Origin of the sequence: Saccharopolyspora sp. NFXS83, from assembly GCF_026241095.1 — a bacterium.
Lineage (GTDB): Bacteria > Actinomycetota > Actinomycetes > Mycobacteriales > Pseudonocardiaceae > Saccharopolyspora_C.
Genome location: NZ_JAPFGB010000040.1, coordinates 1 through 45,264, shown reverse-complemented (window position 1 = coordinate 45,264; position 45,264 = coordinate 1). Strand labels below are relative to the sequence as shown.

Annotated in this window: 38 protein-coding genes; 22 read left to right on the top strand and 16 right to left on the bottom strand. The window is 71.4% G+C overall.

The genetic code is table 11. From position 1 onward, the window contains the following. Positions 1-283 precede the first annotated feature (283 nt). From priA to hisI, 3 genes are all read left to right on the top strand, one after another. The gene (priA, locus tag OOZ19_RS28315; RefSeq protein ID WP_266093224.1) at positions 284-1,015 is read left to right on the top strand and encodes a bifunctional 1-(5-phosphoribosyl)-5-((5-phosphoribosylamino)methylideneamino)imidazole-4-carboxamide isomerase/phosphoribosylanthranilate isomerase PriA; all 732 of its coding nucleotides are present in this window, start codon (positions 284-286) and stop codon (positions 1,013-1,015) included. Positions 1,016-1,100: 85 nt separating this feature from the next. Continuing rightward, positions 1,101-1,874: an imidazole glycerol phosphate synthase subunit HisF gene (gene hisF / locus OOZ19_RS28310; protein WP_266093223.1), complete on the top strand. Its 774-nt coding sequence runs from the start codon at positions 1,101-1,103 to the stop codon at positions 1,872-1,874. Further along, positions 1,871-2,209: a phosphoribosyl-AMP cyclohydrolase gene (hisI, locus tag OOZ19_RS28305; protein ID WP_266093222.1), complete on the top strand. Its 339-nt coding sequence runs from the start codon at positions 1,871-1,873 to the stop codon at positions 2,207-2,209. Before hisF ends, hisI begins: the two co-directional genes overlap by 4 nt. Positions 2,210-2,234: 25 nt before the next feature. Here the strand turns inward: hisI and OOZ19_RS28300 are convergent, their stop codons facing one another. Continuing rightward, positions 2,235-2,885 carry a TetR/AcrR family transcriptional regulator gene (locus tag OOZ19_RS28300; protein WP_266093221.1) on the bottom strand — a complete coding sequence of 217 codons (651 nt, stop codon included), beginning with the start codon at positions 2,883-2,885 and terminating at the stop codon, positions 2,235-2,237. 107 nt (positions 2,886-2,992) lie between these two features. Here OOZ19_RS28300 and OOZ19_RS28295 point away from each other — a divergent pair, with 107 nt between their 5' ends. The 6 genes from OOZ19_RS28295 (at position 2,993) to lgt (ending at position 9,925) form a co-directional block, all read left to right on the top strand. After that, complete coding sequence (locus tag OOZ19_RS28295; RefSeq protein ID WP_266093220.1) at positions 2,993-4,570, top strand: anthranilate synthase component I; 1,578 nt, start codon at positions 2,993-2,995, stop codon at positions 4,568-4,570. Further along, complete coding sequence (locus OOZ19_RS28290; protein WP_266093219.1) at positions 4,567-5,169, top strand: Trp biosynthesis-associated membrane protein; 603 nt, start codon at positions 4,567-4,569, stop codon at positions 5,167-5,169. Before OOZ19_RS28295 ends, OOZ19_RS28290 begins: the two co-directional genes overlap by 4 nt. 279 nt (positions 5,170-5,448) lie before the next feature. Continuing rightward, positions 5,449-6,261, top strand: a complete 813-nt coding sequence (gene trpC, locus OOZ19_RS28285) for an indole-3-glycerol phosphate synthase TrpC (RefSeq protein ID WP_184481237.1) — start codon at positions 5,449-5,451, stop codon at positions 6,259-6,261. A gap of 177 nt (positions 6,262-6,438) precedes the next feature. Further along, positions 6,439-7,740, top strand: coding sequence for a tryptophan synthase subunit beta (trpB, locus tag OOZ19_RS28280; protein WP_266093218.1), 1,302 nt, complete (start codon positions 6,439-6,441; stop codon positions 7,738-7,740). Next, on the top strand, positions 7,737-8,531 hold the full coding sequence (gene trpA, locus OOZ19_RS28275) for a tryptophan synthase subunit alpha (protein WP_266093217.1): 795 nt from the start codon (positions 7,737-7,739) through the stop codon (positions 8,529-8,531). The genes trpB and trpA overlap by 4 nt, the downstream gene beginning before the upstream one ends. 263 nt (positions 8,532-8,794) lie before the next feature. Next, a complete protein-coding gene (gene lgt / locus OOZ19_RS28270; protein WP_266093216.1) occupies positions 8,795-9,925 on the top strand; it encodes a prolipoprotein diacylglyceryl transferase in 1,131 nt (376 codons plus the stop codon). A gap of 202 nt (positions 9,926-10,127) precedes the next feature. On the opposite strand, the gene OOZ19_RS28265 is transcribed toward lgt, so the two are convergent. From OOZ19_RS28265 to OOZ19_RS28255, 3 genes are all read right to left on the bottom strand, one after another. Further along, complete coding sequence (locus OOZ19_RS28265; protein ID WP_266093215.1) at positions 10,128-10,916, bottom strand: ABC transporter ATP-binding protein; 789 nt, start codon at positions 10,914-10,916, stop codon at positions 10,128-10,130. Beyond that, entirely contained in the window at positions 10,913-11,932 is a 1,020-nt protein-coding gene (locus OOZ19_RS28260) for a FecCD family ABC transporter permease (protein ID WP_266093214.1), read from the bottom strand. The genes OOZ19_RS28265 and OOZ19_RS28260 overlap by 4 nt, the downstream gene beginning before the upstream one ends. A gap of 325 nt (positions 11,933-12,257) precedes the next feature. Further along, entirely contained in the window at positions 12,258-13,307 is a 1,050-nt protein-coding gene (locus OOZ19_RS28255; RefSeq protein ID WP_323055188.1) for an ABC transporter substrate-binding protein, read from the bottom strand. 460 nt (positions 13,308-13,767) lie between these two features. On the opposite strand from OOZ19_RS28255, the gene gltB reads away from it, so the two are divergent. Together gltB and OOZ19_RS28245 are read left to right on the top strand one after the other, a co-directional pair. Continuing rightward, on the top strand, positions 13,768-18,318 hold the full coding sequence (gene gltB, locus OOZ19_RS28250; protein ID WP_266093213.1) for a glutamate synthase large subunit: 4,551 nt from the start codon (positions 13,768-13,770) through the stop codon (positions 18,316-18,318). After that, positions 18,311-19,816: a glutamate synthase subunit beta gene (locus tag OOZ19_RS28245; protein ID WP_266093212.1), complete on the top strand. Its 1,506-nt coding sequence runs from the start codon at positions 18,311-18,313 to the stop codon at positions 19,814-19,816. Before gltB ends, OOZ19_RS28245 begins: the two co-directional genes overlap by 8 nt. 44 nt (positions 19,817-19,860) lie before the next feature. Here OOZ19_RS28245 and OOZ19_RS28240 read toward each other — a convergent pair whose 3' ends face one another. Beyond that, positions 19,861-20,514, bottom strand: a complete 654-nt coding sequence (locus OOZ19_RS28240) for a YdcF family protein (protein WP_416309519.1) — start codon at positions 20,512-20,514, stop codon at positions 19,861-19,863. 312 nt (positions 20,515-20,826) lie between these two features. Here OOZ19_RS28240 and OOZ19_RS28235 point away from each other — a divergent pair, with 312 nt between their 5' ends. Further along, positions 20,827-21,558: a fumarylacetoacetate hydrolase family protein gene (locus tag OOZ19_RS28235; RefSeq protein WP_266093210.1), complete on the top strand. Its 732-nt coding sequence runs from the start codon at positions 20,827-20,829 to the stop codon at positions 21,556-21,558. A 131-nt stretch (positions 21,559-21,689) separates the two neighbouring features. Here the strand turns inward: OOZ19_RS28235 and OOZ19_RS28230 are convergent, their stop codons facing one another. Next, positions 21,690-23,981, bottom strand: a complete 2,292-nt coding sequence (locus OOZ19_RS28230; RefSeq protein ID WP_266093209.1) for a HelD family protein — start codon at positions 23,979-23,981, stop codon at positions 21,690-21,692. Between the two features lie 233 nt (positions 23,982-24,214). Then, positions 24,215-25,621 carry a GntT/GntP/DsdX family permease gene (locus OOZ19_RS28225; protein ID WP_266093208.1) on the bottom strand — a complete coding sequence of 469 codons (1,407 nt, stop codon included), beginning with the start codon at positions 25,619-25,621 and terminating at the stop codon, positions 24,215-24,217. 239 nt (positions 25,622-25,860) lie between these two features. Here OOZ19_RS28225 and OOZ19_RS28220 point away from each other — a divergent pair, with 239 nt between their 5' ends. Continuing rightward, the gene (locus tag OOZ19_RS28220) at positions 25,861-26,571 is read left to right on the top strand and encodes a FadR/GntR family transcriptional regulator (RefSeq protein ID WP_266093207.1); all 711 of its coding nucleotides are present in this window, start codon (positions 25,861-25,863) and stop codon (positions 26,569-26,571) included. Here OOZ19_RS28220 and OOZ19_RS28215 read toward each other — a convergent pair. The 3 genes from OOZ19_RS28215 to OOZ19_RS28205 form a co-directional block, all read right to left on the bottom strand. Beyond that, the gene (locus OOZ19_RS28215) at positions 26,565-27,275 is read right to left on the bottom strand and encodes a transglycosylase SLT domain-containing protein (protein WP_266093206.1); all 711 of its coding nucleotides are present in this window, start codon (positions 27,273-27,275) and stop codon (positions 26,565-26,567) included. The genes OOZ19_RS28220 and OOZ19_RS28215 overlap by 7 nt on opposite strands. Positions 27,276-27,514: 239 nt before the next feature. Next, the gene (locus OOZ19_RS28210) at positions 27,515-29,848 is read right to left on the bottom strand and encodes an ATP-binding protein (RefSeq protein WP_266093205.1); all 2,334 of its coding nucleotides are present in this window, start codon (positions 29,846-29,848) and stop codon (positions 27,515-27,517) included. A 50-nt stretch (positions 29,849-29,898) separates the two neighbouring features. After that, positions 29,899-30,771 carry a phosphotransferase gene (locus OOZ19_RS28205; RefSeq protein ID WP_266093204.1) on the bottom strand — a complete coding sequence of 291 codons (873 nt, stop codon included), beginning with the start codon at positions 30,769-30,771 and terminating at the stop codon, positions 29,899-29,901. Between the two features lie 250 nt (positions 30,772-31,021). On the opposite strand from OOZ19_RS28205, the gene OOZ19_RS28200 reads away from it, so the two are divergent. The 3 genes from OOZ19_RS28200 (at position 31,022) to OOZ19_RS28190 (ending at position 32,945) form a co-directional block, all read left to right on the top strand. Further along, positions 31,022-31,468 carry a hypothetical protein gene (locus tag OOZ19_RS28200; RefSeq protein ID WP_266093203.1) on the top strand — a complete coding sequence of 149 codons (447 nt, stop codon included), beginning with the start codon at positions 31,022-31,024 and terminating at the stop codon, positions 31,466-31,468. A gap of 69 nt (positions 31,469-31,537) precedes the next feature. Beyond that, the gene (locus OOZ19_RS28195) at positions 31,538-32,122 is read left to right on the top strand and encodes a DinB family protein (RefSeq protein WP_266093202.1); all 585 of its coding nucleotides are present in this window, start codon (positions 31,538-31,540) and stop codon (positions 32,120-32,122) included. 145 nt (positions 32,123-32,267) lie between these two features. Further along, complete coding sequence (locus tag OOZ19_RS28190) at positions 32,268-32,945, top strand: DUF2461 domain-containing protein (RefSeq protein WP_266093201.1); 678 nt, start codon at positions 32,268-32,270, stop codon at positions 32,943-32,945. Here the strand turns inward: OOZ19_RS28190 and OOZ19_RS28185 are convergent. After that, positions 32,896-33,264 carry a VanZ family protein gene (locus tag OOZ19_RS28185; protein ID WP_266093200.1) on the bottom strand — a complete coding sequence of 123 codons (369 nt, stop codon included), beginning with the start codon at positions 33,262-33,264 and terminating at the stop codon, positions 32,896-32,898. The genes OOZ19_RS28190 and OOZ19_RS28185 overlap by 50 nt on opposite strands. A gap of 75 nt (positions 33,265-33,339) precedes the next feature. On the opposite strand from OOZ19_RS28185, the gene pyk reads away from it, so the two are divergent. Together pyk and tesB are read left to right on the top strand one after the other, a co-directional pair. Continuing rightward, the gene (gene pyk / locus OOZ19_RS28180; RefSeq protein ID WP_266093199.1) at positions 33,340-34,761 is read left to right on the top strand and encodes a pyruvate kinase; all 1,422 of its coding nucleotides are present in this window, start codon (positions 33,340-33,342) and stop codon (positions 34,759-34,761) included. A gap of 102 nt (positions 34,762-34,863) precedes the next feature. After that, positions 34,864-35,808: an acyl-CoA thioesterase II gene (gene tesB, locus OOZ19_RS28175; protein WP_416309518.1), complete on the top strand. Its 945-nt coding sequence runs from the start codon at positions 34,864-34,866 to the stop codon at positions 35,806-35,808. A gap of 133 nt (positions 35,809-35,941) precedes the next feature. Here tesB and OOZ19_RS28170 read toward each other — a convergent pair whose 3' ends face one another. Together OOZ19_RS28170 and OOZ19_RS28165 are read right to left on the bottom strand one after the other, a co-directional pair. Next, entirely contained in the window at positions 35,942-36,610 is a 669-nt protein-coding gene (locus tag OOZ19_RS28170; RefSeq protein ID WP_266093198.1) for an SDR family oxidoreductase, read from the bottom strand. Next, positions 36,607-37,887 (bottom strand): FAD-dependent oxidoreductase, encoded by a 1,281-nt coding sequence (locus OOZ19_RS28165; RefSeq protein WP_266093197.1) that lies wholly within the window; start codon positions 37,885-37,887, stop codon positions 36,607-36,609. Before OOZ19_RS28165 ends, OOZ19_RS28170 begins: the two co-directional genes overlap by 4 nt. 174 nt (positions 37,888-38,061) lie before the next feature. Between OOZ19_RS28165 and OOZ19_RS28160 the strand changes: the two genes are divergently transcribed. The 3 genes from OOZ19_RS28160 (at position 38,062) to OOZ19_RS28150 (ending at position 41,124) form a co-directional block, all read left to right on the top strand. Beyond that, complete coding sequence (locus tag OOZ19_RS28160) at positions 38,062-38,568, top strand: MarR family winged helix-turn-helix transcriptional regulator (protein ID WP_266093196.1); 507 nt, start codon at positions 38,062-38,064, stop codon at positions 38,566-38,568. Positions 38,569-38,671: 103 nt separating this feature from the next. Continuing rightward, complete coding sequence (gene dacB / locus OOZ19_RS28155; RefSeq protein ID WP_266093195.1) at positions 38,672-40,237, top strand: D-alanyl-D-alanine carboxypeptidase/D-alanyl-D-alanine endopeptidase; 1,566 nt, start codon at positions 38,672-38,674, stop codon at positions 40,235-40,237. A gap of 209 nt (positions 40,238-40,446) precedes the next feature. Next, entirely contained in the window at positions 40,447-41,124 is a 678-nt protein-coding gene (locus OOZ19_RS28150; protein ID WP_266093194.1) for a DedA family protein, read from the top strand. Positions 41,125-41,133: 9 nt separating this feature from the next. Here the strand turns inward: OOZ19_RS28150 and OOZ19_RS28145 are convergent, their stop codons facing one another. Further along, a complete protein-coding gene (locus OOZ19_RS28145; protein WP_266093193.1) occupies positions 41,134-42,063 on the bottom strand; it encodes an AraC family transcriptional regulator in 930 nt (309 codons plus the stop codon). A 207-nt stretch (positions 42,064-42,270) separates the two neighbouring features. On the opposite strand from OOZ19_RS28145, the gene OOZ19_RS28140 reads away from it, so the two are divergent. Continuing rightward, positions 42,271-42,693, top strand: coding sequence for a nitroreductase family deazaflavin-dependent oxidoreductase (locus OOZ19_RS28140; protein ID WP_266093192.1), 423 nt, complete (start codon positions 42,271-42,273; stop codon positions 42,691-42,693). A gap of 125 nt (positions 42,694-42,818) precedes the next feature. Here the strand turns inward: OOZ19_RS28140 and OOZ19_RS28135 are convergent, their stop codons facing one another. Together OOZ19_RS28135 and OOZ19_RS28130 are read right to left on the bottom strand one after the other, a co-directional pair. Next, on the bottom strand, positions 42,819-43,352 hold the full coding sequence (locus OOZ19_RS28135; RefSeq protein WP_266093191.1) for a hypothetical protein: 534 nt from the start codon (positions 43,350-43,352) through the stop codon (positions 42,819-42,821). Between the two features lie 141 nt (positions 43,353-43,493). Then, positions 43,494-44,876, bottom strand: a complete 1,383-nt coding sequence (locus OOZ19_RS28130) for an amino acid permease (protein WP_266093190.1) — start codon at positions 44,874-44,876, stop codon at positions 43,494-43,496. Positions 44,877-45,264: the final 388 nt, after the last annotated feature.

Here is a 45,264-nt window from a genome sequence, read left to right as displayed (position 1 = left end):
GCGAGGACGGCTTTTTCCCTCGTGGCGGAGCCACTCGGGAAAAAGATCCCGCAGCGAGAGACCGGCTGAGGTTCCGCTACCCGGACACCCCAGCAACACGAGCCCTGGAAGCAGTCAGTAGAGAAGACCTTCCACCGCACCACAGCAACCACACACCCAAACCGGGAAGGCCCTAAAAACCACCCCCAGACCCAAGCCGAGCGAGACCCCAAAACCAAACCCACACGCCAAGCCGGGGAGACTCCAAACCTCCCACCCGACTAGGCCCGATAGACTAAGCGCCGTGACTTTCACGCTTCTTCCTGCAGTTGACGTGGCCGATGGTCAGGCTGTCCGCCTGGTCCAGGGTGCGGCCGGTACCGAGACTTCTTACGGGGATCCGTTGGAGGCCGCGTTGGCCTGGCAGCGCGCGGGCGCGGAGTGGATCCACCTGGTGGATCTCGACGCCGCGTTCGGCCGCGGTTCGAACCGGGAGCTGCTCGCGGACGTGGTGCGGCGGCTGGACGTGCGGGTGGAGCTTTCGGGCGGCATCCGCGACGACGAGTCGTTGAAGGCGGCGCTGGGCACGGGATGCGACCGGGTGAACTTGGGCACGGCGGCTTTGGAGGATCCGGAGTGGGCGGATCAGGTCGTCGCCGAGCACGGGGATCAGGTCGCGGTGGGCTTGGACGTGCGGATCACGGAGCAGGGCCACCGGCTGGCCGCGCGCGGCTGGACTCGTGATGGTGGTGATCTGTGGGAGGTGCTGGCCCGGTTGGACGCCGCGGGGTGCCGTCGTTACGTCGTCACCGACGTGAGCAAGGACGGCACGTTGCAGGGGCCGAACGCGGATCTGCTGCGCGAGGTGTGCGCCCGCACCGACGCCCCCGTCGTCGCCTCCGGCGGAGTGTCCAGTGTGGATGATCTGCGGGCGTTGGCGGAACTGGCGCCGCTGGGCGTGGAGGGCTCCATCGTCGGCAAGGCCTTGTACGCGGGGAACTTCACGTTGGAAGAGGCCCTCGCGGCCGTGTCCTGATCGGACCGGCGTCCGGCGGTGGTCGACTCCGCCGCCGGACGCACCGGGTGCATCTCGTTCCGCGCGGGCGGCCTACCCTGGTGGCATGGGCGTCGCGGTGCGAGTGATCCCCTGCCTGGACGTGGATGCCGGGCGGGTCGTCAAGGGTGTCAACTTCACGAACTTGGTCGACGCGGGCGATCCCGTCGAGCTGGCGAAGACCTACGACGCGGAGAGCGCCGACGAGCTCACCTTCTTGGACGTGACGGCGTCGTCCTCGGACCGGGAGACGACTTTCGACGTGGTGCGCCGGACCGCGGAGCAGGTGTTCATCCCGCTGACCGTCGGTGGCGGCGTGCGCAGCCCCGATGACATCAACCGCTTGCTGCGCGCGGGTGCGGACAAGGTCAGCTTGAACACCGCCGCCATCGCCCGCCCGGAGCTGCTGCGGGAGTCCTCCCACCGGTTCGGCGCGCAGTGCGTGGTGCTGTCCGCCGACGCCCGCCGGGTGCCGGAGGGGGAGCGGCCCACGGCGTCGGGTTTCGAGGTCACCACGCACGGCGGCAGGCGCGGCACGGGCATCTGCGCGGTGGAGTGGGCGGAGCGGGCGCAGGAGCTGGGCGTGGGCGAGATCCTGCTCAACTCGATGGACGCCGACGGCACCAAGGCCGGGTTCGACTTGGAGCTGATCCGCGCGGTGCGCGCCCGCGTCGACGTGCCGCTGATCGCCAGCGGTGGCGCGGGGGCGGTGGAGCACTTCGCGCCCGCGGTGCACGCCGGTGCGGACGCGGTGCTGGCGGCCAGCGTGTTCCACTTCGGGCAGCTGCGGATCAGCGAGGTCAAGGCGGCGATGCGCGCGGAAGGGATCACCGTCCGATGAGCGAACTCGACCCGACGATCGCGGGCAGGCTCAAGCGCAACGCGGACGGGCTGGTCGCGGCCATCGCGCAGCAGCGCGGCACCGGTGAGGTGCTGATGATGGCGTGGATGGACGACGAGGCGCTGCACCGCACCCTCACGACGCGCCGCGGTACTTATTTCTCCCGCAGCAGGAACGCGTACTGGGTGAAGGGCGAGACGTCGGGGCACGTGCAGCACGTGCACGAGGTGCGGTTGGACTGCGATGGCGACACCGTGCTGCTGGTGGTGGACCAGGAGGGCGCCGCCTGCCACACCGGCGACCGCACCTGCTTCGACGCCGACGTCCTGCTGTGAGCCCGTTCCCAGGCCGCTCTGCCCGCTAACCGGGTAGCTTCGCCGCCGGGTCCAGTTCGCCGGTGAGGTAGTGCTGCAGGTTGGGGGCGATGGCGGCGACGAGCGCGTCGTGGTCGGCGGAGGCCAGCGGTTCCAGCTGCACGACGTAGCGCATCATGCCCAGCCCGACGATTTGGCTGGCGCTCAAGGCCGCGCGCAGGTCGGGGCGGTCCATGTCCAGTTCGCGGATGAGCCTGTTGATGACGACGGTCGCCACGAACTCGCGCAGCAGCCGCACCGCCGAACCGTGGGAGGCGACGCTGCGGACCAGCGCGGCGAACGAGCCCCCGCCGACGTCGTCCCACACCGCCAGGAACCGGCGCAGGATGCGTTCGGCGAGCTGTTCCTTGTCCCCGGCGAGCAGTTCCGGGATGAGCGTCGTCGGATCCACCGGGATCTGCACGGCCACGGTGAACAGGGATTCCTTGCCGCCGAACCAGTGGTTGACCATCGCCGGGTCCACTCCGGCGCGGGTGGCGATGGTGCGCACCGTGGCGTCGTTGTAGCCGACTTCGGCGAACACCTCGCGGGCCGCCTCGACGAGGGCCGCGCGGGTGTCCTGCCCGCCCGGCCTGCGCCCGCGCCGCTTCGGGGCCGCGTCGTCGGTGTCGTCCTGCCGGGGGGTGCCGCTGCTCACCCCGCCATCCTTGCCGCTGTCCGGTGCCCGTCGCAAAAAGGACCGTCGGGGGCCGGGCGGCTTGACCGCTGCGACGACGCGGGTGCGGTGTCGGCACAATGATGGGCATGGTTGGCGACGGCGACATCGGCTGCATCACCCCGGACCGCACGGAGTTCCGCGAGCTCGCCGCCGGGCGGCGGGTCATTCCCGTGGTGCGGCGGCTGCTGGCCGACGACGAGACCCCGCTGGGGGTGTACCGGAAACTCGCGGGTGATCGCACGGGCACGTTCCTGTTCGAGTCCGCGGAGAACGGGCGTTCCTGGTCGCGCTGGTCCTTCGTCGGGGTGCGCAGTGCGGCGGCGTTGACGGTGCGTGACGGCGAGGCCTGCTGGACGGGCACGCCGCCGGTGGGGCTGCCGGAGGGCGGGGACCCGCTGGAGGCGCTGCGCGAGACGGTGCGGTTGCTGCGCACCGATCCGCTTCCGGGGTTGCCGCCGTTGACCGGCGGCATGGTCGGCTACCTCGGCTACGACGCGGTGCGCCGCCTGGAGCGGCTGCCGGAGCTCACCGAGGACGACCTGGAGATCCCCGAGCTGGTGATGCTGCTGGCCACCGACTTGGCCGCGCTGGACCACCACGAGGGCACCATCACGCTCATCGCGAACGCGGTGAACTGGGACGACAGCCCGGAGCGGGTGGACGCCGCCTACGACGACGCGGTGCGCAGGCTCGACGAGATGACCGAGCGGCTGTGCACGCCGTCGGAGCCGACGGTCGCCGCGTTCTCCCGGCCGGCGCCGGACTTCACGCGCCGCCGCACCCCGCAGGAGCACTACGCGGCGGTGGAGTCGGCGAAGGAGAGCATCCGCTCCGGCGAGGCGTTCCAGGTGGTCGTCTCGCAGCGCTTCGAGATGGAGACCAGCGCTGACGCGCTGGACGTCTACCGCGTGCTGCGCACCACGAACCCCAGCCCGTACATGTACCTGCTGCGGATGGCCGACCCGGAGGGCGGCCCGCCGTTCGACATCGTCGGTTCCAGCCCGGAGTCGCTGGTGACGGTCCGCGATGGGCAGGCGACGACGCACCCCATCGCGGGCACCCGCTGGCGCGGTGCGGACGAGGACGAGGACGCGCGGCTGGAGAAGGAGCTCAGCAACGACGAGAAGGAGCGGGCCGAGCACTTGATGCTCGTCGACTTGGGCCGCAACGACCTGGGCCGGGTGTGCCGCCCCGGTTCGGTGCACGTGGTGGAGTTCTTCCGCATCGAGCGCTACAGCCACGTGATGCACTTGGTCTCCACGGTCACCGGCACCCTCGGGGAGGACCGCAGCGCGTTCGACGCGGTCACGGCGTGCTTCCCGGCGGGCACTTTGTCCGGCGCGCCGAAGCCGCGGGCGCTGGAGCTGATCGAGGAGCTGGAGCCGACGCGGCGGGCGCAGTACGGCGGTGTGGTGGGCTACTTGGACTTCGCCGGGGACGCCGACACGGCCATCGCGATCCGCACCGCGCTGGTGCGCGACGGGGTGGCTTACGTGCAGGCGGGCGGCGGCATCGTCGCCGACTCGGATCCGGTGGCGGAGGACCAGGAGACGCTGAACAAGGCGAAGGCCGTGCTCAGCGCGATCGCCACGGCGCAGACGTTGCGCCCGCCGGCGGCGACGGAGGCGTCGGTGGCGCAGCCGGGCGTGGAGGAGCGGGTTTGACGGCCCGGGAGGCGGCCGAGCCGCGCGCGACGTCGCCGAGGTTGTTGTGGTCGGTGGTCCTGCTGCTGGTGGCGGGCGCGGGACTGCTGTGGTGGGCGAGCGCGCTGAACTGGGTGTCCCGGCCGTACCGCACTCCGTTCTCCGGGGACGTCGAGTCCGCGGCGACGGGGGCGGCGGTGCGCCCGGAGCTGGTGCCGCTGGCGTTGGCGGCGCTGACGGCGGTGGCGGCGGTGCTCGCGACCGGTGGCTGGCTGCGCCGGATCATCGGCGCGCTGACCTTGCTGGGCGGGGTGCTGCTGGTGTGGCGGGCGGTGACTTGGCAGTTCGGTGCCTCGTCGGAGTACGTCCCGACGGACGTGCCCGGTGGGAGCGAGCCGATCGGGGAATTGTCGCGCGCGCCGTTCGGGCCGCTGCTGATGCTGCTGGCGGCGCTGGCGCTGTTCGGCGCCGGGCTGCTGGTGGCGTGGCGGGCGGGCCGGTTGCCCGCGATGGGCGCGAAGTACTCCGCTCCGGGCGCGGAGCGGCCGAAGTCCGCGGATCCGGACAAAAGGCTCTGGGATGCCCTGGACGAGGGAGCTGACCCGACGGACGAGCGATAGCGCCGTACCCACCGTGGTCCCGGCACCAGGCCGGGTACATCCGGGTGGTGGCGGCGGGTACCGCGATCGGATCCGGCAAGGGACGAAGGTCCTTGCTGTGCAGGGACGTTGTACCGACCCCTTGGCGAGAGGCCGCACCGCACGGGGTTAGCATCGGCCATGCGAACGGCACGGCGGGAAGGGGAGTGTCGTGATCGAGCGCTTTGAGTTGGTCTGCGCGGAAGACGATTTTCGAGACCTGCGGGCGAGTGTTCGGGGCACGCGTGACGAGGTGTTCGAGTGAGCGTTCTGGAATCCATCATCGAGGGCGTTCGCGAGGACATGGCTGTCCGCGAGTCCGCCGTCCCGTTCGACGAGATCAAGCAGCGATCGGCGGCGGCACCACCGCCGCACGATGCGCTGGCGGCGCTGCGCGCGCCCGGCGTCGGCGTCATCGCCGAGGTCAAGCGGCGCAGCCCGTCCAAGGGCGAGCTCGCTGAGATCGGTGAGCCCGCCGACCTGGCCGCGGATTACGCGGCGGCGGGCGCGCGGGTGATCAGCGTGTTGACCGAGCAGCGCCGCTTCGGCGGTTCGCTGGCGGACTTCGACGACGTGCGCGCCAAGGTCGGGGGCACGCCGTTGCTGCGCAAGGACTTCATCGTCAGCCCGTACCAGGTGCACGAGGCTCGCGCGCACGGCGCGGACATGGTGCTGCTGATCGTGGCCGCGCTGGAGCAGAACGCGCTGGAGGCCCTGCTGGACCGGGTCGAGTCGCTGGGCATGACGGCCCTCATCGAGGTGCACACCGCCGAGGAGGCGGACCGTGCGCTGGAGGCGGGGGCGAAGGTCATCGGGATCAACGCGCGCAACCTGCACACCTTGGACGTGGACCGGGAGGTGTTCGGGCGGATCGCGCCGGGACTGCCGCCGGACGTGCTCAAGGTGGCCGAGTCGGGTGTGCGCGGCCCGAGTGACCTGATGGCGTACGCGGGTTCCGGCGCGGACGCCGTGCTCGTCGGTGAGGGCCTGGTGACCAGTGAGAACCCGCGGGTCGCGGTGACCCAGCTGGTGACCGCCGGGTCGCATCCGGCGTGCCCGCGCCCCAGTCGCTGAGTCCCGTGCCCGCGCGCCCCGATCCCGGTTCCGCCGGTGTCGGGGCGCCGGTTTCGGGAACCCGAGGTGCGGAGTGGTGTACGTGCCCGCCCGGCGTTCCGGGAGGTGCGGTATCGCCTGGTACCGGCGATTCGGCCGGTGTTCCGGGTTCTGAGGACGAGTGGAGAGGTGACCCTGATGGCGACGGTGCACGACGCGCAGCACGACCGCGCGCATCGGCCGGGCCGTCCGGTGCCCGAGGGGCATGATCCGGATGGGCGGGGCCATTTCGGTCCTTACGGTGGCCGGTTCATGCCGGAGGCGTTGATCGCCGCGCAGGACGAGTTGACCGCGGAGTACGAGAAGGCGCAGCTCGACCCGGAGTTCGTCGAGGAGCTGGCGCGGCTGCTGCGGGACTACGCGGGACGCCCGTCGCTGCTCACGGAGGCGAAGCGGTTCGGCGAGCACGCGGGCGGGGCGCGGATCCTGCTCAAGCGCGAGGATTTGAACCACACCGGCTCGCACAAGATCAACAACGTGCTGGGGCAGGCGCTGCTGGTCAAGCGGATGGGCAAGAAGCGCGTCATCGCCGAGACCGGTGCCGGTCAGCACGGCGTGGCGACCGCGACGGCCTGCGCGCTGCTCGACCTCGACTGCGTGATCTACATGGGCAAGGTCGACACCGAGCGCCAGGCGCTGAACGTGGCGCGGATGCGGTTGCTCGGCGCGGAGGTCCGACCGGTCGCGAACGGTTCGGCGACGCTCAAGGACGCGATCAACGAGGCGCTGCGGGACTGGGTCGCCAGCGTCGACGACACCCACTACCTGCTGGGCACGGCCGCCGGGGCGCACCCGTTCCCGGTGATGGTGCGCAACTTCCACAAGATCATCGGCGAGGAGGCGCGCGAGCAGTCCCTCGAGAAGTTCGGCGGCCTGCCGGACGCGGTGGTCGCCTGCGTCGGCGGCGGCTCCAACGCCATCGGCATCTTCCACGGCTTCATCGACGACCCCGGCGTGCGCCTGGTCGGTTACGAACCCGCGGGCCACGGCCTCGACAGCGGTGAGCACGGCGCGACCTTGAGCAAGGGCACGCCCGGCACGCTGCACGGCGCCCGCTCGTACCTGCTGCAGGACGACGACGGGCAGATCACCGAGGCCTACTCGATCTCGGCGGGCTTGGACTACCCCGGCGTCGGGCCGGAGCACTCGTACCTCAAGGACGCCGGCCGCGCCGAGTACCGCGCCGTCACCGACGACGAGGCGATGCAGGCGTTCAAGTTGCTCTCCCGCACCGAGGGCATCATCCCGGCCATCGAGTCCGCGCACGCCCTCGCGGGCGCGCTGGAGCTCGGCAAGGAACTCGGCCCGGACGCCACCTTGCTGGTGAGCTTGTCGGGCCGGGGCGACAAGGACATGGACACGGCCGCGAAGTACTTCGGCCTCGTCGACGACTCCGGCGAGACCGTCGCGGACGACGCAGTGGGGGAGGCGGCCCGGTGAGCCTGCACGAGGTGTTCGCGGCCTGCCGCGACGAGGATCGCGCCGCGCTGGTCGGCTACCTTCCCGCCGGGTATCCCACGGTGGCGGGTTCGAAGGAGCTGCTGGCGGGGATGCTCGGCGGCACGGACGACGCGCCGGGCTGCGACATCGTCGAGGTCGGCGTCCCGTACTCCGACCCGGTGATCGACGGCCCGACCATCCAGGCCGCGGGGGACGTGGCGCTGCGCGCCGGGTTCCGCGTCCGGGACCTGTTCGACGTGGTGTCCTCGGTCGCCGAGGCGGGCAAGCACGCCGTCGTGATGACCTACTGGAACCCGGTGCACCAGTACGGCCCGGACGCGTTCGCCCGCGACCTGAAGGCGGCGGGCGGCCTCGGGGTGATCACCCCGGACCTCGTTCCGGACGAGGCCGATGACTGGATGGCCGCCTCCGACGCGCACGGCGTGGACCGGATCTTCCTGGTCGCCCCGTCGTCCACGGAGCAGCGGCTGGCGATGACGGCGAAGGCCAGTTCCGGTTTCGTCTACGCCACCTCGGTGATGGGCGTGACGGGTGCTCGCGCCACCGTCGGGGACAAGGCGGAGAGCCTGGTCCGGCGCACGCGCGCGCACACGGACCTGCCGATCGGTGTGGGCCTCGGGGTCCGTTCCGGCGAGCAGGCCGCGGAGGTCGCGAAGTTCGCCGACGGCGTCATCGTCGGCTCGGCGTTCATCGACCGCGCGGAACGCGAGGGCGTCGACGGCGTCCGCGAGCTCGCCGCCGAGCTGGGCCGAGGCGTCCGCTCCCGCTGACGAGACCGACCAGCACGGTCTTGTGGTCGTGTCTTGTCAGCGGCGAAGCCGCTGAGCAGCGACCACGCACGCAGAGCGACCACCCGCGGGTTCTCAGCTGTCTTCTCGCGAGGACGGCTTTTTCCCTCGTGGCGGAGCCACTCGGGAAAAAGATCCCGCAGCGAGAAGAACGCTGAGGTTCCGCCACCCGACCACCTACGCAGATCTCGCCTAAAAAGCCCCAGACCTCGGAACGTTCGATGGGGACCGATACGGTGGGGCGCGTGAGCGCGCACAACCTCGCTGCCTCGGCGACCTCGTTCCTGGCGAACATTCCCAGCCCTCCGCAGGGGGTCTGGCAGATCGGCCCGGTGCCGTTGCGCGCGTACGCGCTGTGCATCATCGCCGGGATCATCGTGGCGATCCTGTGGGGTGACCGGCGCTGGCAGGCGCGGGGTGGCCGCAAGGGCGTGGTCACCGACATCGCGGTGTTCGCCGTTCCGTTCGGGCTGGTCGGCGGGCGGCTCTACCACGTCGCGACGGACTGGTACAAGTACTTCGGTCCGGGGCGCAACCCGCTGGACGCGTTGAAGGTCTGGGAGGGCGGCCTCGGCATCTGGGGCGCGGTCGCGCTGGGCGCGGTCGGTGCCTGGATCGGTTGCCGCAGGCGCGGGGTGTCGCTGGCGGCGTTCGCCGACGCGATCGCTCCGGCGCTGGTCACCGCGCAGGCCATCGGCCGGTTGGGGAACTGGTTCAACCAGGAGCTCTACGGCAGCCCGACGACGGTGCCGTGGGGGCTGGAGATCTACCGGCGCATCGACCCGGAGACGGGCATGGCGGACCAGATCTACGGGCACGCCATCGACCAGGCCGCGCCGCTCGCGGTGGTGCATCCGACGTTCCTGTACGAGCTGCTGTGGAACCTGCTGGTCGCCGTGCTGATCGTGTGGGCGGACCGGAAGTTCCGGATGGGCCGCGGCCGGGTGTTCGCGCTCTACGTCGCGGGCTACACGGCGGGCCGGGTGTGGATCGAGATGATGCGCACCGACGAGGCCACGCACCTGCTGGGCATCCGCATCAACGTGTTCACCTCGCTGATCGTGTTCGCGCTGGCCGTGATCTACCTGCTGGTGGTGCGCGGCAAGCGGGAGGACCCGGCGTCGCTGCGCGGGAAGCCGCTGCCCGGCGACGACGATTACGGCGTGGAACCGGCCGCCGACGGCAAGTCCGGCGAGACGTCTTCCACCGACGTGGACGAGCGCCCGTCGGGATCAGGCGCGTCGAAGGCAGAAGCCGGCGCGGACCCACCGGAACCGGAGGATTCCGCCTCGGACAAGCGCCCGAAGGAGGCGTCGGCCACGGCCGTCACCGGCGACAAGAAGCCGGACCAGCCGGACGAGACCGAGGAGAAGTAGCTTCCACCGAGCCGCACGACGGCCGTGTCACCGGACCACCCGGAGGCACGGCCGTTTTTCGCGATCCGCCTAGTCGGCGGCGGAGCCTGTCTAGCGGCCGAGCCGTGCCTCGGGCGGCGAAGCCACGCCTGCCGTGCGGCCGGAGGCCGTGCTCGTATGCGCGAAGCGCATAGCCCACGTCGAGAAGCCGCTACCCGACCACCTATGCAGAACGACCGGAACCCCGAACCGGAGCGATAACCGGGCAACCGTCGGGACCGGTGAGCACGGCGACTCGGGCGTCGTAGTGCACGGTGAGCACGTCAGGGGTGAGCACGTCGGCGGGCGTGCCGTGCGCGGCGACGCGGCCGTCGGCGAGCAGCAGCAGGTCCTCGGCGTACTGCGCGGAGATCGTCAGGTCGTGCAGGGTCGTGACGACGGTGGTTCCGAGTTCGCGGCGCAGCTCGTCGACGAGGTCCAGCAGCGCTTGCGCGTGCCCGATGTCGAGGCCGGTGGTGGGTTCGTCGAGCAGCAGCACTCCGGCGCGCTGCGCCAGCGCCCGCCCGAGCGCGGCCCGTTGCCGCTCCCCGCCGGAGAGCTCGGTCAGCGGGCGCGCGGCGAGCCGGGTCAGGTCGAGGCGTTCCACGATCCGCTCGACCACTTCCCGGTCGGCTTGTCCTTCCCGGCCGAGCGGCCCGAGGTGCGGGGTGCGGCCCAGCAGCACGTAGTCGGTGACGGTGAGCCCCGGCGGCAGCTGCGGGATCTGCGGCGCGTACCCGAGCAGCCGGGCCCGTTCCCGGCGTCCGGCGTCGTGCAGCGGGCGCCCGCCGATGAGCACGGTGCCTTCGTGGCGCAGCAGGCCCGCGACGGCTTTGAGCAGGGTGGACTTGCCGGAGCCGTTGGGGCCGATGATGCCGAGCCAGCCGCCGCCGGGGACGTGCGCGGAGATCTCGGACAGCACGGTGCGCCGCCGGTACCCGGCGGTGAGGTCGCGGATCCGCAGGTCGTTCACGCGCGCCTGCTCCGGTGCAGCAGCACCGCGAAGAACGGTGCTCCGGTGAACGCGGTGATCACGCCGATGGGCAGTTCGGCGGGGGCGAGCGCGGTCCGCGCGAGCATGTCGGCCAGCACGAGGAAGGCGCCGCCGAACAGCAGCGACAGCGGCACGACGATCCGGTAGGTCCCGCCGCAGGCCAGCCGCACCAGGTGCGGCACGACGAGCCCGACGAACCCGATCAGCCCGGCCACCGACACAGCCGCGGCGGTGGCCAGCGACGCGGCCACCAGCACCACGGCGCGGGCCCGGCCGGGGTGCACGCCGAGCGAGGCGGCCTCCTCGTCGCCGGTGCCGAGCAGGTCCAGCAGCCGGGAGCAGGCGCACAGCACCGCACCCGAGATCACCAGCAGCGGCAGCACCAGCAGCACGTCCGTCCAGCCCGCGGTGCTCAACCGGCCCAGGATCCACAGGTAGACCTGCTGCAGGCTCTCCAGCCGCAGCTGCTGCAGGAACGTCTGCCCGGCGGCGAGGAAGGCGCCGACGGCGACCCCCGCCAGCACCAGTGTCGCCGCGTCGTTGCCCGCGGAACGCCCCAGCAGCCAGGTCAGGGCCACCCCGCCGAGCGCTCCGGCGAACGCGGCGGCCTGCGCCGCGCCGGGCGCCGATCCGGCCTGCGGCAGCATGGTGATCACGAGCGTCACGCCGAGCCCGGCGCCGCCTGCCGCGCCCAGCAGGTACGGGTCGGCCAGCGGATTGCGGAACACCCCTTGGAAGGCGGCACCGGACACCCCGAGCGCGGCCCCGACCAGCGCCCCGAGCACGGCGCGCGGCACCCGCAGCCGCCACAGGATCGCCGCTTCGCGCTCGGACAGCGGTGAGTGCCCACCGGTGAGCTGCGCCCAGATCTCCGCGAGCACCCGCGTCCACCCGAGCTCAGCGGCCCCCAGCAGCACCGAGCCGAGCAGCGCCAGCAGCAACGCCGCCACCCCCGCCATCAGCGCCCCCGGCCGCAGCCGGGAGGTGCGCGGCATCCGTCTCACGAGTCCTCGCAGAAAACGCTCAGCTCTGTCATGTCAGCGTCGAAGCCGCGCAGTGGGCGGCGAAGCCTGCCTGCCTTGAGGTCGAAGGCCGTGCAGTGGGCGGCGAAGCCCGCTTGCCTTGCGGCCGAAGGCCGTGCCTGGATGCGCGAAGCGCATAGCCCACGTCGAGAAGCCGCTCACCGGCGGGTTCTCAGCGGCTTCCTCGCGAGGACGGCTTTTTCCCTCGTGGCGGAGCCACTCGGGAAAAAGATCCCGCAGCGAGGAAGCCGCTGAGGTTCCGTTACCCGACCACCAGAACAAGACGACCGGAAGCCCCTCAAGGCCGCTGGGTGCGGGAGACGGTGTCGCTCACTGCCCGTACCAAGTCGACCACGCGCGGCCCCCAGCGGCCGGCGACGTCGTCGTCGAGGGCGATGACCCGGTTCTCCCGCACGGCGGTGAGCGTGTCCCAGCCGGGGCGGGTGGCGGTGGACTGCGGGGTGGCGCCGCAGCACTTCGCGTCCGCCAGGAAGATCAGGTCGGGGTCGGCCTGCACGATGCGTTCTTGGGCCAGCTGCGGGAAGTCGTTGCCCGCGCCGCCCGCTTCGTCGGCGATGTTGGTGAGGCCGAACAGCCCGTACACGCCGCCGATGAAGCTGTTCGAGGTGGTGGTGTAGAAGTCCGGGCTGACTTCGTGGAAGTAGCTCAGCGGCTCCGGCGGCTTCGGGGTGTCGGCGACGATCTTGGCGATGTCGTCGCGCATCCGCCGCGTCACGTCGTGGGCCTGCCTGCTGTGCCCGGTGGCCTGGCCGAGGGTCTCGATCTGCGCGTACGCCTCGTCCAGGGACGCCGCCGACGGCGTGACCAGCACCGGGATCTCCAGCTCGTGCAGTCCGTCGACGAGCTTGCCGGCACCTTCGGGTGCGATGACCAGGTCCGGGTCGTGGCCGGCGACGGCCGCGGCGTCGCTGGTGAGGCCGCTGAGGTCGGTGCGCGGTGCGTGCGGGGGGAAGGTGGAGAACTGGTCGGTGGCCTTGACCTGCTCGCCCGCGCCGATGGCGTACAGCGATTCGGTGGCGGTGGGGCTCAGCGACACGATGCTCTTGGGCTGCTGGGGCAGCGTCACCGGCTCTTGGCCTTCGATGGTGATCTGCGCGGGGAACGCGGCGGCCGGGTCCTCGACCGGGGCTTCCGGTGCGGGGGACGGTGTGCGCGTGGCGCACGAGGTGCCGGCGAACAGCAGGGCCAGCACGGCCAGCAGCAGGGCGGGAATGCGGCGGAACCCGAGCATGACGTCCTCGTGGTCGGGCCGGTGCGCCACGTGTGCGCGCCGGGTGCGGTGGCTGGCGGCGACGCCGCGCGCGAACGCACCGGAATTCGCTGCCACGAGCGCCCCGAGCTGGAAAGATACCAGGAACTGATCGTCACTCGCGGAGACCGGGTGCGGATCCCCGCCGTCCACCTGCGGCGGGTGGCGCGGTTCGCTGGGAAGTCGGAATATTCACGCCGGCCGAGAGCTGACTTGCGGTGCTGCTTCCGGGTATCGTGCTTGTTAAGGTTCGGCGAACTCGGGTCGTGGCAAGGGTGCCCGTCGTGGCCTGGTGCTTGAAGAATCCGACCGCTCCGCTCGCCGGAACGGCGGTCTCTGCGGCTCGCACTCCACTGCCGCTTTCCGGCTCGCCGACCGGAGCTGCTTTCGCCGAGCGCGGTGCCCTTGCCCGGCTCGGCCGATCATCCGTCCAGCGCCGGACGCCCACGCGGGCCAGCGTCGTCCCGTGCCCGGAAGAGATCACCGCGCACGTCGCGGTGTTCTCCCAGCACGAGAACCGACGAGGGAGGTTTGCGCAGTGGTCTTCTCTGCCTTTCCCGCCGCGCAGGGTCTGTACGACCCCGCCGCCGAGCACGATTCCTGCGGTGTCGCCATGGTGGCCGACGTCCAGGGCCGTCGTTCGCACGGCATCGTGGCCGACGCGCTGACCGCACTGGCGAATCTCGATCACCGCGGGGCCGCTGGGGCGGAACCGACCAGCGGTGACGGTGCGGGACTGCTGGTGCAGCTGCCGGATGAGCTGCTGCGCTCATGTCCGGGTTTCGACCTGCCGGAGCCGGACGAGGCCGGCCGGGCGCGCTACGCGGCGGGCATCGGGTTCCTGCCGGTGGATCCGGAGCGCCGCGCGGAGGCGGTGTCCCTCGTGGAGCGCCTCGCCGCCGAGGAGGGCTTGCGCGTGCTGGGCTGGCGGGACGTGCCGATCGCGCCGGAGCGGGCGGGTGTCGGCACGGCCGCGCTGGAGTGCATGCCGCACTTCTCGATGCTGCTGGTCGAGGGCCTCGCGGCCGAGGCCGGGCTGGAGCTTGAGCGGTTGGCGTTCTGCCTGCGCAAGCGCGCCGAGCGGGAGTCGGTCCGCGCGGGTGCCGAGCTGTACTTCGCGTCGCTGTCGGCGCGCACGTTGGTCTACAAGGGAATGTTGACCACCGAGCAGCTGCCGCTGTTCTTCCCGGACCTCACCGATGAGCGGCTGGCCTCGGCGATCGCGGTGGTGCACAGCCGGTTCTCCACGAACACCTTCCCGTCGTGGCCGCTGGCGCACCCGTTCCGCTACATGGCGCACAACGGCGAGATCAACACGATCCGCGGGAACCGGAACCGGATGCGTTCGCGGGAGGCGCTGCTGGCTTCCGACGTGATCCCCGGCGACCTGTCCCGGCTGTACCCGATCTGCGCCGACGACGGCTCGGACTCGGCCTCGTTCGACGAGGTGCTGGAGCTGCTGCACCTGGGCGGGCGGAGCCTGCCGCACGCGGTGCTGATGATGATCCCGGAGGCGTGGGAGAACCACGCCGAGATGGATCCGAAGCGCAAGTCGTTCTACCGGTTCCACGCGGGCCTGATGGAGCCGTGGGACGGCCCTGCCTGCGTCACGTTCACCGATGGGTCGCTGGTAGGCGCGGTGCTGGACCGCAACGGGCTGCGCCCGGCGCGGTGGTGGCGCACCGCCGACGACCGCGTGGTGCTGGCCAGCGAGTCCGGGGTGCTGAACCTGAAGCCGGAGGAGATCGTCGCGAAGGGCCGGTTGCAGCCGGGCCGGATGTTCCTGATCGACACCGAGCAGGGCCGCGTCGTCGACGACGACGAGGTCAAGGCGGCGCTGGCCGAGCAGCACGCCTACGAGGAGTGGCTGCACGCGGGCCAGTTGAACCTGGGGCAGCTCGCCGACCGCGAGCACGTGGTGCAGAGCCACGAGTCGGTGGTGCGCAGGCAGCTGACCTTCGGCTACACCGAGGAGGAGCTGGCGCTGCTGCTGGCGCCGATGGCCTCCGGCGGCGCGGAGCCGCTGGGGTCGATGGGCTCGGACACGCCGCAGGCCGCGCTCTCGCAGCGCTCCCGGCTGCTCTACGACTACTTCGTGCAGCACTTCGCGCAGGTCACGAACCCGCCGCTGGACGCGATCCGGGAGGAGATCGTCACGTCGGTGGCGCGCGTGATGGGGCCGGAGCAGAACCTGCTGGAGCCCGTCGCGGCGTCCTGCCGGCACGTCGTGCTGCCCACCCCGGTGATCGACAACGACGAGCTGGCGAAGCTCATCCACATCAACTCCGACGGCGACCTGCCCGGTTTCGCCTGCACCGTGCTCTCCGGCCTGTACGAGGCCGACGGTGGCGGTGAGGCGCTGGCCGAGGCCGTCGAACGGGTGCGCCAGGAGGCTTCCGAGGCGATCAGCGCGGGCGCACGGGTACTAGTGCTCTCCGATCGGGATTCCGATCACCGGATGGCGCCGATCCCGTCGTTGCTGCTGGTCTCCGCCGTGCACCACCACTTGGTGCGCACCAAGGAGCGGCTGAAGGTCGCGCTGGTGGTGGAGAGCGGCGACGCCCGCGAGGTGCACCACATCGCCGCGCTGCTCGGTTTCGGCGCCGCCGCGGTCAACCCGTACCTGGCCTTCGAGACGATCGAGGACATGATCGCCACCGGCCAGATCACCGGGATCCGGCCGCGGGTGGCGATCCGCAACTACGTGCAGGCGCTGGTCAAGGGCGTGCTGAAGGTGATGTCGAAGATGGGCATCTCCACCGTCGGCGCTTACACGGCCGCGCAGATCTTCGAGTCCGTGGGCCTGTCGAAGGAGCTCGTCGAGGAGTACTTCACCGGCACCGGCACCCAGCTCGGCGGGGTCGAGCTGGCGGTGCTGGCCGAGGAGGTCGCGCAGCGGCACCGCCGCGCCTACCCGGACAACCCGACCGACCGGGCGCACCGCAGGCTGGAGGTCGGCGGCGAGTACTCCTACCGCCGCGAGGGCGAGCTGCACCTGTTCTCGCCGGACATGGTGTTCCTGCTGCAGCACGCCACGAAGACCCGCAAGGTCGAGGCCTACCGCAAGTACACCGAGGAGTGCGACCGGCTGGCTCGCCAAGGCGGCACGTTGCGCGGCATGTTCGAGCTCAGCAGCGGCCGGGACCCGATCTCCCTCGACGAGGTCGAACCGATCTCGGAGATCATGAAGCGGTTCGCCACCGGCGGCATGAGCTACGGCGCGATCTCCGCGGAGGCGCACGAGACGCTGGCCATCGCGATGAACCGCATCGGCGGCCGTTCCAACTCCGGTGAGGGCGGGGAAGACGCCGACCGGCTCTACGACGAGGAGCGCCGCTCCGGCATCAAGCAGGTCGCCTCCGGCCGGTTCGGCGTGACCAGCGAGTACCTGGTCAACGCGACCGACGTGCAGATCAAGATGGCGCAGGGTGCGAAGCCCGGCGAGGGCGGTCAGCTGCCCGCGCACAAGGTGTACCCGTGGATCGCGAAGACGCGGCACTCCACGCCGGGCGTCGGGTTGATCTCGCCGCCGCCGCACCACGACATCTACTCGATCGAGGATCTCGCGCAGCTCATCCACGACCTGAAGAACGCCAACGATCAGGCGCGGGTGCACGTGAAGCTGGTCAGTTCGGTCGGCGTGGGCACGGTCGCGGCGGGGGTCAGCAAGGCGCACGCCGACGTGGTGCTCATCTCGGGCCACGACGGCGGTACCGGCGCGGCGGCGCTGACCTCGCTCAAGCACGCGGGCACGCCGTGGGAGGTCGGGCTGGCCGAGACGCAGCAGACGCTGCTGCTCAACGGCCTGCGGGACCGGATCACGGTGCAGGTCGACGGCGGCATGAAGACCGGCCGCGACGTGGTGATCGCGGCGCTGCTGGGCGCCGAGGAGTACGGCTTCGCGACCGCCCCGCTGGTCGTCGAGGGCTGCGTGATGATGCGCGTCTGCCACCTCGACACCTGCCCGGTGGGCGTGGCCACCCAGAACCCGGAGCTGCGCCAGCGCTACACGGGCCAGGTCGAGCACGTGGTGAACTTCTTCGAGTTCGTCGCCGAGGAGGTCCGCGAGCACTTGGCGCGGCTCGGCTTCCGCACCTTGGACGAGGCGATCGGCCAGGTGAGCGCGCTGCGCACCGATGAGGCCGTGGAGCACTGGAAGACGACGGGCCTGGACCTGACACCGGTGTTCGCCGAGCCGGAGACGCCGTACTCGCCGGTGCGCCGCCGGGTGCGCGAGCAGGACCACGGGCTGGAGCACGCCTTGGACCGCACGGTGATCCAGCTGGCGGAGGCGGCGCTGGAGGACGCGCATCCGGTGCGGCTGCGGCTGCCGGTGCGCAACGTGAACCGGACCGTGGGCACCTTGCTGGGCGCGGAGGTCACCCGCCGCTTCGGCGGCGACGGCCTGCCCGACGACACGATCCACGTGGAGCTGGAGGGCTCGGCGGGGCAGTCGCTGGGCGCGTTCCTGCCGCCGGGCGTGACGCTGGAGATGATCGGCGACGCCAACGACTACGTCGGCAAGGGCCTCTCCGGTGGGCGTGTGATGGTGCGCCCCGATCCGGCTTCGGCGTTCGCCGCGGAGGACCAGGTGATCGCGGGCAACGTGATCGGCTACGGCGCCACCGCGGGCGAGCTCTTCCTGCGCGGGCAGGTCGGCGAGCGGTTCTGCGTGCGGAACTCGGGTGCCACGGCCGTCGCCGAGGGGGCCGGGGACCACGCCTTCGAGTACATGACGGGTGGTCGCGCCGTGGTGCTCGGCGGTACCGGGCGCAACGTCGCGGCGGGCATGTCCGGCGGCATCGCCTACGTGCTGGACCTGGATCCGGTGCGGGTGAACACGGCGATGGTGGACGTGCAGCAGCCGACGGCGAAGGACCTGCGGTGGTTGCAGGACATCGTGCGTCGCCACCACGACTTCACCGGTTCCACGGTGGCGGCGTCGCTGCTGGGCGACTGGACGCGGCGGTCCGCCGCGTTCGCGAAGATCATGCCGCGCGACTACGCGCGGGTGCTGGAGGCGATGCGGCTGGCCCGCTCCGAGGGCCGCGACGTCGAAGAGGCGATCATGGAGGCGTCCCGTGGCTGACCCGAAGGGTTTCCTGAAGTTCTCCCGGGCCGAGGCCCCGAAGCGCTCCTACGACGAGCGGCTCGGCGACTGGCGCGAGGTCTACGCGGCACTGTCCACATCGGACCGCAAGGCGGAGGTGTCCACGCAGGCCGCGCGCTGCATGGACTGCGGCATCCCGTTCTGCCACTCCGGTTCGGCGGGGTGCCCGCTGGGCAACCTCATCCCGGAGTGGAACGACCAGGTCCGCCGCGGCCACTGGGACCAGGCGAGCGAGCGGCTGCACGCGACGAACAACTTCCCCGAGTTCACCGGCAAGCTCTGCCCGGCCCCCTGCGAGGCGGCGTGCGTGCTGGCGATCTCCCCGGACGCCGGGGGAGCGGTGACGATCAAGCGGGTCGAGGAGACCATCGCGGAGGTCGCCTGGGAGCACGACCAGGTGCAACCGCGGCCCGCCGAGGTCGGCACCGGCCACCGGGTCGCCGTCGTCGGCTCCGGGCCTGCCGGGCTCGCCGCGGCCCAGCAGCTCACCCGCGCCGGGCACGAGGTGACCGTCTACGAGCGCGACGACCGCCTCGGCGGCCTGCTCCGCTACGGGATCCCCGAGTTCAAGATGGAGAAGTCCGTCCTGGACCGCCGGTTGGGGCAGATGCGCGCCGAGGGCACCAAGTTCGTGACCGGCTGCGAGGTCGGCGCCGACGTGACGGTGGAGCAGCTGCGGGCGGGCCACGACGCGGTGGTCCTCGCGGTGGGCGCGCTGCGCGGCCGGGACGACCGCGTGGTGCCCGGCCGGGACCTCGACGGCGTGCACCTGGCGATGGAGCACTTGGTGCCCGCGAACAAGGAGGTCGAGGGCGACGGGCCGACGCCGATCTCCGCGCGCGGCAAGCACGTCGTCATCATCGGCGGCGGCGACACCGGCGCCGACTGCTACGGCACCGCCACCCGCCAGGGCGCGCTGAGCGTGACGCAGCTCGACCAGTACCCGCAGCCGCCGACGCGGCGCGACGACGACCTGTCGCCGTGGCCGACGTGGCCGTACATCTTGCGCACCTACCCGGCGCACGAGGAGGCCGGGGAGCGGAAGTTCGCCGTAGCCGTGGAGGAGTTCGTCGGCGACGACGACGGTCGCGTGCGCGCGGTGCGGCTGCGGGAGGTGCGCGTGGAGCGCGACGCCGACGGCAAGCGGCAGGTCGTGCCGGTCTCCGACGCCCCGGAGGAGGTGCCGTGCGACCTGGCGCTGTTCGCGATCGGCTTCGAGGGCGTGGAGCACATGCCGCTGCTCGACGGCCTCGGCATCGAGCTGTCCGGCCGCGGCACCATCGGCTGCGGCTCCGACTGGGAGACGTCCGCGCCGGGCGTGTTCGTCTGCGGTGACGCGCACCGCGGCGCGTCGCTGGTGGTGTGGGCGATCGCGGAGGGCCGTTCGGTGGCGAACGCGGTGGACGCGCACCTCACCGGTGCCTCCGACCTGCCGTCGCCGGTGCACCCGACGGCGCTGCCGCTGGCGGTGGTGTAGCCGGTCCCGCTGGACCGCCTCGCCCGGCGGGGCGGTCCAGCGGATCAGTCCCGGACCAGGCGCGCCGTGTAACCGGCGTCGACGAGCCGCAGGTAGGCGGCGTGCACCTCCGCGGGCACGTCTTGCGGCGCGGCGAAGCCGAGTTCGGCGTAGCGGGTGATCCGCTGCGTGTCGCCCACCAGCATGGTGATCACCCGGTGCGGGTCGCCGATGCTCTCGACGTGCTCCTCCAGCGACTGCGCGGTCGCGGCGCAGCGGAATTCGGCCTCGGGCCAGCGCTTCCGGGCCGTCGCGAGGGCGCGGCGCTGCTGGTAGGGGCGGGAGATCAACGTGACCTGGGCGTGCAGCAGGCCTTGTTCGGCCAGCAGCGCGCGGGTGAACTCGATGTTCTCCCCGGTGTTCGTGGCCGCCGTCTCGACCGCGATGGCCGACTCGGGGACGCCGAGCTCCAGCGCGTGCTCCCGGAAGTGCACCGCCTCACCGCGCGGGAACCGCTCGACGGTGGTGGGCGCGTTGGCGCCGGTGAACACGATCCGCGGAAACCAGCCTTGGTGGTACAGCTCGGCGGTGCGCGTCGCGACTCCGAGGTCGTGGCTGCCGAGGCCCACGCCCACGTCGCAGCGGCGCGGCTCGTGCCGGAGGTCGTGGTAGTCCCACAACGTCCGCACGTCCGCCGCCGACTCCGCCGGTACCGCCACGGCGCTCACCCCTCTCGTCGCCCGTCCCCGCGGCCACCCCGCCGGATCACCGGCGGGGGCCCGAAGAATCTCACAAGATCGTGCGGCCAGGCCCGGCGAACTCGCGGCGTGCGACCGTTCCCGGCCGCGAGAACCGGCCGCGATCTCCGCCACCGCCGGGGGCGTGAGCGACTTCACGGGTTGCGCCGGTTCCCACGTGGACTGTTGGTTGCGGCGACACCTACCTGATGGGATGGCCCCACGGCGCCGCACGGGCTTCCGCGCCGCGTTCCGGACCGAACGGAATCCCTACTACTTCGTGGAGTGCGTCGCATGAGACTGGTGCGTTACCAAGCGGCGTCCGGCCCCCAGTCCGGGGCGCTGGTGGGCGGGGTGCTGCACCCTCTTCCGGAGCCCACCGCGGAGGTGCCGATCGGCGACCCGTTCGGCAGCCCCGAGTCGTTGCTGGTGCCGGTGCTGCCGAGCACGGTGTTCGGCGTGGCGAGCAGGGTCGATGCCGAAGGCGAGGTGCTGCCACCGGCGACGTTCCTGAAAGCGGTGGGCAGCGTGGCGGGACCGGGCGATGCGATCCCGCTGCCGGCCGGGATCGGGCTGGTGGAGGCGGCGGCCGAGCTGGCGGTGGTCGTGGGCGCTCCGATGTGGCAGGCGGATCCGGAGCTGGTGCTCACCCGCGTGCTCGGCTACACGATCGCGCTCGACGTCACGGCCCGCGACGAGCAGCGCCGCGATCCGCTGTGCACGGCGGCGAAGAGCAGGCGCGGCTTCACGCCGCTGGGCCCGTGGATCGAGACGAGGTTCGACGCCACCGACGCGGCGATCACGTTGCGCCGCAACGGCGACCGGGTCGCGACGGGATCCACCGCGGACCTGGTCCGCAGCATCCCGGAAACCCTGTCCCACCTGTCCACGCTGGTCGAGCTGGCCAAGGGCGACGTGGTCCTCACCGGCGCCCCCGGCACGATCAGCCCGATCGAACCGGGCGACTCGCTCGTGGCCGAGATCGACGGAATCGGCGCGCTCACCAGCCGAGTGGTCAGGACCTGAACCCCGAGCGAGCGGCACCGCAGCGGGCTCTCGGCGTTCTCCTCGCGAGGACGGCGACTTCCAGCGTGGCGGTGCCGCTCGTGGCAGTGCTCCTGCGGCGAGAAGAACGCCGAAGTTCCGCTCCGCGACCCCTACGCGAGCCCCCCGAGCACCGACGGCACCCCTGATGAGGTGTGCACGACCCCGAGGCGTTGGGTGGCTCGGGTGAGCGCTACGTACAGGTCGTTGAGCCCGCGCGCGGACTCGCCCAGGATCCGGTCCGGGTCGGCGACCAGCACCGAGTCGAACTCCAAGCCCTTGACCTGGTCCACGGTGAGCACCACGACCCGCGCCTCCAGCTCGTCCTGCTGGGCGCCGACCTCGGCTTCCGGCACCTTCTCGGCGATCCGCCCGCCGACCTCGGCGAGGTGTTCCGGCGGCAGCAGCACGGCGAGCGTGCCGTCGACGGCGTCGAGTTCGGCGCGCACCAGTTCCGGCAGCACCTCCGGCAGGTCCGCCTCCGGCACCTGCCGGGTCCACGGCGCGTGCCCGCTGGTGCGCACCGACGCCGGCGGTTCCAGGTCGGTGTCCATCGCCGCGAGCACGTCGGCGGCCACTGACATGATCTCCGCGGGCGTCCGGTAGTTCACCGTCAGCTCGGCGAGCTGCCACCGGTCCATCACGTACGGCGAGAGCACCTCGTGCCAGGAGGCCGCGCCGCCGAGCGCGCCGGTCTGCGCGATGTCGCCGACCAGCGTCATCGACCGGCTCGGGCACCGGCGCATCAGCACCCGCCACGCCATCGCCGACAGTTCCTGCGCCTCGTCGACGATGACGTGCCCGAACGTCCAGGTGCGGTCCTCGGCGGCGCGTTCGGCGGCGGTGAGGTCGCTGCGGGTGCGGTGGCGCTGCGCGAGCAGTTCGGCGTCGAGCACGTCGGAGACCCGCAGCCGCTCCTCGTCGGCGATCTCCTCGTCCTGCTCCATCAGGTGCAGCACGCCCTGGGCGTAGGCGAGCTCTTCGCGTTCCTGGCGGGCCTGCTCCTCGCGCGCCTTGGTGTCGTCCTCGCCGAGCAGTTCGGCCAGCTCGTCGAGCAGCGACGCGTCGGCGGGCGTCCACGCCGAGCCGGGTGCGCGCAGCAGGGCTTGGCGCTCCCGGTCGGTGAGGTGCTTGCGGGCGGCGGTGGTGAGCCGCTTCGGCACGCTCAGCAGGTCGTCGAGCACCCGCTGCGGCGTCAGCTGCGGCCACAGCGAGTCGAGGACCTCGGTGACGGCGTCGTCGGCGCGCAGTTCGGCGCCGATGTCGTCCAAGTCGCGCCGGTCCAGCAGGTCCCGGCCGAGCCGGTCGGCGACCTGGTTGGTCAGGCCCGAGATCATCTCCTTGCGGAAGATCTTGCGCGCGTGGTTGTGCGGTTTCCGGGACCTGCGGGCGCGGCTGCGGGCGTTCGAAACGAGGTTCTTGCCCACCGACAGCGGCTCCCGGTCGAACAGGACCTCGATGGGTTCCTTCGGGACCTGCTGGCGGTCGCGCACGGCCGAGTTGAGCACGTTCACCATCACGCCGCGCCCCTTGATCTCCGCCGCCTCGGCGGATTCGGGGGCGGTGGCCGAGACACCGGGGAACAGCTCCCCGGCCGTGGACAGCAGCACACCCGTCTCGCCGAGCGAGGGCAGCACCTGGCCGATGTAGCGCAGGAACGTCGAGTTCGGCCCGACCACGAGCACGCCGCGCTTGGTGAGCTGTTCGCGGTAGGTGTAGAGCAGGTACGCCGCGCGGTGCAGCGCCACCGCCGTCTTGCCGGTGCCCGGACCACCTTGCACGACCAGCACCCCGTTCATGGGGGCGCGGATGATGCGGTCCTGCTCGGCCTGGATGGTGGCGACGATGTCGCCCATCTGCCCGGTTCGCCGCGCGTCCAGCGCCGCCAGCAGCGTCGCCTCCCCGGCCAGGCCGAGGTCGCTGCCCTGCTCACCGGCGTCGAGGTCGAGGATCTCGTCCTCCAGGTCGACCACGGTGCGCCACTTGCTGCGCAGGTGGCGGCGCCGCCACACGCCGTCGCGGGCGGCGGCGGTGGCCAGGTAGAACGGCCGGGCCGCCGGAGCGCGCCAGTCGATCAGCAGCGGCTCGTACTCGCGTTCCTCGTCGAACAGGCCGATGCGTCCGATGTGGAACACCTCGTCGCTGTCCAGGTCGAGCCGTCCGAAGCACAACCCGTGCTCCACCGCGCTGAGCTGGGTCAGCTTGTCGGTGTACATGGTGGTGGAGATGTCGCGTTCGGTGCGCGCCTGCGGCGTGCCGCCGGTCTGGCGCAGCGTGTCGGTGAGCCGTTTCGTGGCGTCCCGGCGGAGTTCGTCGAGTTTGTCGTAGAGCGTCGAGACGTACTGCTGCTCGGCGGTCAGGTCGTCGGTGCGGTCGGGTCCCCGATCTGCTCGGGCGTTGGACAACTTGGCTCCACCTTGTGCTCAACATGATGTGTCGGACCGGAGGTGCCGACGGGCCGTGAATGCGTCCCCGGCGAGAGTCCGACCAACCATCATACCGGCAGTCGATGACCGCCCCGTGCCGCTAGCGGCACCTCCGACGGGCCCCGTGCCGCTGCTACGGCAGCCCGGCAGGCGCTGTGCCGCTGCAGCAGCACCCGATGGGAGCCGTGCCGCTGCAGCGGCAACTCCGAAAGCTAGAGCAGCATCTCCAGCAGGCAGATGACGACGAACGACACGACCGACAGGATCGTCTCCATCGCCGACCACGTCTTGAGCGTCTGCCCGACGGTCATCCCGAAGTATTCCTTGACCAGCCAGAACCCGGCGTCGTTGACGTGCGACAGGAACAGCGAACCGGAGCCGATGGCCAGCGCCACTAGCGCCCCGTGCACCGGGTCCAGCCCCGCGACCAGCGGCGCCACCATCCCGGCGGCGGAGATGGTCGCCACCGTCGCCGAGCCCGTCGCGACCCGGATGCCGACCGCGATCAGCCAGGCCAGCAGCAGCGGTGACAGGTGCGCGCCCGCCGCCACGTCGGTGATCATGGTGTTGACCCCGGAGTTGACCAGGGTCTCCTTGAACCCGCCGCCCGCGCCGACGATGAGGATGATGCCCGCGACCGGCGGCAGCGAACCGCCGATGATGCCGGACAGCGCGGTGCGTCCCAGCCCGGAACGCGGCCCGAGCGTGGCCATCGCGATCAGCACGGTCAGCGTCAGCGCGACCACGGGGGTGCCCAGCGTGTCCAGCGCGACGTAACCGGCGCTGCCTTCGGTCAGCGCGAGGTCGGCGACGGACTTGCCGAGCATCAGCACGACCGGCAGCAGCAGCATCACCACCGACAGCGCGAAACCGGGCCGCCTGCCCTCGTCGTCCGGGCCGGGCGTCTTGCCCAGCAGCGTCGAGGCCGGGGGCAGTTCCACGCGCTTGGCGATGAACGAGCCGAACAGGGGTCCGGCCACCACGGCGGTCGGGATGGCCACGACGATGCCCAGCGCCAGGGTGGTGCCGAGGTCGACGCCGAGCGCGTCCACCGCGGCCAGCGGGCCGGGGTGCGGCGGCACCAGGCCGTGCAGGATGGACAGCCCCGCCAGCGCGGGAATCCCGATCCGCAGCATCGGCTGCTCGGAGCGGGCGGCGACCATCACCACGATCGGCACCAGCAGCACCACGCCGACCTCGAAGAACATCGGCAGCCCGAGCAGCGCGGCGATGAACACCATCGCCCACGGCAAGGTGCGCCGGGTGGTGCGTTCCAGGACCGTCTCCACGATCTGCTGGGCGCCGCCGGTGTCGGTGAGCAGCCTGCCCAGCATCGCGCCCAGCGCGACCAGCAGTCCCACGTCGCCGACGGTCTTGCCGAGTCCCTCGGTGAAGGTGTCGACGAGGTCTTCGAACGGCATCCCGGCGACCACGCCGAGCGTGGTGGCGCCCAGCGCCAGCGCCAGGAACGGGTGCATCTTCACCCAGCTGATCAGCACGACGATCACGGCGATGCCGCTGACCGCGGCGGCCAGCAACCGGGTGTCGTGGCTGCTCCACGCGCCGGGTGGCGCCTGCGCGAGCAGGGTGCCCGCGACGGGCAGGGACATCAAAGGCATGAGGGGCTCCTCGCTGAGCTCGGTGCGCGGCCCACCTTAAGAGCAGATCGCCGAAAAGTATGACTTTTTCGGCTCATGAACCGATTAAGTCTGCTCTGTTAACCGAGTCACGAGGCATAGTGCGGGCGACGGCCGGCTCCGAACGGCTCGCGTCCTGCCGCCACTCGGCCGCACGCCCCTGCGGGGCGAGCGGTCGGGCACCGGTGCCTAAATTGGAGCGAACGGATGAGGGGAGCCTGGTGAGCGGCGGACTGCACGGGCAGGTGGTCGACGTGCTCGGCCACGAGATCAGCGCGGGCGAGCACCCGCCCGGCACCGTGCTGCGCATCGACGGGCTGGAGCAGCGGTTCGGCATCTCCCGCAGCGTCGCCCGCGAGGTGGTGCGCACGCTCGCGTCGATCAGGCTGGTGGTCAGCCGCAAGCGCGTCGGAGTCGTGGTGCGTCCTCGCGCCGAGTGGAACACCTTCGACCCGGCGCTGATCCGCTGGCTGCTCGCGGTGGACCGGTCGGCGCAGGTCCGGACCTTGGTCGAGCTGCGCACCGCCGTCGAACCCGTCGCCGCCGCGGCGGCGGCCAGGCACGCCGGCCACGAGCAGGCCGCCCGCCTCGTCGGCCTGGCGGAGCGGATGGTCGCCACCGCCCGCTCCGGCGACCTGGAGACCTTCCTGGAAGCCGACGTCGACTTCCACGGCCTGGTGCTGGCCGCGTCCGGCAACGAGATGTTCGCGCAGCTGCGCGACGTGTTCGGCGAGGTGCTGCGCTGGCGCACCGGGCACGGCCTGATGCCGGAGCACCCGAAGCCGATCGCGGTCCGCCTGCACTGCGAGATCGCCGAATGCATCCGGGGCGGCGATCACGAGCGCGCCGAGTCGGCGATGCGGGAGCTGGTGCAGGAGGCGTTCGAGGGAACCCTCGAACGCCTCACCACCGAGCAGCAGGGCGATCAGTAGCCCTCGTAGCCACCGCCGGAGCCGACACCGACGACGCCGGGCACGTTCGACACCGAGCCGTAGCGATCGATGGAGTACCGGGTCGCGGCCACGATGTTGTCCACCGGGTTCCAGATGTCCTGGTGCCCGGGAACCGCGAACGAGTGGAACGTCGGGTCGATCGTCTGCATCAAGCCCTTCGACGGGGTGCCCGCCGAAGCGTTCGAGTCCCAGTCGTTCGCGGCCATCGGGTCGCCGCCGGACTCGTGCTCGATGATCGTGCGCAACGCCGCCGGATCGATCTGGTCGCGCGGCACGCCGTGGGCTTCCAGCACCGCGGTGGCCTGGCTGATCCAGCCGTCCACGGGGTCGGCGGGTGCACCGCCCAGTCCCGGACCGGCGTTCGGGGGACTCACCGGTCCGGGCTGGACGTGCCCGGCCGCCGGGGCGGCGGCGCGGAACTCGGGGGCTTGTTCCGCCGCGGGGGCTCCGCCGAGCACGGCGCTGAGCACGCCGGTGGCGACGACGGAGGCGGCGATCTGGACGGTCCGCATCTTCGGGGTGAGGCGGTGCGGACCGATGGCCTCGCTGGTGCTCCACAGCTCCCGCAGCGCGGGGACCGCTTTGTCGTGGAGCCGGTGCAGCAGCGCGGTCGGGGACTTGGGGCTGGTGGCGCTGTCGTGGGTGGTCAGGGCCTCGGGGAAGGTGTGGTCGGGGGAACTCACGAGGACCAACAGTCCCTCACCGCCCGTGTGCCTACATCGCGGTTTCCACGTGTGCAGGTACCTACTTTCGTAGATCCGCGTGCTGGGAAACCCGTTTCCCGTCACGGAGGGTGCAACGGCGAGCGGGTGTCGGAGTCGGCCGCGCTGGGCGATCTCCGAGCCGGCCGGCACGGGAGGACGACCGGTGCGGCGAGGGCCCGGCGTCGGCGGCCGAGCCTTCCCGCCGCCGGGTGCTCACGTCAAGACGAACGCCGACCCGCCAGCCATCCGGCGATCTGGGCGCGGGAGGAGAAGTCGAGCTTGGTCAGGATGTGCTGCACGTGGCCTTCCACGGTGCGCTGCGCGATGACCAGCGTCTCCGCGATCTCCTTGTTCGTCCTGCCCTGCGCGACGAGTTCGGCGATCTCCCTCTCCCGCTTGGTCAGCGTCGTCGCGGTCAGCTCGTCCGGGGCGACGCTGCGCGTCGTCCGCTTGAGTTCCAGCGCGTAGTCCACCGCCGATTCCGGCGACATCTCGTAGCCGCGGTCGAAGGCCTCCCGGTAGGCGCGGTCGCCCAACGCGCGGCGCGCGCCCTGCTCGTTCTCGTCGTGCGAGGCATGGAACCGCCCGTAGTACTCAGGTGCGGCGCGCACCGCGTCCCACACCGCCGAAGCCGCGCCGAACAGGCGTGCCGCCCGCTCGTCGCGGCCCAGCCCGTGCGCGATCCACGCCAGGATGTCGATGGTGAACGCGCTGGAGAGCCGGTTGTCCAGCGTGCGCTGCAACCGCAGCGCCTCCTTCGCCGCCGTCTCCGCCCGCGCCGAGGCCCCGCGCAGGATCTCGATGTGCGCGCTCGCCCACAGCGCTGCCGAGCGCCACAGCAGTTCGCCGCGCCCGGTCGCCGCCTCGATGCATTCCCGCAGCAGCCCGATCCCGCTGTCCCGATCGCCGCGGAGCCCTTTGACCAGGCCCAGCGCGAACAAACCGAACCATTCCCCGTAGAGCGCCTCCAGGTCCCGGAACCGGCCGAGCGCGTCCGCGAGCAGTTCCTCCGCCTCGGCGAGGTCGTCGCGGAAGAACGCCGCCATGCCCCGGATCTGCGTCACGTACGCGAGTTCGTACTCGTCGTCGTGCTCGGCGGCCAGCGCCGCCGCCTCGTCCAGCAGCGGCAGCGCGGTGGCGGTGTCGCCTTGCATCAGCGCGAACCACGCGTTCGCCCGCAGGCCCGCGGGCCGCTCCGGGGTGTCCGGCGGGACGTGTTCCAGCGCGGTTTCCAGCCAGTGCCGCGCTTCCCCGTTGAGCCCCCGGATGCTCCAGAACGGCGTGAGCCGCGACGCCAGCCGCAACGCGCCCGGCGCGGTGCGCCGCTCGTGCGCCGCGGTGTCCAGCGCGAGCCGCAGGTTGTCCAGGTCCAGCCGCAGTTCCCGCACCCACGCCGCCTGGTGCGGGCCGAGCCAGTCCGCCGCGAACCGGTCGGCGAGCTCCGCGTACCAGTCGTGGTGGCGGGCCAGCACCCGCTGCCGCTCCCCGGAGGCGTCGAGGCGCTCCTGTCCGTAGTCGCGCAGCGCGTGCAGCAACCGGAACCGCACTTCACCGGCTTCTTCCTCGCGCACCAGGATCGACTGGTCGACCAGCGAGTGCATCGCGCCCAGCACGTCGACCCGGCTGAGCCCGTTGCTGGCCACGTGTTCGGCGGCGGCCAGCCCGAAGCTCCCGGCGAACACCGACACCCGCGCCCACGAGATCCGGTCCTGCTCGGAGCACAGCTCGTAGCTCCAGTCGATCAGCGCCCGCAGGCTCTGCTGGCGCGGCGGCGCGCCGCGACGCCCCTCGCTGAGCAGGTTGTAGCGCTCGACGAGCCGCTCCTCCAGCTGGTGCAGCGACAGCGACCGCAGCCGCACCGCGGCGAGCTCGATCGCCAGCGGGTTGCCGTCGAGCCGCGCGCACAGCCGCATCAGCACCGCGCCGTCCTCGGCGGTGACCTCGAACTCCGGCACGGTCGAGCGCGCCCGGTCCAGGAACAGCCGCACCGAGGAGAACTGCTCGTAGGACTCCGGTGGCGGCGGGGCGTCGAGGTCGGGGATCTGCATCGGCGGCACCACCAGCGTCGCTTCCCCGGCCACGCCCAGCGACTGCCTGCTGGTGGCGAGGACCCGCACGCCGGGGCACCAGCGCAGCACCGAGTCCACGAACAGCGCGGCGTCCTCGATGACGTGTTCGCAGTTGTCCAGCACCAGCAGCATCTCCCGGTGCCGCAGGTGTTCGACGACGGCGTCCACGTCGGTGCCCGAGGAGGGCCCGCCGAGGCTGAGCTGTTCGACGGCGGCGTCGGCGAGCAGGGCGCCGTCGCGGAGCTCCTCCAGGTTCACGCACCACGCCTTGTCCCGGAAGATCCGCCGCATGCTGGAGGCCACCCGCAACGCCAGCCGGGTCTTGCCGACACCGCCCTGGCCGGTGAGGGTGACCAGCCGGGATTCGGCGAGCAGGCGTTTGGTCCGGGTGATCTCGTGTCGCCGGCCGACGAAGCTGGTGACGTCGACCGGTAGGTTGCCCGCCGGCTCGCGGACGCGGGCCGACCGCGCGCTGGAGACCACGCCCCGAGCCTAACCCGGCTTCACCCTGTCGGTCCGGGCGATCTTGCAGGTCAGCGGCTTGCCAAGGTCAACCGGGAGCGCGCGAGATCGACGTAGTGCGCCTGTCCGGCGCGCAGTCCGTGCAGTCCGAGCGAGACGGTGCGCCGGAACTCGGCGAGTTCCACGACGTGGTCGTGCAGCGACTCCCGCGCGCGCCCACCGGCGGCGGCGTAGGCGGCCAGCAGGCGTCGCAGCCCGTCCGGCCCGAACGCGGCGCAGGGGGCGGCGAAGTCCTGCGCCGCGTCATCGATCGCGGCGTCCGCCCAGTCCAGCAGGCCGACGAACCTCCCCACCTGGTCGACCAGCGTGTGGTTCGGGCTCAGGTCCCGGTGCACCGGCACGCCCGCGCCGAGCCAGTACCGGTCGTCGGCGAGCCAGCGCCGCCACCGCTGCGCCCGGTGCTCGGGTACCGCCAGCCTGGCTACCCCTTCGGTGAGCTCGGCGTCGATCTCCGCTCGCAGCGCCTGCGGCCCGCTGACCTCGACGCCGGTGGTGGCCAGCAGCGGCGGTGGGGTGCGGTGCAGCGCCGCGATGACCTCGCCGAGCCGGGCCAGGTAGTCCTCGTCGGCCGTCGCGAAGGGCACGTCGAGGGTGAGCGGGTCCTCCGCCGCCAGCGGCTCGCCGCTCAACCGCCGGTAGGCGACCAGGTCAGGACCGTGGATCTCCCAGTTCGGCAGTTCCACCGGCAGGCGTGGCCGCAGCACCTCCAGCAGCCGGGCTTCGGCGGGGATGCGCGCCGCGACGTCCGCCCGGCGCGGTTCCCGCAGGACCCACCGCGTCCCGTCGCGCGCGGTCGCGAGGTGCACGCGGAAGTCCCAGCCGGTCTCGTTCACCTCGTCGATGCGCACGTCCAGCCCGTGCGCGCGGGCCACGTCGATGATCATGTCGGCACGTTAACGGGCGACGGCGATCGGTGTCCTCGGAAGCAGCGGGACTTTCGGACCGTTTCCGAGTGCGGAGGCGCCACATGTTCCCCTGCGGTTTTCCGAAGTCACAGCGGCATTCGGCCGGACACGACCGGAAGTGCCCGCGGAATTACGCTGGAACGGTCGTCGAACGGAGCCGATGACCGGGCGGAGAAGTTCCGCCGCGCGCATCGGATCCCCATTTCGCCGTATTCCGGGGGTGTACGCGATGCCATTCCACTTGCGCGAGGACGAGTTCTCCGATCACCCGGCCCGACGTGGGTCGCGCACGCTGATCGTGCTGCTCAGCGCGCTCACGATGACCCTGGCTCTGTGCGGTGGCGCGGTCGCCGCCGGTGCGGCCGGGAGCTCCGCGGAACCGGTCGCGGGCGAAGGCGCGCCGCGGAAGGTGACGGTCACGATGGTCGACTACCGATTGCTGATGCCGTCGCACCTCCCACCCGGCCGCTACACGTTCCGGGCGGTGAACCGGGGAATCGCACCGCACGCCTTGGAGATCAAAGGACCCGGCGTGGTGAACAAGCGCACCATCACGGTGAAGACGGGGCAGTCCGCGGATCTCACCGTCACCTTGACCCGCGGCACCTACGATTTCTGGTGCCCGGTCGGAAACCACCGGCACGTCGGAATGCAGCTTTACGTGCACGTCGGCTGAGCGGCCCGCCGGGGTGCGAGCCGGAAAAATCGAGAGCGCGACGTCGGTGCTCGGTGCCAGGCTGCGCGGATGACCGGAACCGATGCGAAGGACGACCTCCACCAGTACTTGCGCGAGGCGCGCGAAGCCCTGCTGTGGAAGCTCGACGGGCTCTCCGAGCACGACGTCCGGCGCCCGTTGACGCCGACCGGCACCAACCTGCTGGGCCTGGTCAAGCACGTCGCGACCGTGGCGGTCGGCTACTTCGGCATCGTCTTCGACCGCCCGTTCCCGGAGCCGATGCCGTGGATCGACAACGGCCGGGACGACAACGACGACATGTGGGCGACCGCGGAGGAATCGCGGGAGCAGATCGTCGGGCTCTACCACCGGGCTTGGGCGCACGCGGACGCGACGATCGAGGCGTTCCCGCTGGACGCGCCGGGCCGGGTGCCGTGGTGGCCCGCCGAGCGCGGTGACATGACCCTGCACCGGATCCTGTGCCACGTGCTCTGCGAGCTGGCCCGGCACGCGGGGCACGCCGACATCGTCCGCGAACTCGTCGACGGTTCCGCGGGCAGGCGACCCGGCCACAGCAACCTGCCGCCGCAGGACGAGCAGTGGTGGCGCGACTACCGCGACCGCCTCGACCAGGTCGCACGGCACTTCGGCTGAGGGTGCCGAGGGGAGGGCGCCTCCGGCGGCGAGCGGGTTCGGGGAGAACGATCGCCGGTCGTCTTGTCAGCGGCGGAGCCCGCTGAGGTTCCGCCGCTCGACCCGCTGGGCAGATCGTGCTGGAAGCGCCCACTAGGCTGATCCGGTGCGTTTCGAAGGGTTCGGGGACGGAGCCGTCGAGTTCTACGAGGGGCTCGAAGCCGACAACTCCAAGGCTTACTGGAGCGACCAGCTCGCGGTGTACCGCGAGCAGGTGCGGGCTCCGATGGAGGCGTTGCTCGCCGAGTTGGAGCCGGAGTTCGCCGCCGGGGTCGGCTCCGGCGGCGCGAGCGGCAAGGGGAAGGTGTTCCGGCCGCACCGGGATGTGCGGTTCAGCCCCGACAAGGCGCCGTACAAGACCCACTGCGGTGCCGTGATCGAAGCCGGGCGCGGCGGCGGGGCCTACTACGCCGAGGTCAGCGCGGCGGGAATGCTGATCGCGGGAGGCTGCTTCCACACCGAATCCGACCAGCTGGCGCGCTACCGGACGGCGGTGGACGAGCCGGTGCACGGGGAACGGCTGCGCGAGGTCCTAGCCGCGTTGGGGCCGCGCTGGGAGATCACCGGCGACACCCTCGCCACCCGTCCGCGCGGAGTGCCCGCCGACCATCCGCGGCTGGAGCTGCTGCGGCATCGCACGCTCTACGCGGCGCGCCGCTGGGAACCGGACGACCTGCTGCACGAGCGGGGCTGCGCGAGCCGCGTCCGCAAGGGATGGCGGGAGCTGCGCGAGCTCAACCAGTGGTGCGCCGACCACGTCGGACCCTCCGACCGGCGGCGGTGAGCAGCAGGGCCACCAGCGCGCCGAGCACGTCGACCAGCGCGTCCCGCACGTCACCGCTGCGCCCCAGCGGCAGCACCGCCTGCAGCACCTCGGACAGCGCCGCGTACCCGACGAGGCCCGCCGCCAGCGGGACGAGCGGGACGCGGGCGGCGGTCCCGCTCGTGGCCAAGGCGGCGAACAGCACGAAGTGCACGACCTTGTCGGTGCCCGGCGGAGCCGACGGGACCCCCGAGGCCGGGGTGAACAAGATGATCAGGCTGATCGCGAAGAGCACACCGAAGAGCAGCTGACCGGGCCGTGGCCTGTAATGATTCAGCACCGCAAGATCCCGATCGGCTCGTTTCCAGGTGGCTGCGTATTCGACGCGAGTCGAGGGAGACTAGGCTGACACAACGTGAGTCGACGAGCCAAGATCGTTTGTACCATGGGCCCCGCCACCGCCTCACCGGAGAAGGTGGCCGAGCTCGTCAGCAGCGGAATGGACGTCGCCCGGTTGAACTTCAGCCACGGCAGCCATGGCGACCACCAGCAGGTCTACGACCTGGTGCGGACGGCCGCGAAGGAAAGTGGCCGTGCCGTGGGCATCCTCGGCGACCTGCAGGGACCGAAGATCCGCCTCGGCAAGTTCGCGGACGGTCCGGTCGAGTGGAACACCGGCGACGTCGTGCGAATCACGATCGACGACGTGCAAGGCACTCATGATCGCGTTTCCACCACTTACAAGGGCCTGGCCGCCGACGCCAAGGTCGGCGACCGGGTGCTGGTCGACGACGGCAAGGTCGGCCTGACCGTCTCCGCCATCGAAGGCAACGACGTCGTCCTCGACGTCGTCGAAGGCGGACCCGTTTCCGACAACAAGGGCCTGTCCATGCCCGGCATGGACGTCTCGGTGCCCGCGCTGTCCGAGAAGGACATCGCGGACCTCGAGTTCGCCCTGCAACTCGGCGTGGATTTCATCGCGCTGTCGTTCGTGCGAAGCCCCGCCGACATCGACCTGGTCCACCAGGTGATGGACCGCGTCGGGCGCCGGCTTCCGGTGATCGCGAAGCTGGAGAAGCCGGAGGCCGTGGACAACCTGGAGGCCATCGTGCTGGCCTTCGACGGCGTCATGGTCGCCCGTGGTGACCTCGGCGTGGAACTCCCGCTCGAGCACGTCCCGTTGGTGCAGAAGAAGGCGATCCGGATCGCGCGGGAGAACGCGAAGCCGGTCATCGTCGCCACCCAGATGCTCGACTCGATGATCCACAACTCGCGGCCGACCCGCGCCGAGACCTCGGACGTGGCCAACGCCGTGCTCGACGGCACCGACGCGGTGATGCTCTCCGGCGAGACGAGCGTCGGGGACTACCCGATCGAGACCGTGCAGACGATGGCCCGCATCGTCGAGGCCGTCGAGGACGGATCGCCGACGCCGCCGTCGCTGAGCCACGTGCCGCGCACCAAGCGGGGCGTCATCTCCTACGCGGCGCGCGACATCGGGGAGCGGCTCAGCGCGAAGGCGCTGGTCGCGTTCAGCCAGTCCGGCGACACCGTGCGGCGGCTCGCTCGCCTGCACACCCGGCTGCCGCTGCTCGCGTTCACGCCGGAGGAATCGGTCCGCAGTCAGCTCGCTCTCACTTGGGGGACGGAGACGTTCCTCGTGCCTAAAGTGGACACGACCGACCAGATGGTCCGTCAGGTGGATCAGGCGATGCTCTCGCTCGGACGTTCGCAGCGCGGCGACATGGTGGTCGTGGTCGCGGGTTCCCCGCCTGGCACCGTGGGTTCGACGAACCTGATCCGGGTGCACCGGCTCGGCGAGGAAGACCACGTCTGATCCGTGCTCGCGCGCGGAGTGGGTCGGTCGCAGTGACCGGCAAGGGCGGGAACACCGTCGTTCCCGCCCGGTGATCCACCCCGATTCGCCCGAGGAGCAGAAGTGACCGAAGCGGCACGAGCGGCTGCCGCCGACCCGGCAGGCCTGCACATCGACAGCTCGGTCCCGTTGGACGTCAACGGTGTGCCGCACGGCCAGCCCGTGCTGGACCGGCTGATCGCCCTGCTCGATCTGGAACGGATCGAGGAGAACATCTTCCGCGGGGTCAGCCCCGCCGAGTCACCGGTGCGAGTCTTCGGCGGCCAGGTCGCCGGGCAGGCGCTCGTCGCCGCCGGGCGCACCGTGCCGGAGGACCGGCCGGTGCACTCGCTGCACGCCTACTTCATCCGGCCCGGGGACCCGAGCGTCCCGATCGTCTACGAGGTGGACCGCACCCGCGATGGCCGGTCGTTCACCACCCGCCGGGTGGTGGCGGTGCAGCACGGCAAGCCGATCTTCTCGCTGTCGGCGTCGTTCCAGCTGGTCGAGGACGGCATCGACCACGCCGAGTCCATGCCGGACGTGCCCGCCCCGGAGTCGCTGCCGAGCTACGGCGAACAGGTCGGCAGCCTGCTGGGGGAGCTGGGCGGTACGCCGTACCAGCCGCGCCCGATCGACGTCCGCTACGTCACCGACCCGCCGTGGGTGCGCAAGGACGACGGCGAACGCGAAGCGCGCAGCCAGGTCTGGATGCGGGCCGACGGCGCGCTGCCGGACGACAAGCTGCTGCACGTGTGCATGGCGGCGTTCGCCTCCGACCTGACGCTGCTGGATTCGGTGCTGGTGCGCCACGGCGTGTACTGGATGCTGGACAAGGTCTCCGGCGCGAGCCTGGACCACGCCATGTGGTTCCACCGCCCCTTCCGCGCCGACGAGTGGCTGCTCTACGACTGCGCCTCGCCGAGCGCGTCCGGCGCTCGTGGGCTGGCGACGGGGCGGTTCTTCTCGCAGGACGGGCAGCTGGTGGCGACCGTCGTGCAGGAAGGCCTGCTGCGCGTCCTGGACTGATCACGACGAAGAACGGGGCTCTCCGGCATCTGCTGGGGAGCCCCGTTCGCGTGTGCGGCGGGGTTCCATCCCGTCGCGGCGGTGGCCGGTGGCCACCTCCGGGTTGTGCTGATCGTTCAGCGGCGGGCGGTGGTCATTCGTCGCTCGCCGCGCTCAGCGCCGTGGCGATCGGGGTGTTCCCACTGGTCAGGTCGAAGGCGCGGCACCGGCTGGACGGCTCGTCGATCGCGGCGACGGTGACCGCCGCGACGTCCGCGCGGGGGATGGTGCGCGGGATGCCCGGAGTGATGTCGATCCGGTCGGCGATCCGGACCAGGCCGGCGCCGGGATCGTCGGTGAGGCCGCCGGGGCGCACGATCGTCCACGAGAGGTCGGAGTCGGCCAGGGCCCGGTCCGAGATCTCCTTGGCCCGCAGCACCCGGTGCAGGAATTCCGGCCCCTGGTCCGGGCGGTCCGCGAACAGCGAGGACACCTGGAGGAACCGGGGCACGTCCGCCTGCCGCGCGGCGGTGACGGCGTTGATCGCGCCGTCGCGGTCCACCGCCTCGGCGAGGCCGGGTTGCGGGTCGCTCGCGGCGGCTGCGTTGATCACGACGTCCGAGCCGGCCAGCGCGTTGGCCAGCAGTTCGGTCGCCGACCGCAGATCGGCCAGCACCGGCTCGGCGCCCTGCGACCGGACCGCGTCCGCGGCCTCCGGTCGGCGCACCACCCCGCGAACCGGCAGCCCGCGAGCGAGCAGTTGCGCCACGATCAGCGCGCCGGTCTTCCCGGTGGCTCCCAGCACGGTCACCAGCATGGTCATCGGCTCCTTCGCGTCGGCCCACGGGCCGGGTCGGGGTTCGGGTGCAGCAAGGTCATGTCGAGCGCGGGCGGCGACGGGCCGTAGGCGTTGGCGCGGGCCGCTCTGCGCCGCACCGACCGCAGCCGCAGCACCGCGCGCAGCAGCGGGTTCGGCCGGAAGTCGCCGTCGCCGGAGAGGACGGCGGCGACCCGGTGCTCGGTCCGGACCTGCTGCCGCTGCACCTGTTCGACGGCGGGTTCGCGGAGCCGCCGCACCTCGGCGAGCACGTCCTCGCCGGGGGTACCGCCCCGCCGGAGCGCGGGGATCAGAACGTTGGCGGCGGTGACGGCGTCCTGGATCGCCATCAGGATCCCGTTGCCGCCCACCGGTGAGATCACGTGCGCGGCATCGCCGATGAGCAGCGCGCCGGGGCGGTGCCACCGCTCGACGCGGGCGATCTCGACGGACAGCAGGGTGATCTGGTCGAAGCCGGTCAACTCGTCGACCCGGTCGGCCAGCCAGGGGACCCGTTCGGTGAGGAAGTCGCGGATCGGCCCGACCCCGGCGTGTTTCGCGGCCGGGTAGCCGCCCTTCGGCACGGTGTAGCCGACCTGCCAGCCGTCCTCCTGCCCGAGGGTGGAGACGTAGTGACCCGGCCCGAAGTAGAGGTCGGCGTCGGCCGTCGGTGGATCGTGGTGCCGCCGGGGGAGGCGGAACCACAGGATGTCCGAGCTCGCCCCCAACGACCGGGCGGGGAGGTCGAGCAGGCGCCGCATCCGGGAGAACCGCCCGTCGGCGCCCACGACGAGGTCGGCGTCCAGCCGGTGCTCCCCGTGGTCGTCCCGGTAGCGCACGCCGGTGATCCGGTCGCCCTCGTCGACCACTCCGGTCACCTTCGCCCCGAGCATCAACCGGAATCCGGGCAGCGTCGCGGCCTCGGCCGCCAGGAAGTCCAGGAACCGGGCCTGCGGCATCAGCGCGACGTACGGGAACGGGCCGCGCAGTCCGCCGTACTCGGCGGTCGTGACGGTCCCGGAGGTGGTGTGGAAGCGGAAGGTGGTGGCCCGCGCGTGCTCGATCCGCAGCAGCCGTTCGGCCAGCCCGAGCCGCTGCATCAGTTCCAGCGTGTAGGGGTGCAGCGAGTCGCCGCGGAAGTCCCGCCGGAAGTCCGGCCGCGATTCCAGCAGCGTCACCCGCGTGCCGGCGCGGGCGAGCAGGTACGCGAGCACCACGCCGCCCGGCCCGCCGCCGACGATCGCGCAGTGCGGCTCGTGGTGCTGTCGGGTCTCGTCCAGCACGGGTGTCACCTCGTTCGGTGGTCGCGGGTGTGCGGTGATCGGAGCGGGCGCGGCGTCGACCGGCTGGGCGCGATGCCTCTACGGCCAAGGTAATGACGGTTGCCAAGTATGTCAATCATTGAGATAGTCGTCGTTGTTATGATCCCGGTTTCGCGAAGCCAGGGGAGGCGGCCGGTGGAGGCACCGATCGAGCAGCAGGTGTTGGAGCTCTTGCACGAGCAGGGTGTCGAGGGCGAGCGGATCTCGCAGGCCTTCGCGTCCCGGCACGGCATGCACCCGACGGACATGCGCGCCCTGATCCTGATCATGGACGCGGACCGGCGTGGCGCACCCGCGACGCCGCGCGCGCTGCGCCAGGACCTGGTGCTCACCTCGGGCGCGATCACGGCGATCATCGACCGGCTCGAAGCCAAGCGGCACGTGCAGCGCAGCCGGGAGAGCGCCGACCGCCGCCAGGTCCAGCTGCGGCCGACGGACTCGGCGCGCTCGGTGGCGGCGGAGTACTTCGGCGCGTTGGCCGACCGCGGCAGGGAGGTGCTGGCGGAGTTCGACCCTGCCGAGATCGTCGTGATCCACAGCTTCCTGCACCGGATGCACCTGGCGATGCGGGGCTTCGACGCCGAGGGCGGGGGTGCGGACGCCGTGCTCGCGGACCGCGGCGCCGAGAGCGCGGGGCGCTGACCGTTCGATCGTTGACCGGGCACGGGCGGTTGTCTAGGTTTCGCCTGATACGGGCGACGCACCAACCCGCCCGGACGATTCCTTCCCGCCACGAGGGGGCGCGATGCGTCGCTGGGTACCGGTATTCGCCCTGATCCTGCTCGGCGTCGTCGCGGGGCCGGTGGCGTCCGCGCCGGTCGTGGCGGCACCGGCCGGCTCCGGTGCGCTGCGGGTCGACCTGGACGAGATCCTCGCCGACCCCCGGCTGGCCGGTTCGCACGCGGGGGTCGTGGTCCGGGACCCGGAGACCGACGAGGTGCTCTACAGCAGGCAGCCGGAGGCGCGGGCGACCCCGGCCTCGACGGCGAAGCTGTTCACCGCCGCGGCGGCCCTGGAGGAGCTCGGTCCGGACCACCGGTTCCGGACGGAGGTGCGCGCCGCGGCGCCCTCGGCCGGGCCGCTGCTGCTCGGCGACCTGTACCTGCGCGGCACCGGTGACCCGACCATGCTCGCCGCCGACTACGACCGGCTGGCGGAGCAGGTCGCGGCCTCCGGGGTGCGCGTGGTGCAGGGCAGGTTGCTGACCGACGACACCTGGTTCGACGACGTGCCGCTGGGCACCGGCTGGGCCTGGGACGACGAGCCGTACTACTACGCGGCCCCGGTCTCGGCGCTGACGGTCGCGCCGAACGAGGACTTCGACGCGGGCAACGTCCTGCTGCGTGTCTCGCCCACCACGGCGGGCTCACCGGTGCGGGTCGACCCGGAGCCCGCGACGGACGCGGTGCGGCTCGACGTGCGGGCCACCACGGGCGAGCCGGGTTCGGAGTCCACGTTGTCGGTCGCGCGGGAGCACGGCGGTGACCGGGTGGTCGTGTCCGGTTCGGTGCCCGCCGACGCCGAACCGGCGGAGGAGTTCACCTCCGTGCGCGATCCCAGCGCCTACGCGGCGGACGTGTTCGCCCGCGCGTTGCGCGCCCACGGCGTCCACGTCGCGGGCACCGGCGAAGGGGTGGTGCCCGCGGGTGCGCGCGCGGTCGCGGAGCACGAGTCGATGCCGCTGCGCGAGCTGCTGGTGCCGTTCCTGAAGCTGAGCAACAACGGCCACGCCGAGGTCCTGACGAAGGCGATGGGCAGGCAGGCCCGCGACGAGGGTTCCTGGCCCGCGGGCATCGAGGTGCTGACCGAGCGGCTCGCGGGCCTCGGCGTGGATCCTGCGGCGCTGCGGCTCGTCGACGGCTCCGGGTTGTCGTCGATGGACGCCGTGTCACCGGGCAGGCTGGCGTCGTTGCTGGACGTCGTGCGGCAGCGGCCGTGGTTCGCCGACTTCCACGCGGCGTTGCCGGTGGCGGCGGAGCCGGGCCGCTTCGTCGGCGGAACGCTGCGCAACCGGATGGCGGGGACGGCCGCGGCGGGCAACGTGCACGCCAAGACGGGGTCGATCAGCGGGGTGACCACTCTGTCCGGGTACGTCACGGCCGCGAACGGGCGTCCGCTGGTGTTCGCGGTGATGTTCAACGATTTCTTGGGCGATTCGCCGAACGATCTGGAGGACGCGATCGCGGTGCGGTTGGCGGAGTACTCGGGCCCGGGCGAACGGCCGCGCGGCATTCCGGCCGTGCCCAGGCAGAACACCGCGGAAGTCGGCGAGGAATCGGATCTGGAGTGTTCTTGGACGAAGTCGTGCTGACCCTGATCGCATTGCCGGATATGCGCGGATAACCGTGGAAAGCGGCGCTGTGCGGCAAAGATCGTGAAATGGGGGATTTCCCGATTCGGTGCCGGGGCGGGCTCAGGGGGTGGCCGGGGTCATGCCGGGGTTGCCGTAGGGTCGTGGCAGCTAACGTGGCATCCGTTGGTCGACCATCCCGTACACACAGGTGAACTGGGGAGTTCCACGTGTCCTTCGTCAGCGATTTCCTGGCCATGGTCGGCGGGCTCCCGCATCCGCTGCTGATCCTGGTCACCGGTGCTCTTGTGCTCGGCGAGTGCACGATCGGCCTGGGTTTCCTGGTGCCGGGCGAGAGCGGTCTGCTCGTCGCCTCGGCGGCGGTGACCGATATCGGCTTTTTCTTTGGATTGTCACTGACCGTGGCCTTGTGCGCGGTCATCGGTGACAACATCGGTTTTTTCCTGGGACGACGTTATGGCGCGCGGGTCCGGGAAACACGAATGGTGGCGAAGCTCGGCGTCCGGCATTGGGATCGGGCGTGCCGGATGTTGCGCAAGTACGGCATCGGGGCGGTCTTCGTCGCTCGTTTCCTGCCGGTGGTGCGCACGTTGGTGCCGGTCTCGGCGGGCACCAGCGGGCTCGGTTACTGGCGTTTCCTGGTGACGTCGATCGTTGGCGCGACGACCTGGTCGATGCTGCACGTCGGCATCGGCTGGGCCGCGGGCACGTCCGCGAAGTACATCGAGCACGTGCTCGGCCGCGCTGGCGGCATCGTGCTGGGCGCGTTGGCCCTCATCGGCGTCGGCGTGTGGTTGTGGCGGCGTTCCCGCAAGACGGTCCAGGAGCAGGACGAGGTCGAGCCTGCTGAGGAGCCGGAGTCCGTGGAGACCGAGCGGGCGGCCTGAACCACCTGTTCAGCGAGCTGGAGCGGCACGGCTGTCGAGCCGGTACCGGCCTGGAGCGCGACCGCGGGTGCGGCTGAAGGCGCGGCTGAACGCGTGCACCGAGGTGTAGCCGACGGAGCGCGCGATCGTGTCGAGGGTGTCGTCGGTGTCCCGCAGCCGGGTCGCGGCCAGGTCCATCCGCCACCGCGTGAGGTAGCCGCCCGGCGCTTCCCCGGCGGTCAGCAGGAACCTCCGGGTGAGCGTGGCGCGGGAGACCGCGACCTGGGAGGCGAGGCCTTCGGTCGTCCAGGGGTGGGCCGGGTCCTGGTGCAGGGCGGTCATCGCCTCCCGCACGACCGGGTCGCGGAGCACGCCGAGCCAGGTGCCCGCGACCTGCGCCGGGTTCTCGTCGAGCCAGCTCCGCAGCAGCTGGATGAGCAGGATGTCGACGAGGCGGTCGAGCACGACGGCCGTGGCGATCCGGGGCCGAGCCAGTTCGCGCGAGAGCAGCCGGATCGTGTCCTCCAGTTCGCTGCCGTGCTCGGCGTGCACGTGGATGATCTCCGGCAGCACGGCGAGGATCTGGGTGGAGGCGGCGGCGTCGGAGGAGAATGAGGCGCCGAGGATGTGCGTCCGTGCTGCGCCGCTGCCGATGCGCAGCACGTCGCCGGCGGCTTGGGCCCGTTCGGCGTCGGCGCAGTCGCGGCGGTCGATCGCGGCTCCGGGCGAGCTGCCGAGGGTGTGCTCGGTTCCGGTGGGCAGCAGCACGACGTCGCCGGGGGCCAGTTGCTGCGGGGCGTGGCCGGGGAGGCCGAGCCACGCGCCGCCCGCCGTGATCGCGTAGAAGCCGGCGCCGGCGCCGCCGCTCCACGTCAGGCCCCAGTCCTGCCCGGCGGCGATCCGCGCTCCCAGGCTGCCGCGGACCCCGGTCCGGGAGAGCACGTCGGCGAGCAGATCCATGTCGGCAACGATATCCACCGCGCGGATGCGGTCTTCCGGTGCGGAGACCGTCCGGTGCACCGGGTGATCTCCGGTGCGACAGATGGACATCCAGGTGCGCTCGCCGGGCATCGTCGAGTTCGCCGCTCGCGGCATACGCTGCGTTCAGCGACATGTCGGGCGGGTGGCGCCGGAACCGGTGCTCCCCTGCGGGGAGAGGAAAGACCAGTGACCGAATCGATCGACTTCGACGAGATGAACCGGAAGGTCATCGCCGAGTTCCGCGAGCGGGGCGGCCGGGTCGGCGGCGTGTTCGACGGCTTCCCGCTGGTGCTGGTGCACCACGTGGGCGCCAAGTCGGGCACCGAGCGGATCTCGCCGCTGGTGCCGCTGCTGGAGGGGGATCGGATCTTCATCTTCGCCAGCAAGGGCGGTTCCGCCGAGAACCCCGCCTGGTACCACAACCTGGTGGCGCACCCGCGGACTCGGGTGGAGACCGGAACCGAGACCGTCGACGTCGTGGCGCGGGTGCTCACCGGCGAGGAGCGCGATGAGGTCTACGCCAGGCAGGTCGCCGTTGCTTCTCAGTTCGGCGAGTACCAGCGCAACACCGAGCGGACCATCCCGGTCGTCGAGCTCGAACGCGTCTGACCGCCCGCCTTCGTGAACTCGTCGTTCTGCGCAGCGTTCTCGGTCCGCGTCTTGTCAGCGGCGGAGCCTCTGAGGTTCCGCCACCGACCCGCTGCGCAAGGTTCCCAGCAGGCCCTGCTCTGAAGTCAGTTGCGGGTGGTGACCTGGCCGCTGCTGAGCTGGTGCACCGCCCGGCTCACCTCGCGGGGCTGGAGGCCGGTGCCGTTGAGGGTGAGCGCGAGCCGGTCGGCGCCGGAGCACTCGCCGAGCGGCCCGCCCCAGCCCTCGACGTCGATCACCAGGTACGGCGAACCGGCCCGGTGGCTGCGCAACCGCACTTGCCGCACCGCCGACCACGGCGCCGAGTAGGTGCCCGCCGCGGAGGCGTAGGTGACGCCGAGGTCGGTCAACGCCAGTTGCAGGTTCAGCATGTCCCGGTTGATGCGCCGCCAGCGCAGCTGCGCGCGGGCGACGTAGCAGCTGTAGGCGGTTGCGGTCACGGGGATCAGCACGAGCCAGCGGGACGACCCGTCCGTCCACGACCACCAGAGCACCGCCGCCGCGGCGCAGGCCACCGCGTTGGCGATCTGGGTGAGCACGACGAGCAGGCCGTCCCGCTGGATGCTGCGTTCTTGCTGCGTGCTCCGGCTGATCACCAGCACGCGGGAGGCCGGGTGCATGCCGACGATCTTGCCCCGGTCGGCGGGCGGACAGAACCCGGCACTCGGCGCAACCGGGCTCGGGCGTTCGTCTGAGATCCCCGCACGTCTCCCGGACCAGGTCCGCCCGCGCTGCGGGAAATTCACGGTTTCCCGCAGCGATCAGGTGCGCGCGGTCTCCCGTTCGGCCGAACGCCGCTGGGAGACGACGTAGCCGACGCCGAGCGCGATCACGAGCACCGGGGTGATGTAGAGCGCGATGATCGTGTCGGAGTCGAAGGCCAGCAGCACCACGACCATCGCCAGGAACGCGAGCACCACGTAGTTCGAGTACGGCGCCCACGGCATCCGGAACGCGGTCGCCTGGATCTCGCCGCGCGCGACCTTGCGGCGGAACCCGAGGTGCGCGATCACGATCATGCCCCAGGTGAACAGGGCGCCGACGGTGCTGGCGCTGGTGATGTAGGTGAACGCTTCTTCCGGCGCCACGTAGTTGAGCAGCACGCCGAGCAGCATCGCGCCGAAGGTGACGGCGATGGCGCGCGAGGGCACCGCTCGGGAGGAGAGCTTGCCGACGGCGTTCGGCGCGTGCCCGTCCTCGGACAGGGTGCGCAGCATGCGGCCGGTGGAGAAGATGCCGCTGTTGCACGACGACAGCGCGGCGGTGATCACCACGAAGTTGATGATCCCGGCGGCTGCGGGGATGCCGATCAGGGCGAAGGCCTGCACGAACGGGCTGCCGTCGGCGTTGAAGCTGGTCCACGGCACCAGCGCGGTCAGGGCGGCCAGGGCACCGACGTAGAAGATCAGGATTCGCCACATGACGGCGTTGATGGCCTTCGGCAGCACCTGCTTCGGGTTCTTGCTCTCGCTCGCGGTCTGCCCGACCATCTCCACGCCGATGAACGCGAACATGACGATCTGGAACGCCAGCAGCGCCGAGGTGGGGCCGTTGGGGAAGAACCCGCCGTGCGACCAGATGTTGCTCACCGCGGCGGTGTCACCGGCGTCGCTGAACCCGAAGATCAGGATGAGCGCCACGATGGCGATCATCGAGACGATGGCGACGACCTTGATCAGCGCGAACCAGAACTCGAACTCGCCGAACAGCTTCACCGCGATCAGGTTGACGCAGCTGAGCACGATCAGGGCGCCGAGCGCCGGGATCCACTGCGGCAGTTCGGGGAACCAGAACTGGAAGTACTCGCCGACGGCGGTGATCTCGGCCATGCCGGTCACGATCCACACCAGCCAGTAGCCCCAGCCGGTGGCGAACTTGGCCCAGGGTCCGATGAATTCGCCCGCGTACTCCGCGAAGGAGCCGCTGACGGGGCGGTACATCAGCAGTTCGCCGAGGGCGCGCATGACGAAGAAGATCATCAGGCCGGCGATGGCGTAGATCAGCATCAGGCCGGGACCGACCTGGTTCAAGGCCTTGCCGGAGCCGAGGAACAGGCCCACACCGATCGCCCCGCCGATGGCGATCATGTTGATGTGCCGGTTGCTCAGTTCTTTGCGGTATTCCTCGGGGACGGGTTCGCTCATCGCCGTGCTCCTGCGGAGGGAAGAAGGACTCGTTGTGGACCGGTACTGTGCCACGCCTGAGTGAGACCGTCTCGGCAGGGTGGACGTGGCTCAACGTCGATTCTTGGGTGAAATGTCGCCAATGTGCCGTTGCGTCATGCTCATGATCCGCTGACCTGCTGAGACGGCCCGAGGAATTGTTGCACGGGGTAAAGTTGCCCGCTGTGGCGAAAACACGGACGCCGCATTCCCGCGTGAATCGAGGGGAATGCGGCGTCCGGTGCAATTGTGGATCTGGTCAGGGGGTTTCCCTCACCGGATCATCACAGGTTCGGGTAGAGGGGGTGTTTTTTCGCGAGTGTTTCGACGCGGTTGCGGAGTTGGGTGGTGGTGTCGGGGGTGAGGGTGG

What these genes read in the sequence shown, in the direction of transcription:
- OOZ19_RS28170 (WP_266093198.1), bottom strand. Translation starts at nt 36,610, where the DNA reads ATGACCATGCTGGTGACCGTGCTGGGAGCCACCGGGAAGACCGGCGCG.
- OOZ19_RS28295 (WP_266093220.1), top strand. Translation starts at nt 2,993, where the DNA reads ATGGTTGGCGACGGCGACATCGGCTGCATCACCCCGGACCGCACGGAG.
- OOZ19_RS28145 (WP_266093193.1), bottom strand. Translation starts at nt 42,063, where the DNA reads ATGGATCTGCTCGCCGACGTGCTCTCCCGGACCGGGGTCCGCGGCAGC.
- OOZ19_RS28135 (WP_266093191.1), bottom strand. Translation starts at nt 43,352, where the DNA reads ATGCACCCGGCCTCCCGCGTGCTGGTGATCAGCCGGAGCACGCAGCAA.
- OOZ19_RS28195 (WP_266093202.1), top strand. Translation starts at nt 31,538, where the DNA reads ATGACCGGAACCGATGCGAAGGACGACCTCCACCAGTACTTGCGCGAG.
- dacB (WP_266093195.1), top strand. Translation starts at nt 38,672, where the DNA reads ATGCGTCGCTGGGTACCGGTATTCGCCCTGATCCTGCTCGGCGTCGTC.
- OOZ19_RS28205 (WP_266093204.1), bottom strand. Translation starts at nt 30,771, where the DNA reads ATGATCATCGACGTGGCCCGCGCGCACGGGCTGGACGTGCGCATCGAC.
- OOZ19_RS28225 (WP_266093208.1), bottom strand. Translation starts at nt 25,621, where the DNA reads ATGCCTTTGATGTCCCTGCCCGTCGCGGGCACCCTGCTCGCGCAGGCG.
- OOZ19_RS28260 (WP_266093214.1), bottom strand. Translation starts at nt 11,932, where the DNA reads ATGCCGCGCACCTCCCGGCTGCGGCCGGGGGCGCTGATGGCGGGGGTG.
- OOZ19_RS28235 (WP_266093210.1), top strand. Translation starts at nt 20,827, where the DNA reads ATGAGACTGGTGCGTTACCAAGCGGCGTCCGGCCCCCAGTCCGGGGCG.
- OOZ19_RS28200 (WP_266093203.1), top strand. Translation starts at nt 31,022, where the DNA reads ATGCCATTCCACTTGCGCGAGGACGAGTTCTCCGATCACCCGGCCCGA.
- OOZ19_RS28130 (WP_266093190.1), bottom strand. Translation starts at nt 44,876, where the DNA reads ATGAGCGAACCCGTCCCCGAGGAATACCGCAAAGAACTGAGCAACCGG.
- hisI (WP_266093222.1), top strand. Translation starts at nt 1,871, where the DNA reads ATGAGCGAACTCGACCCGACGATCGCGGGCAGGCTCAAGCGCAACGCG.
- hisF (WP_266093223.1), top strand. Translation starts at nt 1,101, where the DNA reads ATGGGCGTCGCGGTGCGAGTGATCCCCTGCCTGGACGTGGATGCCGGG.
- trpB (WP_266093218.1), top strand. Translation starts at nt 6,439, where the DNA reads ATGGCGACGGTGCACGACGCGCAGCACGACCGCGCGCATCGGCCGGGC.